Source organism: Acidaminobacter sp. (assembly GCF_030247605.1).
GTDB lineage: Bacteria > Bacillota > Clostridia > Peptostreptococcales > Acidaminobacteraceae > Acidaminobacter.
In genome coordinates, this window is sequence record NZ_JAOTSB010000021.1 from 1 (window position 1) to 47,398 (window position 47,398).

The following is a 47,398-nucleotide window of genomic DNA, read 5'->3' on the forward strand; positions in this document are numbered from 1 at the left end:
ACTGGATGCCTCGCGCTTGACATAGAACAAAGCTTCCTTCATTCTCCCACCACCTAATGATCTCTAGACCGACCCTCAGCTCATCTGTCTGGAGAGGCCTATTTCCTCCAGAAGACGCGGTATGACTTGCTTTTTTCGGGAAAGCAGTTCCGGAACAAACACACCCTGAACTTCATCCACCTCAAAACTCTTGGTGATAAGCCCTGAAATGTTGGATTTATAATACAGACACGACCCCTGGCTAAGGAGATCCGTCGCCATAAAGACGGTCGCATCAAAGCCCTGCTCCTTATGAGTTTTCTGAACCATTTCAAGAACAGCCTCTCTGCGGTCCTCAACTTCTTCCAGACCATAGGTGAAAATCTGCGAAACACCTACCGACGTGTCGGCATCTCTGAAAATTTTAAAATCCTTAAAGAAAATGCCTTCTATGGTTTGTCCTTCAAGAGAAGTCCCTGATTTCAACAGCGCTTTTGCATAGTCTTCCATATTAAAACCGCTTTCTATCAGCGAGGTCAGCCAAGCCGCCATAATGCGGTCTTCCTCTGTTGTTGTAGGCGATTGAAAGTTCAGTGTATCTGAAATGATGCCCGACAGAAGGATGCCGGCAATGTTTGAAGGCGGCGCGATCCCCTCTTCTCGAATCAAATCCCCCACGAGAGTACAAGTGCTTCCAACTGGTCTGCAGACGAACGTCAGCGGGCGGTTGGTGACGACATCACCGAGCTTGTGATGGTCGACAATGGCGAGAATTTCAGCTTCCTTCAGGCCGTCTACACTCTGGGCGTACTCGTTGTGGTCTACCAGAATGACGAGATGCTTGTTGGGCCTCAGCAAATGTCTTCGCGAAAGAAATCCCACATAGCGTCCGGAGGCGTCCGTTACAGGAAAGGTTGTGTGACGGCTGCCCGCCATGACTTCCCGGGCTTCCGAGACATCGTCATGCTCATAAAAACTCGTCAGATTTTCTCTGACCATGATCTCTGACACCGGCGCGCAAGACGCAATGAGACGGGCAGTCTTTAAAGTATCGTAAGGCGTTCTGATCATGCAGACATCCGATTCTCTGGCATGCCTTAGGATTTTCCCTGGGATGGTGAGTCCTCCGGTAACTATAATGAGGGCCGCCTTTTGTCGGACTGCATGTTCGAGCACATCATACCGGTCGCCAACGATCACAATGGTCGATTCATCAATGCTTGAGCGATCAATCAGCGTATCTTTATAGAATGCGGCGACCAGCACCCTGCCCTCAATGCTGGTGCAGGAAGCGTGGAGAATCTGAGCCTCCAGGCCATCCACCATATTGGCAAGCGTGGTTTTCAGCAGGTCGCCCTTCCAGTTGAAAAAACCCATGGCAATATCTTTCATGGTGACTATCCCAGACAGTTTTCCGTCCGGCTCAGTGACAGCCAAGGCCTTGGCAGAAGCATCCCCCAGGTTTCTATAGGCCGTCAGTATGGAATCTTGAGGCGACAAAGGCGCATGCCTGTCAAATTCCAAATGCCTGACATCCGGACGCACTTCTCTCAGCAGCGGCGGAAGCTCAATGCCAAATTGAGTCAAGGCAAAGCGCGATTCAGACGCCGCCTCCCCCAACCTGAACGCTATAGCTTCATGGCCCTGGGCACGTTTAAACCAGGCCATGGCAATGGCAGACGCTATAGAATCCGTATCCGGATTTTTATGTCCAAAAACATGGATCAAAATGACACCTCTTTTCATTTCATCTCAGTGTGTAGATCAGACTGATCTCGTCAATCACGCCGGCGCGCACTTCGAAAAATAACGCATATTCGCCCTGCGTCCCATGATCATAGATGTAATCCATATTCCCCGGATCGGTTTCTTCGTTTGGAACTGGCTCTGCTTCAGGATACTTCAGCATCAGAAGCGTAAGCGACTCCCCAACGTTAATTCCCCTGGAAGTACTGAAGCGCGGATCCTTGGAGATCACCGAAGAGAGCCAGAACTTTTCACCGCCTGAAGGCGCGAACAGACTGACTTGGGACTTATTGAAAGTAAAGGTCCGAATAGTCGACCCAATAAATGTGTCAGCGCCAATACCCAGGATAGACTCCTCAATTTTCTCGGGTTTACCAAAAATGCTGAGAAGTTCTTCATCTTCGAAAGCTGTCCTTAGCGGCAGCTTAACCGTACCGTAGTTCAACGTGAACTCCCTTTCGAGTATGAGGGATTTAGTGTGTTCATAAATTTCGACACCGCCTGAAGCCCCTGTATTCGTCACCACAATTGAAGGCGCCGGGACTGCACTGGCGAGTCCGTTGACAATGGTTTCCCACGTTAACGACTCATAGACAGGCGTCATAATCATTTTGATGTCCGGACTGATCAGGTTTGGACCGGCATAAAGCAGTTGTGATTCTTCCAGCCACAGCGACACATGAAGTTCCTCAAGAGATCCGTCCTGTCTGAAGCACAAGGGCTGCAGAAGCTTGTCAGCGAAATTCAGACCTTGCTCGTTAGGACGGAACACACTGACGTCTTTGAGTCCCTCATTCACACTGACTGCTTCGAGTACAAACACTTCAGCCCCTTCATTTTGATAAAATTGACAGACAGGCTGTCTCGACATGATCCTTCCTGTCCAGAGCACCTGGTTCACTTTGGCATTGAAATACTCCTCAATCAGCGCATTCAAGCGCTCTGCCTGATCCAAATTGTCAGGCGGGTCAATGACGCCAATACCGGATTCGCTCTCAACAAGCAATCCGTTTTTTGAGGCTTCCTTCCGGTAGGCTGTGTAGACCCAGATATCCTCCGTTTGTCTGCGAATGATCAGGTCGCCCTCCACATTGTTGATGACATCCAGAGAAGTCAGGTCAGGCTGCGGGGGCTCAGCAGACATACAGGCGCTCAGCAATAAAGTCAGGATTAGAACTGTGAGTAATCTTGATAAACGCGCCATTTGTCCACCTCGCTTCTTTTTAGCCAATCCTTGCGGCAAGCTGTTGATTTATTATACCATTTGAATGGGCATTGAACGATGCCATTTTCATTTGTGCTTATTTTTTAGAGAAAATTTAACAAAAGGGAAGTGACGCTGATGCGGCGAAGGTTTTAAACCGACCCATGCCGCACCAATCTCACTTCCCTTATCTATACAAAACTATCTTTCTCTTCTGTTTAGTTCCTGAAGCACCTCTTCAACTGCAACGCCTTTTTCCCTCATCAGCACAAGGCTGTGGAAAAGCAGATCTGTCAGTTCCCCTACCAACTCAGGCCTATTCTCGTTTTTTGAAGCAATGATGACCTCTGCCGCCTCTTCACCTACTTTTTTGAGAATTTTGTCGAGGCCTTTGTCAAAGAGATAAGTCGTATAAGACCCTTCAGGTCGTTCTTTATAACGCCCGTCAATGACCTTCACAAGCTTAGCTACGCCTGTTCCAATTTTGCTGATTTCCCCAAGGGTCTCAAAACAGCTCTCCGCACCGGTGTGGCATGTCGGCCCCGCCGGATTCGCCAGGACCAGCAGCGCGTCTGCATCACAGTCTTCAGATATGGAAACCACCTCAAGGACATTGCCGCTGCTTTCACCCTTCTTCCAGAGTCGGGAACGACTTCTGGAGTAGAACCAGACAACCCCTTCCTCCCGGGTTCTGCCTAACGCTTCTTCATTCATGTATCCGAGCATCAGCACCTTCCCGGTGGCTGCATTCTGTATAATTGCAGGGATCAACCCCTGTTCGTCAAATTTTAATGGCTTCATGGTCTAATTTCCTCCCTGTTCTGCAGCTCCTGCAGCTTCTGCAGCTCCTGCAGCTGCTCTGTCAAACCTATGGTCCAGTGGCCTGACCGCAACACCGTGACTCAGCAGATAACTTTTAAGATCCCCTATGGAAATGTCCCCATAGTGGAAAACCGATGCTGCCAGGATGCCATCAACATCCGCTACACGGGCGGCTTCCTCAAAATGTTCCAGGGCGCCTGCGCCGCCGGAGGCTATGACTGGGACATTAACCGCGGCAGTGACTTGCTTCAGGAACTCGACATCATAGCCTTTTCTGACGCCATCCTGGTCAATGGAGTTCACCACGACTTCTCCTGCCCCTAGCGCCACACCCTGCTTGATCCATTCCAAAGCAGACATGCCCGTGGTTTCCCGGCCGCCTTTGACGACGACTTCCCAACGGTCCGGACCCACTTTACTGACGTCCACCGAGAGCACCACGCACTGGGCACCAAATTTCAAAGCCGCTTCACGGATCAGCTCCGGCCGGCGAACAGCAGCGGTGTTGACCGACACTTTGTCCGCGCCTGCCATCAATACACGAGTGAAATCCTCAACCGTCGCAATGCCGCCCCCTACTGTCAAAGGGATATTGACCACTTTCGAAACCCTTCGAACCACCTCGTCAAAGATCCCACGGTCTTCAGCACTGGCAGTAATATCGTAAAAAACCAGTTCATCCGCGCCTTCCCTGCAATAACGGTCCGCGAGCACCACCGGATCCTCGACGTCTTCTATGGCCTGAAACCGCTTGCCTTTGACGACGCGGCCCTGACGGACGTCGAGGCATGGAATGATTCTCTTTGCCAGCATGCTTACACCTCCTCGCAGCGCCGTATTTCCAGCGCGCCTTCGTAAATGGCTTTTCCGACTATAGCGTCCTCAACGCCGACTGCTTTGAGCGCCTCCAGATCTTCCAGCTTGGAGATGCCGCCGGAGCCAATCAGAATGCCAAAGTAGACCTCCCGCATCTTTCTGTAAGCTTCCACATTGGGGCCCTGCATGGCGCCGTCACGGGCTATATCCGTGTGGACAACCGCTGCGACACCCAGCCGCTGTGCCTTTTCCGCCAGCTCAACCGCTGTGATCTTCTCTGTGTCCAGCCAGCCGCGGGTCGCCACATAACCGTCACGGGCATCGATCGACAACACTATCTTGTCGCCGTATCGCGCCAGCACCGCTTCGAGAAAAGGTGTATCCAAAGCTCCGGAAGTTCCCAAAATAGCCTTATCCGCCCCCGCCTCAAACACTGCCTCGAGGTCTTCCATGGTGCGAATGCCGCCGCCAAATTGCACCGGTACGCCAGACGCCGCCTTAATGCCGCGAATCAGGGCTTTCATGTCTTCGGTAATACAGCCTTCCACGCTGCCGTCGAGATTGACGACATGAAGGCGCTGTGCGCCCTTTTCCTTCAAATCCTTTGCGACAGCCACAGGGTCCGCATTGTAGACCGTCTTCTGGCCAAAATCACCTTGAAACAGCCGGACGCAGGCGCCGCCGCTGATATCTATTGCAGGATAAATTCTCATTGTGTACCTCCCATCAAGACCGCCAGGACCTGACGGATTAAAAATTCTCCAACAGCACCGCTCTTTTCAGGGTGGAACTGCATGCCGACAATGCTGCCTTTTCGAATGAGTCCAGGCACAGCGACGCCGTACGGACTGGAGAGAATGATGTCCCGGGCGTCGCCACCCGACAGGTAATACGAGTGCACATAATAGGCGTAGGCGTCTTCCGGGAGACCATCGGCCACCGGATCCTGGCGCTCTTTAACCAGCCTGTTCCAGCCCATGTGGGGCACTTTGAGGCCCATGTTCTCATCAAACTTCACAAAACGGCCCTTCAGGAGTCCAAGGCCCTCCCAGTCGCCGTCCTCCTCACTGGCTTCGAACATCAGCTGCATGCCCAGGCAGATGCCCAGAAGGGGCCGCCCTTCCCTGACGCGCTGCTGAATCACCTGGTCAATGCCGGTGTTCCTGAGCTTGTCAATGGCGTCCTTAAACGCCCCCACGCCGGGCAAAATGGAGAGCTCGGCATTTAGAATGACATCGTGATCCGCCGTGAGAACCGCCGGAATTTCCAGACGCTCAAAAGCGTTAATCAGATTTTGAATATTGCCCACGCCATAATCGATAATGGCGATTGGCTTTCGGGGTGTTGCTGCTTGATCATTCATGCTCCTGCCTCCAACTCTTTAATCTAACATACCCTTGGTGGACGGCACACTGGTGTCGCCTTCCTGAACCGCGGCCGCGTCTTTCAGCGCCAGGGCAAAGGCCTTGAACTGAGCCTCCACCATATGATGTGTGTTGCCCGGCGTCAATATCCTGAAGTGCAGGCACATACCGGCTTTGTCCGCAAGGCCCTTGAAAAATTCCCGGATGCTTTCCGTGGCGAGAGTCCCCAGCATTTGAGACGGATAGACCGCATCATAGCCTAAATAAGCGCGTCCGCTGAGATCAATGGCACACAGGGCAAGGACCTCGTCCATAGGCACTATGCGGTCTGCAAAACGCTGAATGCCCGCCTTGCTGCCAAGAGCCTCCTTCAGGGCCATGCCAAAGGCCATGCCCACGTCTTCAGCGGTATGGTGGCAGTCCACCTCCAGATCCCCCTTGACCTCGATCATCAGGTTCATCCGTCCGTGCTTGGCGATCTGGTAGAGCATATGGTCGAGAAATGGCAGCCCCGTGTCAATCTTCGAGGGCGCCTGTGAGTCCAGGGTCAGTTTCAATTGGATTTTCGTTTCAGATGTATCTCGCTTGACTTCGCCTACTCGCATGAAGCCATGACCTCCTTCAGGATGCTGAGGACAGCATCATTATTCTCTTTTTTGCCGATGGTAACTCGAAAGTACGCCCCAAGGCCGCTTTGCTCCCCGAAAAACCGGAGACTGAAGCCTCTTGACTCAAAAGCGCTTTGGATTCGGGATACCCATTCCGGCTTCGTTCGAATCAAGATAAAATTAGTTTCAGACGCCAGCGGCTCCATACCGCGGATCTGACGAAGCATGCTGAAGACTCTGTCGCGTTCTGCGCGAATCAGGGCAACCTGCGCCTCCATAACAGACGGATTTTTTAGTGCGAAAGCACCCAGCGCCTGAGACACCGCCGTCACGTTGTAGGGCATCCTTACCCGGTTGAGCGCAGCGGCGTTTGACTCTGATGTCATTGCATAGCCCACTCTCAGCGCTGCGAGACCAAAGGCTTTGGACAAAGTTCTGAGAAGGATCAGCTTGTCCTGATATTGGGGAAGCTTCTTAATGAAGGAAGCCAGCCCAAATTCGGTATAGGCTTCATCTAGGACGACCATGCCGGGCGACTTTTCAATTACCTTTTCAATGAAAGACGCCGTCAGTCTCTCTCCGGTAGGATTGTTGGGATTGCAGAGGAACACCAGGCTGGGCTGTTCTTTTTCCAGACGTGCCATAAATGCCGCCTGGTTCAGGTTCAGAGCTTCATCCGGCAAGGTTTCAATATAGACTGCTTTTCTGATCTCCGCCATCACGCGGTATTCAACAAAAGTCGGACCATGGGACAAAACTTTTTCTCCGGGTAGGACGAACGCCTCAACGCACATTTTGATGAGCTCATCTGATCCGTTGCCGCAGACAATACCCTCCAGGGGCCATCCGGTGTAAGCACTGACAGCCTGCCGGAGTTCAAGGGCTTCTTCATCCGGGTACTCATTGAGTCTGAGTCCGCCAATAGCAGCCGCAAGGTCATCGAGACGACGCTCGTAGGGGTTTTCATTGGCATGAAGGCGGATCATGGCTTCAGATTCTTTCTCTTCGTGACTGACGCCGCGTGTGCGTCCAGGCCTTCGAGCCGCGCGAAGTGCTCGACATCTGAAGCTTCCTTCATAAAGGCCTCTTGGGTGTATTCGAGATACGAGAACCGGGTCATAAAGTCATAGACGCCCAGGGGTGATGAAAATCTCGCCGTACCATTGGTCGGCAGTGTGTGGTTCGTGCCTGCGTAATAGTCGCCCAGCGCTTCCGGCGTGTAGCTGCCCAGGAAGACAGACCCCGCGTAGTTCACTTTATCGAGCAGCGCGCGAGGATTTTCCACCATCAGCTCAAGGTGTTCAGGGGCTATGACATCAGAGACACGGCAAGCATCTTCAAGATCATCGCAAAGCACCACCAACAGATTGGCCGCTGAAACTGAAGCAATGTCTCGTTTAGGCAGGGTCTCAAGCTGCCTGTCGAGAGCTGCTTTCAACCTCTCCGGCAAACTCTCGTCCGTGGTCAGAACCACGAGGCCGGCACGCTCGTCGTGCTCTGCCTGCGCCAGAAGATCCGCCGCCACCAGTTCAGGGTCCGCGGTCTGATCTGCAATGATCAGGACCTCACTTGGTCCGGCAATCATATCTATGGCAATCTGACCGCTGACCTGACGCTTGGCTTCTGCCACATACTGGTTGCCTGGCCCTGCGATTTTATCACAAGGCGCTATGGTTTCTGTCCCGTTGGCGCAGGCCGCGACAGCTTGAGCGCCACCAACAGCGTAAATTTCTTTGATGCCCAGAATCCCGGCCGCCGCGAGCACGTAAGGATTCACAGAACCATCTTTGGACGGCGGTGTGAAAATGGCAATCTCAGGGACACCCGCCACTTGGGCAGGAATTGCGTTCATCAGCACGGTGGAAGGATAGGCAGCCTTGCCGCCCGGAATATAGAGCCCCACGCGTCTGAGCGGCACAATGCGCTGCCCCAGGGAGACGCCTGGTCTTGGCTGGATCTCATAGCCCTTTTCGAGCTGTTTTTCGTGATAGGTCCTGAGGTGCTCCACAGCTGTCCTGAGAACCCTGAGATCCTCCTGGGTGACTTGATCCCGCATAGCGGCTTTCATGGTCTCGTCTGAAATGCGGAGGCTTTGGAGCTTGACGCCGTCGAGTTTCTCGGTCCACGCCATCAAGGCCGCATCTCCGCGTGCTTTGACATCCGCAATGATCTTGCTGACGGAATCCCTGACCTCTTCTGAGGTTTCTGTCGTTCTGCGTACAATCGCCGCGATGGATGCGGTTGAAGTCGCTTTATCGTATTTTATGCTGTTCATTTGCTAGTTCCCCTTTTCTCCGCGGCCTCGAGATCGTTTAAGAGATCCATCATTCGTTCGTTCATCAGCTTGAAGGAGACCCGGTTGGCAATCAATACAGAGGAGATCTGTCCAACGGTCTCAAGGACAACCAGATCGTTTTCTTCCAGTGTTTTTCCGGTCTCGACAATGTCGAGGATACAATCGGCCAAATTCACTATGGGTGCCAGCTCTACCGAGCCGGACAGGAACAGGATCTCACCCTTGATGCCCTTCTCTTCGAGCACATCCCTCGCCCGTTTAGGGTATTTTGTGGCCACGCGCACAAAACTGCGGTCCGACAGTTTGAACCCCCTGAAGCCGGCTATACACATACGGCATCTGCCTATTGGGAGATACCTGAGCTCATAGCCGTCAAAGCTCCGTTCGTACAAAATATCATTCCCGAGTACACCCAGATCAGCGGCAGCTCTTTCCACATAAGTCGTGACATCATCTGCTTTGACTGAAATCAGGCTGATCCTTCCCGAGGTATCCACGTGCTCGAGCTTGCGGTTGTTAAGATCTGCGAACTCATAACCCGCTTCTTTGAGGAGCGCGATCAGCTGCTCTTTGACCCGCCCTTTTGAGACGGCAATTTTAAGTGGTTTCATGGATTTGACTCCTCCTTTTCCCGTTGATTTCGAGCTGGTTCAGCAGCTTCTGAACGTTGCTTCTGCGGCTTTCATTCATGCGCTGATCGAAAACCACAGCGTCTTCACCTTCAACGGACAACACAAATTTTGCAGATTTGCACTCCGGCTGTTCAAAAGTGTCACTGATGCTGGTTCTGAGTTTAACCAGCACGACACTGTAATCCCTGTCTCTCAGGGCGGCTGCGATCTGCAGGGCATCGCCCGGATCATCTGTATCACAGAGGACTGCGTAGTCGAACTGCGCAGGGACGTTGAGCGGTGTGTGCATAGTTTTCATCCACTCCACCACATTGGCTGTGTTGAAGGAGATGCCGCAAGCCACTTCGACGCCATTCATGCCGTCATATCGTCCCCCGGTGACGAGGGCTTTGCCTGTGCGCTGGCTGAAAATCCTGTAGATGTTCCCGGAATAATATCTGAATTCGTTGCCGCCCTGACTCAGATCCAACTGAATTTTTGTCAGACCGAGATTTTCCAGGAGCTTGTACAAGGATTTCAGAGCGCTCAGCTCTGCCTGGCAGGCATCGCCGAAACGAGTCGAGGATGCTTTAGTAAAGACTGCTTTAAAATCGCCGAACAGTCCCGGAAGCTGGCTCAGGAAGAGACTTTCGTCTTCAGGGAGCTCAGAGCCCTCCAGAAAAGCGCTAAGCGCAGTCAGTCTCTTTTCTTCAATCAGGTTCATCATGGTCTCTACCGCTTCCGGAGACAATTCCACCATTTCTGAAATCGCTCTGAAGAAGCTGGAGTTTCCAATTTCAAAGCGCAGGTCAGAAATTGGGATCCCCACCGTTTCGAGGACGTCCAGCGCCAGTCGGATGACCTCAACATCTCCTGCCGGGCCCAGGTCGGCATAATTTTCGCAGCCGAGCTGAAGGATCTCGTCAATGCCGCCGCCCTGACTATACCGAAAGACCTTTGAATTATAGGAAATTCGTCTGAGGGGCGTCCCTTCCGGAAGCTTCAGGGTCATGGAGGCACAGCTCATGGTGTTGTCAATTTTCAGGCATCCTATGGCACCGGAAGGCTCAATCAGCTTCACCAGCCTTTTCGTCAAGGCAGGGGGAAGATCCTGGTAGCGCGACCAGTCCTCAATGGCCGGCGGATCAATCTCATCATAGCCATAAAGTCTTGACCACTTTCTGAAGCTGGCGGTCAAAGTTCTCAAATATGCGTAGTCTTCATACAGATAGTGCATAAATCTCATAGTTACGCCTCCTCGCGAAAATAAAAAAGCCACCCGGAAACCGGGTGGCAGTTTGTTGATTCAATCTCACCACCGCGGACGCTCAATCGTATTAAACGACGAATAGAGCTTGCAACGCGCGGTGTCTTAAACCTGCATACAAACTCTAGAACGTATGATGATGATGGATGCTGTTGTATGGGTTTAAAACCTGGGGTGTCATAATAATCTCTCCTGAATCTCAATTTGAATCCGGCTTAAACGTATTACTGGCGGAAAGAATAGATTACCTACCCCTCGCCTGAAGCCGGAATTTATGAATTGAATAGACTTTAACACACAATAATTATTCAGTCAACAGGCTTTTTATAATATTCTTACGATTTTGAAACAAATTCTATTCACCTAAATAGGCCTTAAGAACAACATCATTTTGCCTCAAACTTTCCGCAGTCCCTTCAACCATGATTTGACCTGTCTCAATCAGGTAACCTCGGTCTGCAATTTTCAGGACCTTGTTCGCGTTCTGCTCCACGACCAGAACCGTGATCCCTTGCTGATTCAGTTCTTTGATCAGAGAAAAACAGTAATTGACCATAATTGGCATCAAGCCCATGGATACTTCATCGATAAGCAGCAGTCTTGGCTCCAGAATCAAAGCCCGGCTGATTGCGAGGATCTGCTGTTCCCCGCCGCTCATGGTTCTTGCCAGTTGGTTCCGCCTCTCTGAAAGCTTTGGAAACATGTCATAAGCCTTCTCAAGATTTCTCTTAATTTGGGCCTTATCTTTGATTTTGTAGGCACCCATTTTTAAGTTCTCTTCAACGGACAAATCACCAAATATACGGCGACCTTCTGGAACGTATCCAATCCCCAGCTCCGCCCTCTTCCAGGCAGGATAATCTGTTATATCCTCACCTTCGTAGAACAGTTTGCCGTGTTTGATTTTGACCAGGCCCATCATGGCCTTGATCAATGTGGATTTGCCGGCGCCATTCGCACCTATGACACTCACCAATTCTCCCTGTTTAACCTCTAGGGATACTTTCTTGATAACTTCCATCTGACCATAAAAGATTTCCGCGTCCTGGAGCTTAAGCATCCTCATCATCCTCCCCTAAATAGGCTTCAATGACTTGAGGATTCTCCTGAATTTCTTTAGGCAATCCTTCCGCAATTTTTTTGCCAAAATTGAGGACCACCAGCCGGTCACTCACCTTCATTGAAATTGGCAGATTGTGCTCAATCAGCATGATCGTTGTCCCTTGCTCTTTCAAATAGAAGACCAGATCAATGACCTCGCCTATAGCGTAATTGCTGAGCCCTGCGCAAGGCTCGTCCAGCATCAGAAGCTTAGGATTGATCGCCAGCGCCCTGGCAATTTCAAGTCTTCTCAAATAACCCAGGCTGACCTCAGACGCCTTTTTATCCTTAACATCGAGGAGCTGCACGCGCTCTAAAATTTCCAGCGCCTGGTCCACCACCACGGGAGAATGACTTTTCGCGAACAGGTGTTTAAAACCTTTATTGTACTCTATGCCCAAAGCTGCGACGACATTATCCAGCAAAGAAATGTCCCTGAGGGGTTTGGAAATCTGGAACGTACGGGCGACACCCATCCTCGCTATTTCAAATGGTTTCTTCCCCTGGATCTCTTGTCCGTTTAAGAGAATTTTTCCCTCGGTAGGCTCGTAAACGCCACAAATGCAGTTAAACATTGTCGTTTTCCCAGCGCCATTCGGACCAATGACTCCTAAAGTTTCTTTCTCCTTAAGGTTAAGATCAATGCCATCTATGGCTTTCAGCCCGCCAAAATACATTTTTAAACCTTTAACGGTCAGCATGTCCCCCATATCAGCTCACCACACTTTTCTTGCGCCCTTTGCCAAACAGCGCTTCGAATTTATTGACCAGAAAACTGCCGTTCCCAACGATGCCCTGGGGTTGAAACAGCATCATCAAAACCAGGAGTCCTCCATAGACAATCATACGGTAATCCGAAATGAATCGAAACAGTTCCGGTGCTATCCCCAAAATGATTGCGCCTACAATCGGTCCGCGAATGGTCCCAATTCCGCCTATGACCACCATGGATAAAATCGAGATCGATACGAGAAACGCAAAATCGCTGGAGTAGATAAAGGTCATGTAATGGGCGTAAACGCCGCCAGCCAAGCCGGCTACCGCTGTTCCAACCGCAAAGGCGAGCACTTTGAATTTTACAATATTGACGCCGAGAGAGGAGGCTGCCGCCTCATCATTTCTTATACTTGCCAGCGCCAAGCCAAACCATGACTTTTCGATGATTCTCATGAATATGACCATGGCGGCAATCAGTGCGCCTACAAGGATCAAAAACATCAGATTATCCATTTTGACACCAAACAGACTCGGCTTGGAGACAGACATTCCGAGTGAAGCGCCAAAGATTGGCGCATACTGGAAAATGGCAACAACAACAAAGTTTATGCCTATAGTCGTAATCGCCAAAAAATCCTCCTTGACACGCATGCTGGCAAGCCCGAGCAACGCGCCGATCAACCCTGTCACAACGAACGCTATGGGAAGACTCAGCCAGAAATTCACTCCAAGAGTACTGGTCAGCACTGCCGAGGTATAAGCACCAATCCCGAAAAATGCCGCGTGCCCAATAGATGACTGTCCGGCATAACCCGCTATAATGTTTAGGCTGAGTGCCAGGAGCACAAAGATCCCAATATTTGTAGCCACCACTATTGCATACATACAGTCACCCCCTAAATTGAATTTTTTCTGCTGATCAGACCTGTTGGTTTTACAAGCAAGATTGTGATTAAGACAAGGAAGGCTATCGCGTCTCTAGGTATGACAGATCCGACGTAAGCAGAGATTAAAGTTTCTGAAAGTCCAATAACAAGTCCGGCGGCAATGGTGCCAATTGGATTTCCAAGTCCGCCTAAAACGATAATGGCAAGCATTTTATACGACGGAATGTCTCCCATGGTTGGATAGATAGAGCTATAGAGTACACCTATCATCATCCCCGCTGCGGATGCAAAACCATACCCCATAATATAACTCAATGCCATGACCTTCTGGATGTTGACTCCCATGGTTTCGGCGATTTCCGAATCCCCTGCCGTGGCGCGCCATGCAAGTCCAAGCTTGGTTTTATTTAAAACGAACCAAAGCAGCGAGAGTAAAATCGCCGTCATGATAATGATCAAAATCCATTCAGGATTAATGACAATTCTTCCGAGTTTAATGACCGAAAATGGCAGAATTACACCAAAATCCTTAATTTCCGGACCGACCAGCAGTCTTATAAAGTCCCCGGTAAAAATGAAAATCCCTACACTGGTAATCAACGGAACTATAGGAATGATATTAGGCTTGTTGAGTATGGGCGTATAAATGAACTTTTGAATGAGAACACCAATTGCGCCTGTGAGGGCCATTGACAGAAAAAAGGCGACGGCCAGATTGCCGGTAGTTGCGTAAATTACCCAGCCGAGGTACGCACCGACCACATACGCCGCAGCATTCGCAATATCCAGAATGCGTAAAATCCCGTAGATTAATGTCCCGCCCATTGCAGTCAAGGCATAGACACAACCAATCATGAAACCGTTTATGATTTGTTGAAGCAGCAAGGATATCACATCCTTTCGAAAAATGTGGTCTGTTTGCTGAAGGCCCGCCAAGGGCGCGCCTTCAGTCACCTATCGATCATATTGTCCAGTTGTGGTGTTTCCTCGCCACTAGTCTCTGATAATTGCGTCATCCGTAATTTCGTTGTAGTAGTGGAATTCGCCGTCCTTGACAATCTGAATCTGTACCGGCTTGACCGCAACCCTGGATGGTGCATATTCAATCAATCTGCCTGTGACTGTTTCAAAGTCTTTCAAGCCTTTGATGGCATCTCTCATAGCGACGGGATCAGTGCCAACTTCAGCGATAACCTTAAATAAAGTTTCAAAGGCGTCATAAGTAGAAGCGCCGACCATGTCTGGCTGCATATTGTACGCCGCTTTATAGCCTGCAATGTAATTCTTGACTGCATCACTTTCGCTGTCTCTGTTCATGTTAGTTGTAATGATGACACCTTCAGCGTCTTCCTTCGCAACTTCCAGGAACTGATATGAGTCAATGCCCTCTGTTCCAAGAATTTGAACATCCAGACCGAGGCGCTTGGATTGTCTCGCAATCTCAGTTCCGTGAGAAGGATAGCATGCAATGTAAAGCAGGTCCGGTTTTACGGTTTCCTTAATTTTTGTCAGCACCGGAGAAAACTCTGTTTCAGGCATTCCAAAAGTATCCATTGACACTATTTCTGCGCCGTTTGCTTCGGCATAAGCAGTGAAAGCCTCAGATAAGGTTTTTCCAAAGTCAATGTCTACAGCCAGAATAGAAATCCTCTTAGCACCCAGCATATCCACAGCTACAACGCCGCCAGCGCGACCTTGTACGGATCCTGAAAAGGACTGCGAGAAGACGAAGTCACCTGAACCGGTGACATCCGGGTGAATCGCGTAGGCAGACAGCATAGGCATACCGGCTTCTTGGAAAATAGGTGCTGCAACACGAGTCGGTCCGCTGTAGCTGCCGCTGACTACAGCGACGACGTTGTCTTTGGTTGTAAGTTTTTGCGCGATGTTGACTGCTTGCTTAGTGTCCAAGCCATCATCATACTTGACGAGTTCGACAGGTCTTCCATTGATTCCGCCGCCGTCATTAATAAGCTTGACGGCAAGTTCTGCTGACTGTGTCGCACTTTTGCCATCCGACGCTGCAGCACCAGTTACCGGCGCAAAAAAGCCAATTCTGATTGGTTCCGAGCTTTCAGCAGGTGCTGCAGGCTCACTGCTCGGTTCTTCTGCTGCCGGTGTTTCCGCGGGCTGAGAGCATCCAAACATCGAGATCCCAAGTATGATGACCAGCGAGACCAAGAGCCAAACTTTTAATCCTTTTTTCATAATCGTTCCTCCCCAATCCTAATTGAATAGTTGCATATAGTTCTAATGCAATTTATATGCCATGTTGTTTCTATTTCCAAACAAGTGCAACAATCGGGGAAAATGAGAAGGTGAGGTAACTTTCGCAAAAAACAGAAAGCATCGCATAACGTATATTTTTTATACGCTACAGCGATGCAAAGGGTAATCTCAACAATAAAATTTATACGCTCCGCGTACAATTTTTATACGATAATGGTCCAGTCTTCTACGGCCGTTCTATGCCAAGACGTTTCATTCTGTAAATCAGACTTTGCCGGATGATCCCCAGATCCTTCGAGGCGGCTGTTAGATTCCCGTTTCGTCGCCTCAATGCCATTTGGATGATAGAGCGCTCAAGATTGCCGAGTGCCTCATTCAAGTCCGGGGATGCTTCAATATATGGTTCTGTCACCATCTCTGAAAATCTGTGTCTCAGATGATCAGGCAAGTGACCAACCTCAAGAATTGTATCTGATTCCTCGGCCCGCACCATTAAATTTTCGACTACATGCTCCAGTTCCCTTATATTCCCCGGCCATGAATAGGATTGAAACGCTGCGCTCAGTTCCTCCGACACATTACTGATTGTTCTTCCGACTGCGCTGTTGTATTTCTTGATGTAATGGTGTATCAGGCTCTTTAATTCATCCTTCTTTTCTCTCAATGGAAGCAAGTAAAGACTTAAGCCTGCCACCCGAAAATATAAATCCTGGCGAAGGTTTCCGTCTCTTATTGATATTTCGGGATCCACATTCATGGCGCAGATCACACGACATTTAAGCGTGATCAGATTCGTTCCGCCAACTCGGTTAAATTTCCGTTCTTGCAGCACCCTGAGCAGTTTTGTCTGCATACTGATGGGCATAGAATTAAGCTCGTCCAAAAATACTGTCCCGCTTCCTGTTTCTTCAAATAAACCGGATTTATCAAGAGCGCCTGTAAAAGCGCCTTTCGTTGTGCCAAACAGAATACCTTCCAGCAGCGTTTCGGGAATGGCGGCACAGTTGATCCCAATAAATGGCTTCGTCCCTCTGCTGCTGTAGTTATGGATGCTTTGCGCATAGAGCTCCTTGCCGGTGCCGGTCTCCCCAATTATGAGTATGTTGGACTCCAGAACCGCCATTGCCTTGGCTTCATTCACCGTTTTTCTGGTCGTATTTCCTTCCCCAATAATATCGCTGAAAGTATAATGTGTGCCATTATTAAGCGGCGTTCGCAGAGAAGTGAAATCATGCGGCTTTGACGGAAGCATACCGGCGGCATCCTCAGCCTCTCGGGCAGCAAAAAAGCGTTTTTTCAATTCAATGGTTTCATCCAATAGCTCCCTGAGCTTAGTGTCATTTCTGCAAATTGAGAAGACACCTAATCGCTCGCCATCTTTCACAAGAGGAAAAGTACTGTAGGATGTAAAGAGCGGCCTGCCATTTTTATAGACATGAGCGCTAAAACGATCCAGCAGCGGCGCAGCACTATTGAATACCTGACGATGCTCCGACTGGGCCGGATCCTTATATCCATATGCATCCCATATGAATTTCCCAACCATTTCACTGCGGTTGCGTTCTTCAAGCTGCTCCATTGCGCGATTGTAGAGTACGATTTTTCCCTCAAAATCAGAAATAACCACACCATCATTGATTTGATCCAGCGCTGTCTCAAGACAATAACTCTTTGTGGCAGAATAATTAAAATCACTGGGCCTCTGAAGGCTGATGACCGTATGACACGGATTAGCGTCAATTATTTTTGTCACGCTAATCAGGTACTGATGCCCCTCCGGATCATGCAATGTCACCACCTGATCAACGATCAGGTCAATCTCGTATGGAAAAAATTCCTTAAACGTTCTCCCGGTCGTGTCAAAAAACGTTTTAACGGCTTGGTTCATCCATAATAGACGCTGCTTATCGTCCAGTACAATAATACCGGCTCCAAATGGCGTAAGCAATTTTCCTAATGTCTCTGCCCGCATGGCCATCCCCACTTTTTAACTCTCCAGTTTGTCATTATAAAAAACGGCGCACCATCCCAAACTCCTCCGGTGCGCCATTTTCACAGCCCTCTTCAGATCACAGTTATTTCTTTTTAGTCGGTGAAATATGAATCGCAGAGTCCGTGACATTGAGTACGGCTTCATGAAGCGCTTCCGCCAGAGTTGGATGGGCGTGAATGGATTGTCCGATCGCATGGACATCCATATGCTGATCGATTGCCAGCGAAGCCTCGTGAATCAAATCCGAAGCGTGAGGTCCCATGATGTGCACGCCAAGAATTTTCAGTGTGGACGCATCCGCGATCACTTTGACAAAGCCGTCCGTTTCACCCATGGACAATGCTTTTCCGTTTGCGACGAAATTAAATTTTCCGGTTTTAATCTCGCAGCCTTTAGCCACTGCCTGCTCTTCCGTAAGACCTGCGTAGGCAATCTGAGGGTCAATAAAGATACAGTCCGGAACTGTGGATCCGTGCTTAGGCGCTTCACCCGTTACAATGGCTTCAACACAGGCAATGCCGTGATGGGACGCCACGTGAGCCAGCATGACGCCGCCCAGTACATCTCCAATAGCATAGATGTTTGGTACATTCGTCTGAAACTTGTTGTCTACCGGGATTCCGGTGCCGTCAAAAATGACGCCGGCAGCTTCGAGGTTGAGACCATCCACAAACGCTCTTCTGCCAACTGCCATCAAAATAACGTCTGCTTCAACCTCAATGGTCTCACCTTTTTTGTTAGTGGCAATCATTAAAAGCCCGGTCTCTGTCTTTTTAATCTCTTTGGCGCGCGCGCCGTCATGCAGCTTAAGTCCGCGCTTCTTCAGAATTGGCGGAAGTCGCTTGACAATATCCTTGTCAATGCGCTTCAGTAGGGTCGATGAAATGACCGTGACTTCAGAGCCAAAAGAATTGTAGATAGAAGCGAATTCCATGCCTATAACGCCGCTGCCCGCAACAACCATGCGCTTTGGAAGCTCTCTGAGCTCAAGCAATTGATCGCTGTCTATGACCCCAGGCAAGTCATTGCCCGGAACCGGCGGTGATGAAGGCACTGAGCCTGTGGCAATAATGATATGTTTGGCCTTGACCAGTTCTGTCGTACCGTCATGCAGTTTTACCTCAACGGCCTCGGCGCTCTTAAAGGCAGCGAAGCCTCTCATGATCAGTACGCCGTTGTCTTCCACGACTTTGTCCGTTCCTTTTACCAGCTGGTCAACAACACTGGCTTTACGGTCCATGACACGACCCATATCCATTTTGTAACCATCCACGGTAATGCCAAAGCTTTCTGCGTGGGCAAACTTATCCATGAGCTGAGCGTTGGCATAAAGGGCTTTGGTCGGAATACAGCCGCGGTTCAGACACGTGCCGCCAAGCCGGTCCGCTTCGACAAGCGCGACATCCATACCGAGTTGAGCCGCACGAATTGCAGCAACGTAGCCACCTGGGCCGCCGCCTATGATCAACAAATCTTTTTCCATGAGGTGCCTCCTTAATATTTCATTTGATTAAATACCATATGCTATAATAATATCAGAAAATTTTAATATTGCGAGCTGTCTGTACTTATGGATTATATACAAAGATAAAAAACTACCGCCAGAAAGGGGATGCATCATGAAAGAATTCGTTCCTGAAATACAGGGAAATTTGAGAAAGCATATAATAAAAGTCCCGGAAGCCATATACAAAGTCAGCGGGATCAAAATCTTTGGGAAACGCATTAAATCGCTTGTTTTCTCAACAGATGTGGCTATCATCAAAAATTGTAATGCGGATGCCGTGATCGCCGTCTATCCCTTCACACCTCAGCCCGTCATTACTCACGCCATCATTACGGCGTCAGATGTGCCTGTCTTCAGCGGTGTCGGCGGCGGTACAACAACGGGGAAGCGCGTCATAAATCTCGCCATGGATGCTGAATTTCAAGGGGCCATGGGCGTCGTCGTCAACGCACCAACCACAAATGAGATCATTAGAGCACTTCGAGATCGAATAGACATTCCCGTTGTCGTCACGGTAGTCTCCGAAAAAACAGACATTGAAGCCAGAATTAACGCCGGTGCCACCATCCTGAATGTGTCCGGCGCGTCGAAGACCGCTGAGATCGTCCGAATGATCCGTCAAAAGTATCCTGAGATGCCAATAATCGCAACAGGCGGACCGACTGAGGAAGATATTTTGAGAACCATCGAAGCCGGTGCGAACGCCATAACCTTTACACCGCCCAGCAACGGCGAAATTTTCAAAGAAATCATGATTAAATACAGAAATCAGGATGACATCTTTTAATGTCGCTGATACATAACATTGATTTCATTTCCCGCACAAACCAATAAAATACCACCCACTTAAAAAGGCACACCTCGCGGCGTGCCTTTTTCATGTGACATTGAGATTGTCCAGCCTGACCCCGCTCACCACGGGCATCTGGCGCCTCACTCTCTATGCGGCTTTTGCCTCATCAACGTCCGGCACTCTCATGAGTAATATGCCCCCAATGATAAACAGCAAAATGATGCTGAAAACGCCGTTGTTGGTACGCCCGGTCATTTGAGTCACAAAGCCGACGAGAAATGGTCCCATGATCGCGGCAAACTTACCAAAGATATTGTAGAAGCCAAAAAATTCATTGGCCTGTTCCTTTGGTACCAGCTTTCCAAAATAGGAACGGCTGAGTGCTTGAATCCCGCCCTGAGACGTTCCCACCATCATGGCCAGAATCCAGAAATCCAGGACTGAATCCAGGAAGTAGGCGTAAATACAAATCACAGTATATGTAATTATGCCAACAAACAGCATTCTTTTACAGCCGAACCGTTCTGCCAGCTTGCCATAGAGCAGCGCGAAGGGGAACGCCACAAATTGCGTCGCGAGTAGGATGACCAGCAGGTTCATGGCGTCTATACCCAGGTCCGAGCCGTAGGAGGTCGCCATTTTAATAATGGTATCCACGCCATCTATGTAGAAGAAGTAGGCAATCAGGAAGGTAAACAAGTTTTTGTGCGCTTTGATGTTGGAAAAGGTCTTCGCAATCCGCTTGAAGCTTCTCGAGACGGGTTTTGACTCAATGGGTATACCGTGGACCTGGCGGACATTTTTGATGAGCGGTATGGTAAACACGCCCCACCAAATCGCAGTGATGATGAAGGAAATTCTAAACGCTGCCCCAATGGACAATGGCAGCCAGCCCATCTGGGAACCTACAACTACCGCCATGCACAGGATGAAAGGGATCGTGCTTCCTATATAGCCCATTGCGAACCCCGTTGTTGAGACGCGGTCCATGCGTTCAGCCGGCGTGATATCCACCAAAAAGGCATCATAGAATACATTCGCCCCGGAGAAACCAATCGCCGTCAATATGTAGACCACCAACAGCCCCCACCAATAGGACTCGGGAATGAGCGACAAAAATGCCGTCGCTGCGATTCCAATCAGTACGAAAGTCACAAAAAATCGCTTTTTAAGCCCCATATAATCTGCAATTGTACCCAGCACCGGCGCCAGCATCGCCAAAAACAGCGTCGCAATTGAATTGGCGTAGCCCCAGTAAGCGGTTGACGTCGTCGCCGACCCCACATCTTCAAACACCATTTTGAAATAGAGCGGCATGATGGTGGATGTAATGGTCATACTATAGGCGCTGTTGGCCCAGTCATAAAGCGCCCAGCTTTTTTCTATCTTTGTCAGCTTCATCATAGGCGATCCCCTCTCTCTCAATTCCTTTCAACTCCAAATGACAGAATCAGCGGCGCACGGCAAATTTCTTATGTACTTGAGAATTCCAACAACTTACTCTGATTCAAGACACGAGAGCGGGCCTCTGACAGCACCTTCCAGTTCAACCCCAAGCCAGCCGGCAAATGTCGGCGCTTCATCCAACAGTGACATAGGCGTAGTAATTTCTCCCGCCTTTATTCCGTCTCCAGCCATGATCCAAACTGTGTTGTATTTTGGCTTCAGCGGTGAGAAGCCATGGGTATTCCAGTGATAGAAAGGCTCTCCCCTCACCGTCAGGTCAGTAATTTCCTCAACCGGATCTGCGGCTTCCAAGCGATCATTGAAATAATATCCTTTTGAAGCTTCCAGCATAAGATACGCGCCTGGATCTGCGCCAAACGCCATAATTTCTCTGTGGTGATAAATCGCCTCAATGGCCTCCTCTTCCCGGGCAAAATCTTCGACGATCTTTCTCACATGGGCTTTGACGTGCTCCAGCTCAGGACCTTTGACATAGAGATACGCTGAGCCATCCGCAGATTTCATCAGCGCCCTGTAATCCTTGAGGCGCCCTTTATGGTCCAGCTGAATCAATCCTCTTTCAATAAAAAGGGGATTCAGATTAACGACGCGCTCCACATCCAGGCTGCTGTGGTCCCCCAGTACGCAGATGCCATAGACTTCGGAATCCGGCTGGTTCTCAATCCAATCCAAAATATCTCCCAGCCTGCGGTCATGACGTTTCAATGCTTCAGCGGCCATTTTGGAATTGAATCCATAATCGTGACGCTGGGAGTCAAGATCCGTGTAGTGGACCAGAATCAGGTCAGGTCGTTTCTCTTCCAAAGTCGCCATGAGCGACTGATGGGTGAAATGGTCCAGCGCCGGCTGATCTGTGCCATGTCTGAGTTTCCCGAACCTTCGATTCATCTCGAACTGGTAACCGGGAGATCCGGACCTAAGAGAAACCAGAATCTGATTTTCCCAGGGACGGTTGGCCAGGACTTCAGGCATGTTGTAGTGAATTCCGGCTCCGGCTGTCACCGGCCAAAGCAAAGCCGCTGTCCTCATCCCCGCCCTGGCCGCCGCGTCGTAAATTGTATCTCCCATTAGGTAACGACGACTCCAAAACCAGTCCGGCGACGGTCTCCCCGGTTGAAAAAGCGTATTGTTCACAATGCCGTGATCTTTGGGCAGCCGCCCTGTCACAATTGTGGCGTGAGCGGGATAAGTCAGCGAAGGATAAATGCTTTCAACACTTTTATGCCATGCCGCTCTGTTAATCAGCCTGCCAAAGGCAGGCATAGCCGAAACAGTCTCAAAATCCTGATCAGCAAGCCCATCAAAAGATATCACAATCAAACGACGTCTATTCCACATTTCCGCACCTCCAGTCAACAGCCTTGGTTTCCCCTTGCATTGCAACAATTTTCTGCAATGTGATATAATTTTGATGCTTGAACTTTTAAAAGATTTTTTTTAGCCGATGGAAGGGGTGCCCACAATGGACAAAATTCAATACGAACGCGAGCTTTACGAACCCCTGCGTCAGCATCTCGACGACCTTGGCTTCGACGTCCGCTCCGAGGTCAGATCCTGCGATCTCGTCGCGAAAAAGAATGACTTAATCTACATAATTGAGATGAAGCGGCACCTTTCCTTTGATCTTCTCGCCCAGGCGGTGGAGCGCCAAAGTTATGCTGACGCTGTCTATGTGAGCATACCCAAGCCGAATAATTTCAAACAGGATAAAATATGGAAGTCTAAAATCAATGTCCTTAAGCAGCTTAACCTTGGACTTATTCTGGTCAGCAAAACAGGCAGCACTTACATGGTGGAAGAAGCACTGATCCCCGAATCCATCAAACCCAAACGTCAGTCCTCCAGGAAGAGAACCGCCCTGGAGAAGGAGTTCTCAAGCCGAAGCCTGGATCTCAACATTGCCGGGAGTACCGGTGTACCTCTGGTAACAGCCTATCGGGAAGCAGCTCTTTTTATAGCCTATTTGATCAGAAAAAATGGTCCTCAGTCTACCGCATCCCTTAAAACAAACGGGGCACACCCCAAAAAAACAACCAGCATTCTGAACTCAAATTACTACGGCTGGTTCTCCAAATCCAAAGACCGTATCTACGCTTTGACAGCTGAAGGAGAACATGCATTGAAATTGTACAAACCGCTGGCGGATGCCTTCGAAGCCTTAGAGGCTGCTTACATAGAGGATTCAACAGTTTAGAGACGCCCTGACTCACTTGACCTGCACGCGAAAAGACTGTCTGCAAAAATGGTATCAACTCATTTTTGCAGACAGCCTTTTAATTATCTTATGACCAATTTTGTTGACCGTCAGGGCCGAAATTCTTAGGCGGATAAAGTGTCCTGTACAACCTTGGCAAGGTTGGCAGAAAGATCTGAGACGCGCTCGAGATTGCTGACGATATCCAGGAAGATAATGCCGGATTCAGGATTACAATCGTTGTTGTTAAGACGATCAATGTGTCCTCTGCGGCAAATTTTCTCCAGCTTGTCGACCTCATTTTCAATGTCAAAAACCTGCTGAATGGTTTCACGGTTGCCAGTTACAATGGATTCCATAGCCTTTGAAAATGCCAAAGCCGATTTATCGTAAAGATCCTGAAGTTCCTTGCGGGAGTCATCAGAGAATGGCAATCCTTTTTCAAGGGCATCCACCACTAACTCAGCTATGTTGTCCGCATGGTCGCCAATACGTTCAATATCATTGATATTGTTGAACAATCCGTCGACTACCTTCCGGTCATAGTCGGACAGTTTTCTGTTGGATAGTTTCACAAGATACTCAGTAATTGCTTTTTCAAGCTTATTGATTTCCTTTTCTGTCACAAAGGTCTGTTTGACTTTGGCCAGATCGCGTTCAAAGAATCCGTCCATAGAAGAACTCAGAGCGCTGTATGACACGTTTGCCATGTGGAGCTGCTCACGAATTGTATTTCTAAGCGCGATAGAAGGCGTTTCCAAAATACGCTCATCCAGGTATTTGGTCACAGTTTCACGCTCTGCGGCACCGGTATCCGGAATGATTTTCATAGCGATTTTGATCAGGAACATAGCGAACGGAAATTGTACGATGACGTTGATCACGTTGAACATGGTATGCGCATTCGCAATTTGGCGTCCTACATCATCCGGATTAAGTTGAATGACGAAGTAGGCTATAGGTTTTGTCAGAACTAAGACAAAAATCAGCGTTCCTATGATGTTGAAAACCAGATGTATGATCGCAGCGCGTTTTGCGTTGCGGCTAGCTCCGACTGAAGAAATCAGCGCAGTGGTACATGTGCCTATGTTTTCACCATAAAGAATTGGCATTGCTGAAGCCAGCGGGATCAGCCCCTGTGACGCCAATGCGATCAGGATACCCATAGACGCTGATGAGCTTTGAACCATCAGTGTCAGCAGAAAACCTGCCAATACGCCAAGTGCGGGAACGGATCCAAAACTGACCATCATGTCAGCGAAAGCCTGAATTTCCCGCAGTGGCTTCAGCGCATCCTTGAGGGCTTCCATGCCTAAAAAGAGCAAACCGAATCCAATAAATATTTCAGCGATATTCTTCTTTTTGTCATCTTTTGCGAGAAACCAGACAAAGACCCCAATGCCGATTGCAAGCGGTGCCCAGTGTTCCAGATTAAGCGATACGAGCTGACCGGTAATCGTTGTGCCTATGTTGGCTCCCATTATGATGCCGACCGCCTGGGTCAGCTTCATGATCCCGGCATTGACAAAACCAACGACCATAACCGTAGTAAGACTTGAACTTTGAATGATTGCTGTAACAAACATGCCCACCATGACAGCTATGAATCTGTTTCTGGTCAAGAGCTCAATAATTTTTTCCATTTTCTTTCCGGCAACTTTTTGAAGCGCACTTCCCATCATACTCATGCCAAACAGGAATAGTCCAAGCCCTCCTAAAACGCCAACACCGATTGTAAATGCCATACTTCGCCTCCTGATTCAACTAATTGACACTGCTCCGTCTAAATTAATCTGAATAATCACTTGTTTATTAAGACACCGTGAAATTCTACCAGAAATGAAGTGCTTTAGTGTAAAATCTATGTTAAATTTTACTGGCAATTTGATCATACATAACACCAAATAGCAATTCAACACTAATTCGTTTGTAAAGTTACAAAAACTTCATTTAATGACGTCCTTGGACGTTTCATCTACCAATCTGTTGGGTATTTCTACAACAATATCATGATCATAATTATTTCAATTTGAAGGGGTGTTTTTATCAGGAAAAAGGCTAAATTTCCAAGCAATTCATCAACTTTTACTCAACATTGACATCTTTCAAGGTGAAGATCGGGTATAAGTGATGATTTTTTATTATGAAGGAGGGGCGATTCTATTGAAAATGCAGAAGAAAGAAATCGTCGCCATGATCCTGGCAGGCGGCCAGGGCTCTAGGCTAAGAGAAATTACAGACAAAATTGCCAAGCCGGCAGTACCTTTTGGCGGCAAATTTAGAATCATTGATTTTACGCTAAGTAACTGCTCCAATTCCGAAATTGATACCGTCGGTATTCTGACACAGTATCAGCCCCTTGAATTGAACTCGCATATAGGCATTGGGAGCTCATGGGACCTGGATCGGAATTTTGGCGGTGTCAAAATTCTACCGCCTTATTTCGACAAAGAAGGCGGCCGTTTTTACATGGGCACTGCAAATGCGATCTTTGAAAACATGAATTTTATTGACGCTTATAATCCTAATTATGTCCTGATTCTTTCAGGAGACCATATCTACAAGATGGATTATCAAAAAATGCTTGATACTCACAAGGAAAAGAATGCGGATTTAACTATTTCCGTTATCGAAGTGCCATGGGATGAGGCTTCACGATTTGGCCTGTTAAGCGCAGATGAAACCGACATGATCTATGAATTTCAGGAAAAGCCGGACGAGCCTAAATCCAATCTCGCTTCTATGGGAATTTACATCTTCAGCTGGCCGGTTCTCAGAGCTTGTCTGATTGAAGACCATTATTCAGAAGACAGCTCCTCCGACTTTGGTAAAGATATCATACCAAAAATGGTCGAGGGGCATCATAAGGTTTACGCCTATCGTTTCAGCGGCTACTGGAGGGACGTCGGTACCGTCGAGAGCCTGTGGGAATCCAACATGGATTTGTTGGGACTTGACAACGAACTTAACCTGCATGATAAGTCCTGGAGAAACTACTCCGTCAACCCGATCAGTCCACCTCAGTACATAAGCCCATTCGGCAGAGTTGAAGGCTCCATAGTGAATGAAGGCTGCGTCATTGAAGGACATGTCATCAAAAGCGTCATTTCCACAGACGTTCATGTCGGTCGGAATTCGGTTGTTCAAAATACTATCGTCATGCCTAATACAAATATCGAAGATGATGTTCAGATTGATTATGCCATCATACTCAGCGACATCACAGTGAAGAGCGGCACGGTTGTCAAGGGAACCAGAGACCATATCGCCGTCTATCCATCGGAAGGAGGCGAAAACCATGAATGATGTTATGGGCATCATCAACTTAAGCGAATCCGAGGAACAAATAAAAGACCTGACTTTGGGCCGATCACTCGGAGCGCTGCACATTTTTGGCCGCTATAGAATTATCGATTTCCAGCTCTCAAATATGGTGAACAGCGGATTGTCAAACGTGGCCATATTCACCTACGGCAAGTCTCATTCCATCATGCTTCATGTCGGCAGCGGCAAGCATTGGGGACTGGACCGCAAGCGGGACGGGCTTTACATTTTCTATCCGGAGGTCAATTCTGAGGATAACATCAGACGGCTTGGGGACCTTGAAAACTATAGAAACCATCTTGATTATCTTCAAAACTCAACCCAAAAGTACGTCCTTCTTTCCAGAAGTTATATGCTGTGCAACATCGATTATAAAGATGTGGTTCAACATCACAGAAATTCAGGATCTGATGTGACTATAGTCTACAAGACAATCGAAAAATCCTATGACCGCTTTCCGAACTGCGACACGCTGTCATTGGATGATCAGAACCGCGTCATAGGCATAGGAAAAAACCTCGGTAAGGAAGAACGTTATAACGTTTCTATGGAAATGTATGTCATGAAACGCGAACGTTTGATTAAGATTATCGAATCCGCTATTCAAAGAGGCGACGCTCGTTTTCTGAAGGAGGCAATCTTTCAGCGTCTGCCTGAGTTGAAAGTCAGCGCTTATCGTTTCAACGGCTATCTAAGCTGTATTCAGACTATCAACAACTACTTTGAGACCAACATGGAGCTCCTCAATACTCAGCTCTGCGAGGAACTTTTCAACAAGCATGGCCCAATTTACACCAAAGTCATGGACGCGCCTTCAACCTACTATTCTGAAGACAGCTACGTCTCCAACTCCCTGGTAGCGAATGGCTGTATCATAGAAGGAAAAGTAGAGAATTCAATCATCCACAGGGATGTGCGGATAAAAAAAGGTGCCGTCGTCCGCAACTCAATATTATTGCCATATGTCACCGTGAGCGAAGCCACTAATCTTAACTATGTCATCCTTGATAAACACGCCACGATTACGCCGCGAAAAATGCTCTTCGGCGATCAAAGCAATCCTTTCGTCATCAAGAAGAACATGGTCCTGTGATCCGGCATAAAGGAGGCTTATCCACTTGAAAATACTTTTTGTTAGCTCTGAAGCACTTCCGCTCAGCAAAACCGGAGGACTGGCAGATGTCGCGTTTTCCCTGCCAAAAGCTCTTGCAGAAGAGGATGTCGATATCAGAGTGATTACGCCTTACTACAGTACAATAGCCGCTGCGTTGGCAGAGCACGCTGATTTTCTGGGTTCCAAAACCATTCATATGAATTGGCGGAATCAATATATGGGCGTCCATGAAATCCACTTTGGCAAAGTCGTTTACTATCTGATAGACAATGAATATTATTTTAAGCGCGATCAGCTCTACGGCTATTTTGATGACGGCGAACGCTTTTCCTTTTTCTCAAAAGCGGTACTTGAAGCTATTGATATGACTCATTTCGAGCCGGATGTCATCCATTTGAATGACTGGCATACCGCAATAGTGCCCTATCTGCTCAAAACCCAATATGCCAAAGATCCCCGCTATGCACAAACAAAATCAGTTTTCACCATACACAATCTCAAATACCAGGGGGTTTTCGAACGCGGTTTCCTTGAAGATATGTTTGGGCCGGAGAGTGCTTTTCATGGAGATGGCCGCCTGGTTTTCGGCAGCGGCATCAACTACATGAAAGCCGGAATTCGCTTTGCGGATAAGATAACGACGGTCAGCGAAACCTATGCAGAAGAAATTCTGACACCTTATTTTGGCGAAAAACTGGAATGGGACCTCAACTACCGCCGTCATGATTTGGTTGGACTTACCAACGGCATCGATTATGACGATTACAATCCAAAAACGGATGCGAGACTATTTTTCAATTATGACCAAACCTCCCCTGAAGGCAAGCGCGCGAACAAGGCTAAGCTTCAATCCCTTTCAGGACTGACCGTAGATGAAAATGCACCGCTCATTGCCATAGTGTCCCGCCTTGTAGACTCAAAAGGCTTTGACCTGATAGAACGCGTCATGCCAGAGATGTTCGATCTCGGGGTTCAATTGATCGTCCTTGGTACAGGGGATTATCATTACGAAAATCTCTTTAAATACTATTCTCAGAGATTTCCTAATCGACTTAAAGTATATGTGGAATTCAACGCTACTTTGGCACAAAGAATCTATGCCGGCTCGGACCTCTTCCTTATGCCGTCAAGGTTTGAACCATGCGGCCTTGGACAACTGATTGCGCTGCGGTATGGCTCCATCCCAATTGTAAGGGAAACCGGCGGCCTCAAAGATACCGTCGTGCCTTATAACCGCTTTACCGGTGAAGGCACCGGTTTTACGTTCACAAATTACAACGCACACGAAATGTTGGATCAGATCCGAGATGCGGTTGAACTTTTCCAAACCAATCAGGAAAACTGGAATGCGCTTGTTCGTCAAGCCATGTCTGCTGATCACAGTTGGAAGCGTTCGGCACATCACTACTTGGAGATCTATCGCAACTTAGGAAAGTAAGGTGACTCTATGGAACTGAATGTCAACCAGTTTAAAAAAGACTATTTGCGCAGGCTGAAAGCAAAAAGCGGCCGACCCCTTGAAGAGAGCACTGTCTGGGATCAGTATCACGCACTTGGAAGTCTGATCAAAGAATATATGACAGATGACTGGGTTGGCACTTCCATTGCCTACAACAAATTGGACGCACGTCAGGTCTTCTATTTCTCCATGGAATTTTTGACAGGGAAACTGCTGTCAGACTATATGCATGCCATGGGTGTCTATGAAGTCGTTGAGGTGGGCTTGTCAGACCTGGGCCTTTCACTCAAGGAAATCAGCGAAGCAGAAAAAGATCAAGGCCTTGGAAACGGCGGCCTAGGAAGGCTTGCAGCATGCTTTATGGATTCCATGGCTTCAGTGGGGATCCCAGGTCATGGGATTGGCATACGTTTCAATTTTGGACTTTTCGAGCAAAAAATCATCAATGGCTATCAGGTGGAATTTCCTGACCGGTGGCTTGAAAATCGCAACGTATGGGAAGTGAAGATGCCTGACAAGGCAGTGGAAGTCCATTTTGGAGGTAAAGTCCGCCAGGATTATATCAACGGCCGCAACGTTTTCTTCCTTGAAAATACCGAAGTGGTTATGGCCGTCCCCTACGACACGCCAATACCGGGGTACCAAAACGGCATTGTCAATACGCTCAGACTCTACAGCGCTGAAGCAAAAACCCCTGACTTTGACCTGGCAGGATTCAGCCGCGGGGAATATAACCGTGTATTTTCTGAAAAATACGCCGTTGAAGCAATCTCGCAAGTCCTCTACCCTGATGATGCTTATGAAAACGGCCGGCTGCTGCGCTTAAAGCAAGAGTACTTCTTTGTCTCTGCAGGTCTTCAAGGCATAATGCGGTCTTACAAGCGAAGCGGTCTCCCTATCCGCGATTTTCATAAGTACAATGCCATCCACATCAATGATACGCACCCGGCTCTCGCCATTCCGGAACTTATGAGATTATTGATGGACATTGAAGAGCTCCAGTGGGATGAAGCCTGGAAGATCACAACACAAACCATAAGCTATACCAATCACACTTTGCTTCACGAAGCCATGGAAAAATGGTCAATAGATGTCGTGCGCACTTTATTGCCGAGAATCCTGATGATCATTGAGGAAATCGACCGGCGCTTCAGACTTGAAACAGAGCGTCTGTACAGTCAGGTCGATCCCCAGCGATCCTCACAAATGGCTATCATAGGTAATGGACAAGTCAGGATGGCCCATCTCTGCATTGTCGGAAGCCATAGCGTCAACGGTGTCGCCAAACTGCACTCAGAGCTGCTGGCAAATAGAGAATTAAAGCCTTTTAATGAGTTTTTCACCGGAAAATTCAACAACAAGACTAATGGAATCACACATAGACGCTGGCTGCTGCACGCCAATCCGCGACTATCGGCACACATCACTGATGCTATAGGTGACGAATGGATCAAAGAGCCCGAGTCCCTGGGGCGTCTGATGAAGTACCAATCTGATCCAGTTTTTTTGGAAAAACTCATGAAGATTAAGCGAGCCAACAAGGTCGATTTTTCGAATTATCTGCATAAATCAAGCGGCGTCACTATTGACCCTGACAGTATTTTTGATATACAGATCAAGAGACTTCACGAGTACAAGCGGCAGACGCTCAACATTCTGCATGTCATGAGTCTTTACCTCAGATTAAAAGAGGATCCTGATCTGGATCTGATTCCAAGGACCTTTTTGTTCGGAGCAAAAGCCGCACCGGGCTATCAGACAGCCAAACAAACTATCAAACTGATTAATGCCGTAGGCGACCTGGTGAACTCTGATAAGGATGTCAACGAAAAACTGAAAGTCGTTTTTGTTGAAAACTATGGCGTCACTGTTGCTGAAAACATCATTCCAAGCGCGGATATCAGCGAACAAATCTCCACTGCCAGCAAAGAAGCCTCAGGTACCGGCAACATGAAGCTGATGATGAATGGTGCTGTAACTGTCGCGACCCTTGATGGCGCGAATGTTGAGATTCTAGAAGCTGTCGGAAAGGACAATATTTTTCTGTTTGGTTTAACGGCAGAAGAAGTCTACCGCTATTATGAGGATCAATCCTACAACGCCTATGAAATTTATCAAAGCAATCCGCTCCTCAAGAGATCTGTCGATATGATGACAGACGGGACTTTAAACGTTTCACCTGAGGAATTCTATTTGATACGCTCCGCACTCCTGGATCACAACGATGCGTTTTTTGTGCTCAAGGACTTCGAAAGTTACGCCAACATTCAAAAGAAAGCGTGTGAAGCCTATCGCGATGCCAAGAGGTGGTCCGCCATGTCGTTGGTAAACATCGCGAAATCAGGAGTTTTTTCCAGCGACCGCACGATCAGAGATTATAATCGCGAGATCTGGAAAGCACAAGTTTTCGAAACTTTGAAGGGGTCGCAATGAACTCGGTATTCAATCCTGAATTTGAAGCGCTTGCGGAGCGCGCTGCCAAACGAAATAATTTTGGCGCTGTCGTAAATGATGGTAATTCGGCCACTTCTTTTGTACTCTGGGCGCCCGCTGCGGCAAAAGTTGAGCTTGCCCTATATGAGACCAGCAGCACACTCCATCGGGAAACTCATGTGATGCAGCGTGAAAGTGATGGCAGTTACGTCCTGGAAGTCAAAAAAAATCTAACCGGTTTCTATTATACCTATCTCCTCCAGTACGCGAATGATGATAGGCGGTACGAAATCATCGATCCTTGGGCGAAAGCCTCAGGACCCAACTCTAAACGCGGATTGATTCTGGAACCTGGACGCTTCGATCCTCCAGGCTTCCGGACAGCCCCATTGCTCCCACCAGTGGATTATGGCAGAACTGTCATATATGAACTCAGCATCAGGGACTTTACCTCCCATCCGACCTCAGGGGCCACTCACCCTGGCTTGTATTTGGGATTGACAGAATCCGGAACTTCCTGCGACGGTTTGTCCACCGGCATCGATCATCTGTCAGAGATGGGTGTGACACACGTCCAGCTAATGCCGGTCCAAGATTTTATCACCACAAATGAGCTCACTCGCGATCCTTACAATTGGGGTTACGATACCGTGCTGTTTGATGTACCGGAGGGCTCCTACTCCGGTTATCCTCAAAACGGAAAACGCATTTTGGAACTCAAATCCGCTATCCATGCCCTGCATCAAAAGGGCATGCGCGTTGTCCTGGACGTGGTCTACAATCATACCTATGAATTTAGGTTCTCGTCCTATCAACGCATGGCACCAAATTACTTTTACAGAGTATCTGATCATGGCTTTTCCAATGGATCAGGATGCGGAAATGAAATGGCTACAGAACGGGTCATGGTGAGAAAACGCATCATGGACTCACTTCACTATTGGCTGGAAGAGTATCGCATTGATGGCTTTCGATTTGACCTCATGGGACTTTTTGATAACACCATGGTTCAAAGCATCTCAAAGGAGCTTTTGAGCAAACGGCCCGATCTGCTTGTTTATGGCGAACCCTGGACTGCTGCAGGCACCATATTACCTGATGACCAGAGGTTTGGCAAGGGACGTCAGCGGGGACTTGGTATTGCAATATTTGAGGATGACTTTAAAAATCGCCTTCTCGGATCACCAAATGGCGATTCGAAAGGCTACATCCAGAATCAAACGGCAAATCCAGGTCCGTCCCTGATGCACGACCTTTTATCAGGCATCTGTGCCAGCGTGGCATGCGCGCATCATCCCGGCAAGTTGGCAGACTCGCCATCGGAAATCATTCACTACCTGGTGACCCATGATAATTTAATTTTGCGCGACAAGCTTGAATACTCTCTGCCAGATTCTGATGAAGCGGAGCGCCTGAATTTGACCTGTCTTGCCTTTAATATCCTGATGTCTTCTTTTGGCATTCCCTTGATTCATAGCGGCACTGAGTTCAACAGAACAAAATTCAGAAATGACAACAGCTATAATGCAGGCGACGCTGTCAATTCTGTTTGTTGGACAAACAAATCCCAGTATCGGCTTCTGAATGAACATGTTAAAAGTCTGATTACATTCCGGCTTGAGTCCGGATTGTTTTCAATGAAGCCTGACGAGATCCGGAGAAACATGGAACCCATTGATGCCGGCTGTCTAGCCTATAGGATCAAACGCGGCAAGGAGCACTACGACTTCTATCACAATCCCGGGGATGTCCACTTGGTTTTACAAAATTTGAATCGAAAATCATTCACAATTATTCTCGACGGATTGAAATGGTATCCTGATGCAGAGCTGCCCATCAAGGTCCCTGCAAAAGGCACACTGATCTTAAAATATAATAATATTTAATTTGGTAACAATCGGTACTGTTATTTTGAAGTGTCCTGGGTTATAATTCAATTACAAACCCAACCAATACACTCGGATTTAAACCCGATCATTATTAAAGGAGGCACTTCAAAATGGAAATTACAAAAGATATGACGATTGGTGATGTTGTTAAGAAATACCCTGCGACGGTCAGCGCTTTAATGAGTTACGGCATGGGCTGCATTGGCTGTCCTTCTGCTCAGGCTGAATCCCTCGAAGACGCTGCCCGAGTTCATGGCATTGAAGTTTCTAAACTCGTCGACTCCCTCAACAGCAGCATCAAGTAGTCTAACTATCGATTAATTTTCTTACAGAAGGAAGAACGTCCGGCAGGCAAAAGTCGCTGGTGCGTTCTTCCCTTTTTTTATGTCGATTTGCAGCTGCCAACCTGTTTTATCACGTGGTACACAGATGATCGAAAGCATGATAAAATGAAGTGATCTGACATTTCAGGAGGTGCCCATGAAATCTTCAAAACACCTTCACATTATGATTGCTGTTATTACCGTACTATTTGGAGAAATCTACCTGCGGCCTTTTTATACAGATTTTCGCTTTTCTCTCGGCGTTTGCGCCTATGGCATCTTGCTGCTTCTTTATGACAGCAGCTTAAAAACCGTTGCCGTTACAGGTCTCTCCATTCTTATATTCAGAATATGGCTGGCACTGAATTTATCACTGCCCTTTGACCTTGCACTCTTCACACACTTGCCAGGGGCATTTTACTATGTCTGCTATGGTTCCATCCTCTTGTTCTCGAAAGTCAGATATCGATTAAACCACCCTTTGCTGGCGCTCATGGTGCTCTTGTCTACTGATGTGCTGAGCAATATACTTGAACTTTTGATCAGAGGCCAGTTTCACGATTTGTTCTCTTCGTTCAAATTACAAGCCCTTTTGTTAACAGCCATCATCAGAAGCATTTTAATTCTCGCTGTCTACCTGCTTGCAAGGTTTTATCCCACCATGTTTCAAAAGGAAGAAGAAAAGAAAAAGATCTCCAGCTGGATTCTTTCTCAATCAAAACTTTACGCTGAAATCATGTTCCTGAAAAAGTCTGAAGGCGACGTTGAGAAAGCCATGACTAAAGCGCACGGTTTATATACCTACATACAAAAGAACAAAGCCGCACTCCCTGCTGAATGGGATATGCCTCGAAAAGTGCTGTCCATAACACGGGATATTCACGAAATTAAAAAAGACTTCAGAAGGATCAATGAAGCCCTGAGGGACCTTATTCCGGATAGTCTGCCCGAATCGGTTCCCACACCCATTGAGCTTACTCATTTTCTGTGTGATGATATCGAAGTCTGGGCACAATCAAACGGTAAACACATCAAAATAGACCGTAAACTAAGTCCAACAATTCCGGACCGTCATTTATATGATTATTTAAGTTTATTGAATAATCTTTTGACTAACGCGGTTGACGCCATTGACCAAGCAGGTGAAATTATTCTTGAGGTCTTAGTCGCAACCGGACACTGTCAAATTTCTGTAAAAGATACCGGCTGCGGCATACCGGAAGAAGATTTGAAATTGATTTTCGAACCAGGCTATTCTACACATTATGATCCTGGCACCGGCCAGATGTCGACAGGCATTGGACTCGCACAAGTCCAGTATTTGGTGAAACATGTCCTCAAGGGGCATATCAAAATTGAATCCAAAGTCGGCAGCGGCACATTGATTCAAATAGCTTATCCAATTCCTTTACATGATCAATAAGGTACGCTTTGACAGGGGGAATCGAATTAATGGCTTGCAGTTTCTACATTGTGGATGATGATCGTTCGGTAAGAAAAATTTTATCTCAAATAATCAGTACGCATTTCAATGATTCTGAAATTTTCCAAAGTGACGATCCCTGGTTTGCTGTCCAGGATATTTTAAGGCACAATCCGGAAATTGTCGTTCTCGACCTTTTGATGGAGGGTATGGACGGCATTGAAGTCTCAGAGGCGCTGATAAAAAATAACTTTCAGGGGCAAATCGTCATGCTGTCCGAGGTTGGCGCCAAAGAAATCATCGCTCAAGCCTACAAATCAGGCGTTGACCATTATATCAACAAGCCTATTAACGTCACTGAAGTTGTCACCGTCCTGTCAAGAACTCTAGAAATGCACCAGCTTAAGCACTACGTAAGGCTTGTCGGCACACCGGCCACCTCAAAAAATGTAACTGCTGCGGAAAACGGAACCTGCCAAAAGCGCTCAAAACTTCAGAATATCTTAAAAGAGGTTGGCATTTTGGGAGAGTCAGGCTGCGACGAACTGCTCTTTGCTTTGCCGCAAATAAGAAGCGATCTTCCATTAGGTCAATTTTACCAATGGCTCAAAGACCACTACCCGTCCTACGCAGAGGACACAATAAGCCTGAAAGGGATCGAACAGAGACTAAGACGTTTGGTACAGCTTGCCATGGAAAACATAGCCAATATAGGTGTGGAAGACTTCTCAAACTATAAATTTGAAAGATATTCCACAACCCTTTTCAGCTTTAAGGCTATTCGCCAAGAAATGGAATACGCCAGAGGCAATAGTCCATCCAGGGGAAAAGTTGATGTTAAGCGATTTGTAGAAGGCATTTCAGCTTTAATAGAATAATCAGAACTTTTATTTAATTGAATATTTTTTTGTATGATCCTGTAGGATTCTGTAGGCCTCCCTTTATAATTGAACTATCTTCAAGGAAGGTTTTACCACTGGATTTAGTACGCGAAAGTGAATTGGCTGATCTGACGAAAGTTTGAATGCTGTCCAAAATGCGCTTTCGCGTTTATTTTTGTAAGATGTTCTCATTTTTTTGGTATAATATCCTTATAGATAGAATATTCAAACATTAAGGAGGGGGATTTGAAAAGAAAGAGAAAGTTTGCTGAACTTCAGTCAACTATTTTAGGAGGGATTGTATTGTCAAAAAAAATGTGGTCTGTATTACTCGTCGTCGTTATGATTCTCTCACTTGGTCTCACTGCCTGCGCACCTAAAGCAGAGGAGCCTGCAGCAGGCGGCGAAACGCCAGCCGCTGAAACACCAGCTGAAAAAGTCTACATTTCAATTGCAACCGGCGGTACCGCAGGTACATACTATCCTCTTGGCGGCGCTATTGCAAAAATCTTCAATGAAAACGTCCCTGGCGTAACCGCTAACGCTCAAGCTACAGGCGCATCTGTTGAAAACGTAGGTCTCGTATCAAAGGGTGAAGCTGAAATCGCCTTCGTCCAAAACGACGTCACTTTCTATGCTTACAACGGAACTGAGATTTTTGCAGACAAAGAAAAAATCACCAACATCCGCGGAATGGCAATGCTTTATCCTGAAGTTGTACAAATTATCGCAACCAAAGACAGCGGTATTGCTTCAGTGGATGACCTCAAGGGTAAGAAAGTTGCAGTCGGCGCTCCAGGTTCCGGCGCAGAAGCGAATGCGCGTCAGATTCTCGAAGCTCACGGCATTAAGTATGAAGATCTTGCCAAAGCTGACTTCCTGTCCTTCAACGAAGCGGCTGACCAGATTAAGAACAAACAAATCGACGCAGCCTTCATCACTGCAGGCCTTCCAACTTCTGCAATCAGCGAAGTTGCACAAACAGCTGATATCGTCATAGTTCCTATTGACTCAGCAAAAATTACTGAAATGATCGCAGCTTATCCTTTCTATACAGAAGTTGTCGTTCCAGGCGGCACTTACAAAGGTAGTGATGCGGATGTTACGACTGCCGCTGTTATGGCAATGTTAATCGTCAGCGAAGATATGGATGAGACGCTCGCATACAACCTTACCAAATCAATGTTTGAACAACGCCAAGTGATCATCGACACTCACCAGAGAGGCAACGACATCAAGCTAGAAACTGCTCTCGCCGGTATGCCTATCGATCTTCACCCAGGTGCTCAGAAGTACTATGACGAAATGGGTATTAAATAAAAGTGTTTGATCAAACGAGGTATTGGGTGCAAAGATTCCCAATACCTCGCTCTTTAAACCAAAACGGCTTTATAAATCGAGTCTTTCTCATCCGTTCTGCTTTTTTTTTAATTTTACTGCTTTTATTATTGTCGCTTTGGCCACAACTTTGGCTATTGGCAAGAGACGACCGCTCAGGCACCCAACTGGGAATGTGGCGTCTTAAACCGAATGAAACTTTCGATATTATCTATACACATTCAGTTCAACTATCACCAGTGACAGAGCGTTACCATATTGACAAGGCTGGAGATGTGATTCTGGACGAAACTCTGTTTTCAACTTACGGTGCCGGCCTTCCCGCAACGACACCCTATGACTTTGAAATAACAGAGGACAGTTTCAGGATTTTTAATATCCAGTTGAAAATGGATCATCTTGTTTACAGAACAGGCGCAGTTAGGGCTAATCACAGGCTATTGATCAGAGATCAGGATATCCCTTTTGTCACGTTTTCAAGTCCCGGTCAAGCGGTTGAGTTTATTTCCATACGCGCGCCTCTGCTTTACTATGTCATCAAGGAGGTTATAAAATGACAGACGACAAGCAGTTACATCCAGATCAGGATCCACAATCACCCCAAACACCAACCCCTGAATTTAACCCCGACCACGAACCTTTGGATGCTGAGGTCCTTCTTGATAAATTTGACAAGGATACGAGTAAACTCAGGAAGCTGACCGGAATAGTATCAAAATTGGTCACTATAATTGCCATAGGCATGTCACTTTTCCATCTTTATACCGCAGGATTTGGCACGCTGTTATCCGTCCGTCAGCGCTCCCTGCACTTAATTCTCGCCTTTACACTTGGATTCCTTTTATATCCTGCAGGTAAAAAAAGCAGCAAAACCAAGGCCTCTATTCTCGATTTCGGCTTCGCTGCCATAGCCATTGTCGTCTTTGGTTACTTGTTTGTCTTTGTCGATCAAATAGCGCGCAAAGGCGGCGACATATCTCAGGTCGATATTGTATTGGGTGCCCTGGCGATTCTGCTGACCCTTGAAGTTACCAGACGTGTTGTAGGTCCGGAACTGCCAATCGTCGCAATCCTCTTTCTCTCTTATGCAAAATTCGGTCCTTATCTGCCCGGCGTACTCGCTCACCGGGGTTTTAGTTTTGAACGGATCATCAGCCACATGTATTTGACTACCGAAGGTCTGCTGGGTATACCTACAGGCGTTTCAGCGACTTTTGTCTTTATGTTTATCTTGTTTGGCGCCTTTCTCGATAAGACCGGCGTTGGCAAATTCTTCATCGATTTGGCTTACGGATTGACAGGCCATTTAAAAAGCGGTCCTGCAATGACTGCTGTAGTTGCCAGCGGTTTTATGGGATCCATTTCCGGCAGTTCTGTTGCCAATACAGTTACAACAGGCGCATTTACCATTCCACTTATGAAGCGCGTTGGTTACAAACCTTACTTTGCCGGCGCTGTTGAAGCCGCGGCTTCAACGGGCGGTCAGATTATGCCGCCGGTTATGGGCGCAGCAGCCTTCATCATGGCTGAGTTTACCGGAATTCCATACATAAAAATTATCGCAGCTGCTGCCATTCCCGCAGTCCTTTATTACTTCGCTGTAGGGACCATGGTTCACCTTGAAGCAAGCAAACTCGGTCTCAAAGGACTTCCTAAGAGCCAGCTTCCTAGCGTCAAGAAGATCATGCTGAGCCAGGGTTATTTGCTCGTGCCGCTCTTTGTTATCATAGCTTTTCTGATTATGGGCTTCACGCCTTTGATTTCAGCATTCTATGCCATCGGCATCAGTGTCTTAATGGCAGTCGCAGTCACATTGATCAAGAGGGATCAATCGTTTACCGTTAAGTTGTTTTTCTCCGCGCTGGAAAGCGGCGCCAAAGGCGCCTTGGGCGTTGCCTGCGCCTGCGCCTGCGCTGGTATGATTGTAGGTGTGGTTACCCTGACCGGTCTTGGACTACGCATCGCAGAGCTCATTGTAACACTTGCTCAAGGCATGCTTCTGCCAACGCTGTTCTTTACCATGATCGCTTCTATCATCCTTGGCATGGGCCTTCCTACAACTGCCAAATACATTGTCCTCGCAACCATGGCTGTACCTGCGCTCATTAAGCTGGAAGTCAATTTGATGGCTGCGCATCTCTTTATCCTTTACTTTGGCGTCGTCGCAGACATCACACCTCCGGTCGCTCTGGCCGCTTACGCAGGCGCAGGAATAGCTGGCGCCAATTCCATGAAAACCGGATTCCAGGCCGTCAAATTAGCCTCCGCGGCCTTCATTGTCCCTTATATTTTTGCCATTGATTCAAGACTGATTCTCGTCAAAGAGGTCATAGGGGACCAAGTCGTATTTTTACCATTCTATACGGCCATTCCTGTTATTCTCACAGCCATGCTGGGCATAGTATGTCTTGGTGGCGCAGTTGAAAACTTCTTAATTGTTAAATGTAAAATTTACGAGCGGATCATGTTGCTCGCAGGCGCACTTGGTCTCCTGGTTCCAGGTCTGACTTCAGATGCCTTTGGTCTTGCAGTCCTCGTTGTCGTTGTCATATTACAGCGTGCGAGAGCGAAAAAAGAGAAAGTCGCAACTGCTTAAGTTCTGCCAGACTGACATTATGGTTGTATGCGCGGGATCAACCCGCGGCCAGCCATGAAATTTAGTTGTAAAGCTTCTTCTAAAAAAGGACAGAGCCATTTTTGATGGCTCTGTCCTTTTTGATTAGCAGTCTATACCTTCTCGCGAAAGCACACCTTGTCTGTAGTAATGTTTAACCTCTTGAATTTCACTGACCAGGTCAGCTGCATCAATTAATAATTCCGAAGCGTAACGGCCTGTCAGGACAACCTCGACGTGCTCAGCTTTCACTTTCAGTGCACCCAACACTTCATCATCTGTCAGAAGTTTAAAGTAAACCGCTATCGTAATTTCATCCAAAATCACGACATCAATATCCCCGCTCTTCATCATAGCTTTGCATTTTTCAAGTCCGTTCTTTGCCCGCTGAACATCTTCTTCATCCGGATTTCGATCTATATAGCAAGTTGTCCCGAACTGCTCGATTTCAATCCCGGGAATATATGCTGAGCATTTTGTTTCACTGTAGGCCATACCTTTGACGAATTGCCCAATGTAGACTTTCTTTCCAGACATAGCCGCACGGACAGCAAGTCCAAAAGCAGCCGTTGTTTTACCTTTGCCATTGCCTGTGTAAATGTGAATATAACCCTTTCCAGTCTCCAATATGCTCATCCCTTCCGGATTCAGATTATAAAGTTGTTGAATTTCTCGCGTTTGAACGGTTCAAAAGAAACAATATGATACAAATCAAGTGATCCCATCATTGAATTGGGTATTATTCCATCAGTTGAATCCACCACAAGGAGAATGCTTATGTGTATTGCCTGGATTGCTTATCACTTTCACCCTGAATACCCCGTCGTTATAGCAGCAAACCGCGATGAGTTTTTTTTACGACCTACTGCAGCTGCCGCTTTTTGGCCAGATCAGCCAGGCATAGCCGGCGGCAGAGATCTTAAAGACCAAGGCACATGGTTTGCTTCTGATCAATACGGACGTTTCGGGCTTTTAACCAACCACAGGGACTTTTCTCTTCATAAAGATGCCGCGCAGTCCAGAGGCGTTCTGATCCCCCGCTTCCTCAACCGGTCGGATACCGCGCCAATCTATCTTAACAAAGTTCTGAAGGAGGCATCGGATTTCAATCCGTTTAACCTCATCCTTCAAGACGGACATGGACTTTATCACTTTGACAATGTCCGCAAACAAATAACCGAGCTTTCACCTGGCCTGTATGGATTGTCCAACGCATTCCTGGACACGCCTTGGCCAAAACTGCTCCGTGGCAAAGCCATATTTGAAGAATTGCTCTCAAAGACCCCGGCTCAACTTGATCCAGAGGTGTTTTTGCCACTTCTTAAGGACAGTCAGATGGCAACAGATCAAGACTTACCCTCGACAGGCCTCGACCTGGATCTGGAACGAAAGCTGTCATCAATATTTATCGATGCCGGCACTTATGGCACACGCGCCCATACGATCTTCATGATCGACCGAAAAGGCTTCGTTACACTCTTTGAGCAAAGCTTGCTGCACGATGCTGCCGGCAATACCAACTGGCGTTCAACCACGCTCAAATATAAGCTAATTGCTTCAGAATGAAGATCATCACAAACATGGTCAGAACCGAAAAGGCTGAACCAAAGACAATTAATTGGGCAGCCAATTCTCCGTCTGCCTCCATTTGCTGTGCCATGGTGAAGGATGCGACAGCGGCCGGAGCACCGTAAAGCACCATCAGGGTGATTAGTTCAATACCACGGTAGCCTGCGGCTATGGAGATGGGAATAAAGACCATCGGCAAAACAATCAGTTTTCCTATTGTACCAATCAGCAGAGGACGAAGAGCACCTTTGACGGATCGAAAGGACATGGTTCCTCCAAGGAGGAACAGCGCAAGAGGTGTCGCCACGCGGGAAAAATCAAGGGCGGTTTTTTCCAGGGGATAGGGAAGGCGCAGACCCAAGACGAGGAGAAGAAGACCAAAGGCTGATCCAATAATATTAGGGTTCGTGATCACGCCTCGCGCAATTCGAGGCGCATCAACACGTCCACCTCTAAAAATTTCCAGAATGACAACGGAAATGGCATTATTAAGCGGGACTGTGATAGCAATAATCAACGCAGCGACACCGACCTGATTGGGCGGCGCCAAAGCCTGTGCCACAGGAATGCCAAACAGTACAAAGTTGCCGCGAAAAATGCCTTGTATGAGAACACCACGTCTGCGATTGTCCTTTTCCAGGATGGGGATCAGGATAAACAGCACGCCCAGAGCGGCTGCCAAGGTCCCTAGGGCATAGACCATCAACGGAATGTTGAGCACTGCTTTGAGGTCTGTACTATAAATATTGTAAAATAGCAGGGTAGGCAAAAACAATCTGAAACAGACGCCATTCATGACCGCCAAAGTACGGTCGTCTACAACTTTTAGCTGTTTCATGAGATAACCGGTGGCCATTGCCAGGAATAGGGGCATGACGACGTTTAATGACAAGATCAGGTTTTCCAAGTTGAAGCCCCTCCTTTTCAGTCATAACTTGATTGAAGATTCTGAAGCTAAAAAATCGAATCACCCACGACTGAAGTCACAGATGAGCGTGTTTATTTATTCAACAGAGCATCAGCCTTTTCCTTACCATTTTACCAGACCTTTGACATTATTCAATTCTTTCCATTTTATTAGTGATTTGTTTTCAACGCTTCAAATCACGCATAGAACAAGAGGAAAGCTTAACCCTGGTTAAAAAACCGTATGAGACTTTGCGCATACGGTTTTTTTATGTCTATTTCGTGTCTCTATTTTACGAGGGTCACTGTCCCCTCACGTCTTGGTGCGGCTTTTTTCTCAGGACCGCCATTATATCCAAGTGCCGCAGAGCCATAGCAGCGCTCATTCTCCGAAATCCCCCATTTTGTAAACAGGTTTCTGATTTCAGGAAAATCACTCATCCTCGTCAGCAGGTTGATCCAGCAAGAGGATACACCCAGGGAATGCGCCGCTACGAATATGTTTTCAAGCGCTGCAGCACAATCTGCCGCCGGAGAGGATATCGCCGGGTCTTTGGAACTTGTCACTATCACAAGTGTTGGCGCGTTATAGAAAAAATTGAAGTCAGGTATATCCTTATAATGCTTTGCTTGATTTTTTAACGGTTTCGGCACAGAATCATCCTCGGGCAGATTCAACAAGACCTGCTTTGCCGCTTCGTTTAGAGCTCTCAGTGCGTCTTTATTCTGAACCGCAGTGAAGCGCCACTCCTGAAGCCCCATCCCGTTAGGCGCGAATTTGGCGGCTTCCAGGATGGTCAGGAGTTCTTCTTCCGGAACCTGATCCTCTTTATAGATCTTAATGCTCCTACGGGTCAGAATGGATTGGATGGTTTCATTGGTCAGCACAAGATTTTCCCCTTTCGAATTGCATTTCAAATTGTCTTGACTCTATTATAACTTCTTAGAATGTCACATGACAATGTCGTCATTAAAATTGAGGAAGAAACCTTGATTGAAAATAAAAAAATGCTGGACTCTCACTTAAGAGAATCCAGCATTTTCAATGCTTTCGTGGTGCGCCCGGAGGGACTCGAACCCCCGACCAACTGGTTCGAAGCCAGCGACTCTATCCGACTGAGCTACGGACGCATGGAGGTTAATTTGTTATTTGTTGCTTGAGCCGATATAAAGAATGGTGACCCATCCGCGGCTCGAACGCGGGACACCTTGATTAAAAGTCAAGTGCTCTACCGACTGAGCTAATGGGTCACATTGGCTGGGGATGCAGGACTCGAACCTGCGAATGACGGAGTCAAAGTCCGTTGCCTTACCGACTTGGCGAATCCCCAAAGTTTAAATGGGGCGGCTGATGGGAGTCGAACCCACGTATACAGGAGCCACAATCCTGTGTCTTAACCACTTGACGACAGCCGCCATGAAGGATGTAAATAGTGGAGCGGGTGAAGGGTATCGAACCCTCGCAACCGGCTTGGAAGGCCGGGGCTCTACCACTGAGCTACACCCGCGTTATAAATGGTCGGGGCGGCAGGATTTGAACCCGCGACCCTCTGATCCCAAATCAGATGCGCTACCAAGCTGCGCTACACCCCGAACTGACAAATACGATTATACCTCAAAGATTCGGGGGGCGTCAACCTTTTTTCTGGTTTTTTTATCGAACTTCTTTTACCAGTCACAAAATCGCCACAAAAGCCCCTAAACATCACATTCTCAATGTCATTCCACCATGCTGACGGGCAGCTTCCAACTTAAAAATATACAAGCCGGCACGTAAAATTACCCTTCTCAACATCAATTATACCATAGCCCGGCTTACCACCACGGGGTCTGGCAGGGCTGCCCGGATTCAAAAAAGTGATGCCGTCATGGCTCAGATTTAATGCAGTATGGGTGTGACCAAACAGAACCAGTTCCGCCTGAGCTTCCTGCGCACGGTAAAAGAGCTTATTCAGGGTATATTTCACGTCATAGCGGTGTCCATGAGTCAGAAGAATTCTGACGCCCTCATAAATAAGAATTCGCTCTTCCATCCGGTCGTCCGACATCAAACGGGCCTGATGTAAGTCCGGCACATTGCCAGTAACTGCAACAGCTTCGATAGGCATTGATTTCACAATTTCAAGATCAGAGGCAAAGTCTCCGCAATGAATGATAATTGACGCATCCCGGTTGGCTTCTACAGCCTTTTGGATCCAGCTTTTCTCACCGTGGGTGTCGCTGATCACTATCAGTTTCAAAGCACAATCACCCTTTCCTCAGTCTTCATGCTTTACCGCAAAATCCTGATCTTCTGCCAAAAGGCTTCTGAGCTTTAATATTGCTCTGCCTCTGTGGCTGATGGCATTTTTCTCATCACCGCTGAGTTCCGCAAAAGTCTTATCCAGGGACTCTACATAAAACAGCGGATCGTAGCCAAAACCGCCGCTGCCGCGTTCCTCAGAAAGGATCTGCCCCTCGACTTCCCCACGTGCAGTCAAAATTTGATCTTCTTTGACAAACAAGGTAATAACCGTCACAAACTTTGCTGTTCTGCCGCTCTCAGGGACGCCTCTAAGCGATTCAATCAATTTGGCGTTGTTGGCCTTGTCGCTTTTGGGTTCTCCCGCATAACGGGCAGAATAGACGCCAGGCGCACCATTCAAATGATCCACCATTAGTCCGGAGTCATCCGCAATGGCCGGATAGCCGGTCAAACCAGCCACCACTTTCGCTTTTTGAAGCGAATTGGCCTCAAAGGTATCCCCATCTTCCGGAATATCCAGTCCTGCCAGACCCACATCACTGAGAGAAAGCAATTCGAAATCAAATTCAGAGAGCATAGCCTGCAGCTCTTTAAGCTTATGGCTGTTGGAAGACGCCAAAACCACCTTATTCATGGGCCGTCCGCCTTCCCAGCTCATCTGTCAACGCCTTCTGCTGCGCCTCGATCATACTTCTGATTCCTTTTTCAGCGAGCTGCAGGAGTCCATCCAGCTCCGCTCTGGAAAACGGCCTGGCTTCACCCGTCCCCTGAAGCTCAATAAATTCTCCCTTACCGTTCATGATCACATTCATATCCACATCCGCGGAGGAATCTTCAACATAACAGAGATCCAGCAACTGCGTGCTGCCGCAGACACCCACACTGATCGCCGCCACCCAGTCTGTCGTTGGCAGCTGAGACAGCAGACCTTTATCCATCAATTTCTCCATAGCCAGCACCATAGCCACATAAGCGCCAGTGATGGAGGCCGTTCTGGTGCCGCCATCCGCGGAAATGACGTCGCAGTCAATCCAGATGGTTCTCTCACCTAAAGCTTTTAAATCCACAACAGACCGTAAGCTTCGACCAATAAGCCTCTGAATTTCAGAGGATCTGCCATCGAGTCTGCCCTTTGTGATATCCCTTTGCTTCCTCTGTTGTGTCGATCCCGGCAGCATAGCGTATTCCGCCGTGACCCAGCCGCTGCCGGTGCCTTTCAGAAACGGTGGTACCTTCTCCTCCACCATAGCCGTACAAATGACCTTGGTCGCGCCCAGCTCAATCAGCACTGCGCCGTCCGGGTGCTGCAGAAAATGTGTTGTCAGCCTGACCGGCCTTGCCATATCGTGTGTTCTTCCATCCTGTCGGATCATAAAGTGCCTCCTGTATGATTCATTTCTTCTTCTCAATTTTAACACAAATCGCCGTCTGCGACCTATCGAGCTTCCCCTAGAAGCCCAACACCCTGTAAAGGGGATCCACGTCCGGTTTGCCGATGGTCACTATCTCCACATCCTCACCAATCATTCGACGCTGGGCAGGATCCGGCTCTATGACGCCAATGCGGCGCAGTGCAACACCTTGGCGAATTGCTTCAGCCTCGAGGATCTGAGCTTTATCCGGGGAGATCGTCATCAGCATACTGCCGCTGCCAATCATATTCAGAGGATTAAACCCAAAAAACTTCGCAAGCTTTTGAGTGATCCCCGCAACGACAATTTCCGAGCCCCATATGGTACAACCGGTTCCGGAGGCTTCACACACCTCCCAGATCGCGCCTAAAGTTCCGCCCTCTGTGACGTCATGCATGGCACTGACGCCTGCCATTCTGCCCATTCGACCTTCCTTCAGAACAGAGAGGGATTGCTGAAGCAACTCCAGTTCGTCTTGATCCTCTTGGCTCAGCAGCGCCTCAAGTTGATCCGCCTTTTCAGCCGCAATGATCACAGTGCCTTCCAGGGCTGCCGACTTGGACATGTAAATCCAGTCACCCGGCTTTGCCCCAGCCGTGGAGATCAATTCTTCGACCGGAACTCTTCCAAGCGCAGTCACCGAAAGCACCATGCGGGTGACGGCACTCGTCACCTCTGTGTGGCCGCCTATCACCGAAACCCCAATGTCTGCTGCGGCTTCCGCAATTTCCTCCATCATGGCTTCAATCTCTTCCAATGCAGCGTGGATTGGTGCCAGGACTGTTACTGTTAAGGCTACAGGTTCAGCACCACTTGACGCCAGATCATTGCAGGACACATGGACCGACAGTTTGCCAGAGCCTTTCG

At 47.9% G+C, this 47,398-nt stretch carries 42 protein-coding genes and 6 tRNA genes; 14 read left to right on the top strand and 34 right to left on the bottom strand.

Translation table 11 applies throughout. The annotated features are described in order from the left end of the window. Positions 1–75: 75 nt before the first annotated feature. From OEL90_RS10350 to lpdA, 18 genes are all read right to left on the bottom strand, one after another. Complete coding sequence (locus OEL90_RS10350; RefSeq protein ID WP_300688395.1) at positions 76–1,707, bottom strand: putative manganese-dependent inorganic diphosphatase; 1,632 nt, start codon at positions 1,705–1,707, stop codon at positions 76–78. Positions 1,708–1,726: 19 nt separating this feature from the next. Beyond that, a complete protein-coding gene (locus OEL90_RS10355; protein ID WP_291401810.1) occupies positions 1,727–2,929 on the bottom strand; it encodes a hypothetical protein in 1,203 nt (400 codons plus the stop codon). A gap of 201 nt (positions 2,930–3,130) precedes the next feature. After that, a complete protein-coding gene (gene hisIE / locus OEL90_RS10360) occupies positions 3,131–3,730 on the bottom strand; it encodes a bifunctional phosphoribosyl-AMP cyclohydrolase/phosphoribosyl-ATP diphosphatase HisIE (protein ID WP_291401807.1) in 600 nt (199 codons plus the stop codon). A 3-nt stretch (positions 3,731–3,733) separates the two neighbouring features. After that, positions 3,734–4,564, bottom strand: coding sequence for an imidazole glycerol phosphate synthase subunit HisF (gene hisF / locus OEL90_RS10365; protein ID WP_291401805.1), 831 nt, complete (start codon positions 4,562–4,564; stop codon positions 3,734–3,736). Positions 4,565–4,566: 2 nt separating this feature from the next. Continuing rightward, positions 4,567–5,280 (bottom strand): 1-(5-phosphoribosyl)-5-[(5-phosphoribosylamino)methylideneamino]imidazole-4-carboxamide isomerase, encoded by a 714-nt coding sequence (hisA, locus tag OEL90_RS10370; RefSeq protein WP_291401803.1) that lies wholly within the window; start codon positions 5,278–5,280, stop codon positions 4,567–4,569. Then, entirely contained in the window at positions 5,277–5,930 is a 654-nt protein-coding gene (gene hisH, locus OEL90_RS10375; protein ID WP_291401802.1) for an imidazole glycerol phosphate synthase subunit HisH, read from the bottom strand. The genes hisA and hisH overlap by 4 nt, the downstream gene beginning before the upstream one ends. An 18-nt stretch (positions 5,931–5,948) precedes the next feature. Then, a complete protein-coding gene (hisB, locus tag OEL90_RS10380; RefSeq protein ID WP_291401800.1) occupies positions 5,949–6,536 on the bottom strand; it encodes an imidazoleglycerol-phosphate dehydratase HisB in 588 nt (195 codons plus the stop codon). Continuing rightward, complete coding sequence (hisC, locus tag OEL90_RS10385) at positions 6,527–7,525, bottom strand: histidinol-phosphate transaminase (protein ID WP_291401798.1); 999 nt, start codon at positions 7,523–7,525, stop codon at positions 6,527–6,529. Before hisC ends, hisB begins: the two co-directional genes overlap by 10 nt. Continuing rightward, the gene (gene hisD, locus OEL90_RS10390; protein ID WP_300688402.1) at positions 7,522–8,814 is read right to left on the bottom strand and encodes a histidinol dehydrogenase; all 1,293 of its coding nucleotides are present in this window, start codon (positions 8,812–8,814) and stop codon (positions 7,522–7,524) included. Before hisD ends, hisC begins: the two co-directional genes overlap by 4 nt. Beyond that, positions 8,811–9,446 (bottom strand): ATP phosphoribosyltransferase, encoded by a 636-nt coding sequence (gene hisG, locus OEL90_RS10395; protein WP_300688405.1) that lies wholly within the window; start codon positions 9,444–9,446, stop codon positions 8,811–8,813. The genes hisD and hisG overlap by 4 nt, the downstream gene beginning before the upstream one ends. Continuing rightward, positions 9,433–10,692: an ATP phosphoribosyltransferase regulatory subunit gene (locus OEL90_RS10400; RefSeq protein WP_291401793.1), complete on the bottom strand. Its 1,260-nt coding sequence runs from the start codon at positions 10,690–10,692 to the stop codon at positions 9,433–9,435. Before OEL90_RS10400 ends, hisG begins: the two co-directional genes overlap by 14 nt. Before the next feature lie 376 nt (positions 10,693–11,068). After that, complete coding sequence (locus OEL90_RS10405; protein ID WP_330583728.1) at positions 11,069–11,773, bottom strand: ABC transporter ATP-binding protein; 705 nt, start codon at positions 11,771–11,773, stop codon at positions 11,069–11,071. Continuing rightward, positions 11,766–12,515: an ABC transporter ATP-binding protein gene (locus tag OEL90_RS10410; protein WP_291401791.1), complete on the bottom strand. Its 750-nt coding sequence runs from the start codon at positions 12,513–12,515 to the stop codon at positions 11,766–11,768. The genes OEL90_RS10405 and OEL90_RS10410 overlap by 8 nt, the downstream gene beginning before the upstream one ends. 10 nt (positions 12,516–12,525) lie before the next feature. Beyond that, a complete protein-coding gene (locus OEL90_RS10415) occupies positions 12,526–13,416 on the bottom strand; it encodes a branched-chain amino acid ABC transporter permease (protein ID WP_291401789.1) in 891 nt (296 codons plus the stop codon). An 11-nt stretch (positions 13,417–13,427) separates the two neighbouring features. Continuing rightward, the gene (locus OEL90_RS10420) at positions 13,428–14,303 is read right to left on the bottom strand and encodes a branched-chain amino acid ABC transporter permease (RefSeq protein ID WP_291401788.1); all 876 of its coding nucleotides are present in this window, start codon (positions 14,301–14,303) and stop codon (positions 13,428–13,430) included. Positions 14,304–14,411: 108 nt separating this feature from the next. After that, positions 14,412–15,626 carry an ABC transporter substrate-binding protein gene (locus tag OEL90_RS10425; protein WP_291401786.1) on the bottom strand — a complete coding sequence of 405 codons (1,215 nt, stop codon included), beginning with the start codon at positions 15,624–15,626 and terminating at the stop codon, positions 14,412–14,414. Between the two features lie 247 nt (positions 15,627–15,873). After that, the gene (locus tag OEL90_RS10430; RefSeq protein ID WP_300688437.1) at positions 15,874–17,625 is read right to left on the bottom strand and encodes a sigma-54 interaction domain-containing protein; all 1,752 of its coding nucleotides are present in this window, start codon (positions 17,623–17,625) and stop codon (positions 15,874–15,876) included. Positions 17,626–17,722: 97 nt separating this feature from the next. Further along, positions 17,723–19,123: a dihydrolipoyl dehydrogenase gene (gene lpdA / locus OEL90_RS10435; protein WP_291401785.1), complete on the bottom strand. Its 1,401-nt coding sequence runs from the start codon at positions 19,121–19,123 to the stop codon at positions 17,723–17,725. Positions 19,124–19,259: 136 nt separating this feature from the next. Between lpdA and OEL90_RS10440 the strand changes: the two genes are divergently transcribed. Next, a complete protein-coding gene (locus OEL90_RS10440) occupies positions 19,260–19,934 on the top strand; it encodes a hydrolase (protein WP_291401783.1) in 675 nt (224 codons plus the stop codon). 153 nt (positions 19,935–20,087) lie between these two features. On the opposite strand, the gene OEL90_RS10445 is transcribed toward OEL90_RS10440, so the two are convergent. Both OEL90_RS10445 and OEL90_RS10450 read right to left on the bottom strand, forming a co-directional pair. Beyond that, the gene (locus OEL90_RS10445) at positions 20,088–21,344 is read right to left on the bottom strand and encodes an MFS transporter (RefSeq protein ID WP_291401781.1); all 1,257 of its coding nucleotides are present in this window, start codon (positions 21,342–21,344) and stop codon (positions 20,088–20,090) included. A gap of 93 nt (positions 21,345–21,437) precedes the next feature. Then, complete coding sequence (locus OEL90_RS10450; RefSeq protein WP_291401779.1) at positions 21,438–22,745, bottom strand: ectonucleotide pyrophosphatase/phosphodiesterase; 1,308 nt, start codon at positions 22,743–22,745, stop codon at positions 21,438–21,440. Positions 22,746–22,869: 124 nt separating this feature from the next. Between OEL90_RS10450 and OEL90_RS10455 the strand changes: the two genes are divergently transcribed. Next, entirely contained in the window at positions 22,870–23,601 is a 732-nt protein-coding gene (locus tag OEL90_RS10455) for a DUF2161 family putative PD-(D/E)XK-type phosphodiesterase (RefSeq protein WP_291401777.1), read from the top strand. A gap of 125 nt (positions 23,602–23,726) precedes the next feature. Here the strand turns inward: OEL90_RS10455 and OEL90_RS10460 are convergent, their stop codons facing one another. Continuing rightward, entirely contained in the window at positions 23,727–25,346 is a 1,620-nt protein-coding gene (locus OEL90_RS10460) for a Na/Pi cotransporter family protein (RefSeq protein ID WP_291401775.1), read from the bottom strand. A 424-nt stretch (positions 25,347–25,770) separates the two neighbouring features. Between OEL90_RS10460 and OEL90_RS10465 the strand changes: the two genes are divergently transcribed. From OEL90_RS10465 to OEL90_RS10515, 11 genes are all read left to right on the top strand, one after another. Continuing rightward, positions 25,771–26,907: a glucose-1-phosphate adenylyltransferase gene (locus tag OEL90_RS10465; protein WP_291401900.1), complete on the top strand. Its 1,137-nt coding sequence runs from the start codon at positions 25,771–25,773 to the stop codon at positions 26,905–26,907. Further along, positions 26,900–28,018, top strand: coding sequence for a glucose-1-phosphate adenylyltransferase subunit GlgD (glgD, locus tag OEL90_RS10470; RefSeq protein ID WP_291401773.1), 1,119 nt, complete (start codon positions 26,900–26,902; stop codon positions 28,016–28,018). Before OEL90_RS10465 ends, glgD begins: the two co-directional genes overlap by 8 nt. A 25-nt stretch (positions 28,019–28,043) precedes the next feature. Continuing rightward, on the top strand, positions 28,044–29,477 hold the full coding sequence (glgA, locus tag OEL90_RS10475; protein ID WP_300688414.1) for a glycogen synthase GlgA: 1,434 nt from the start codon (positions 28,044–28,046) through the stop codon (positions 29,475–29,477). A gap of 9 nt (positions 29,478–29,486) precedes the next feature. Continuing rightward, positions 29,487–31,931, top strand: a complete 2,445-nt coding sequence (locus OEL90_RS10480; protein WP_291401769.1) for a glycogen/starch/alpha-glucan phosphorylase — start codon at positions 29,487–29,489, stop codon at positions 31,929–31,931. Further along, entirely contained in the window at positions 31,928–33,817 is a 1,890-nt protein-coding gene (gene pulA, locus OEL90_RS10485) for a type I pullulanase (RefSeq protein ID WP_291401767.1), read from the top strand. Before OEL90_RS10480 ends, pulA begins: the two co-directional genes overlap by 4 nt. Positions 33,818–33,930: 113 nt before the next feature. Next, entirely contained in the window at positions 33,931–34,125 is a 195-nt protein-coding gene (locus tag OEL90_RS10490; protein ID WP_291401764.1) for a DUF1858 domain-containing protein, read from the top strand. Positions 34,126–34,300: 175 nt separating this feature from the next. Then, positions 34,301–35,566 (top strand): ATP-binding protein, encoded by a 1,266-nt coding sequence (locus OEL90_RS10495; protein ID WP_300688417.1) that lies wholly within the window; start codon positions 34,301–34,303, stop codon positions 35,564–35,566. 29 nt (positions 35,567–35,595) lie between these two features. Then, positions 35,596–36,444, top strand: coding sequence for a DNA-binding domain-containing protein (locus tag OEL90_RS10500; protein WP_291401760.1), 849 nt, complete (start codon positions 35,596–35,598; stop codon positions 36,442–36,444). A 306-nt stretch (positions 36,445–36,750) separates the two neighbouring features. Further along, positions 36,751–37,767: a TAXI family TRAP transporter solute-binding subunit gene (locus OEL90_RS10505; RefSeq protein ID WP_291401758.1), complete on the top strand. Its 1,017-nt coding sequence runs from the start codon at positions 36,751–36,753 to the stop codon at positions 37,765–37,767. A 2-nt stretch (positions 37,768–37,769) separates the two neighbouring features. Continuing rightward, positions 37,770–38,342 (top strand): DUF1850 domain-containing protein, encoded by a 573-nt coding sequence (locus OEL90_RS10510; RefSeq protein ID WP_300688419.1) that lies wholly within the window; start codon positions 37,770–37,772, stop codon positions 38,340–38,342. Continuing rightward, positions 38,339–40,381: a TRAP transporter permease gene (locus OEL90_RS10515; RefSeq protein ID WP_291401754.1), complete on the top strand. Its 2,043-nt coding sequence runs from the start codon at positions 38,339–38,341 to the stop codon at positions 40,379–40,381. The genes OEL90_RS10510 and OEL90_RS10515 overlap by 4 nt, the downstream gene beginning before the upstream one ends. A 123-nt stretch (positions 40,382–40,504) precedes the next feature. On the opposite strand, the gene OEL90_RS10520 is transcribed toward OEL90_RS10515, so the two are convergent. Continuing rightward, positions 40,505–41,026, bottom strand: a complete 522-nt coding sequence (locus OEL90_RS10520) for a cob(I)yrinic acid a,c-diamide adenosyltransferase (RefSeq protein ID WP_291401752.1) — start codon at positions 41,024–41,026, stop codon at positions 40,505–40,507. A gap of 150 nt (positions 41,027–41,176) precedes the next feature. Between OEL90_RS10520 and OEL90_RS10525 the strand changes: the two genes are divergently transcribed. Continuing rightward, a complete protein-coding gene (locus OEL90_RS10525; RefSeq protein ID WP_300688422.1) occupies positions 41,177–41,965 on the top strand; it encodes an NRDE family protein in 789 nt (262 codons plus the stop codon). On the opposite strand, the gene OEL90_RS10530 is transcribed toward OEL90_RS10525, so the two are convergent. The 12 genes from OEL90_RS10530 to OEL90_RS10585 form a co-directional block, all read right to left on the bottom strand. After that, on the bottom strand, positions 41,937–42,875 hold the full coding sequence (locus tag OEL90_RS10530; RefSeq protein WP_291401748.1) for an AEC family transporter: 939 nt from the start codon (positions 42,873–42,875) through the stop codon (positions 41,937–41,939). The two genes, OEL90_RS10525 and OEL90_RS10530, sit on opposite strands and share 29 nt — an antisense overlap. Positions 42,876–43,162: 287 nt before the next feature. After that, on the bottom strand, positions 43,163–43,762 hold the full coding sequence (locus tag OEL90_RS10535; protein ID WP_300688425.1) for a nitroreductase family protein: 600 nt from the start codon (positions 43,760–43,762) through the stop codon (positions 43,163–43,165). 166 nt (positions 43,763–43,928) lie between these two features. Further along, positions 43,929–44,005 (bottom strand) — tRNA-Arg (locus OEL90_RS10540). A gap of 44 nt (positions 44,006–44,049) precedes the next feature. Then, a tRNA-Lys gene (locus tag OEL90_RS10545) sits at positions 44,050–44,125 on the bottom strand. Positions 44,126–44,129: 4 nt separating this feature from the next. Continuing rightward, a tRNA-Gln gene (locus tag OEL90_RS10550) sits at positions 44,130–44,205 on the bottom strand. Positions 44,206–44,214: 9 nt separating this feature from the next. Beyond that, positions 44,215–44,290 (bottom strand) — tRNA-His (locus OEL90_RS10555). Positions 44,291–44,308: 18 nt separating this feature from the next. Beyond that, positions 44,309–44,382, bottom strand: a tRNA-Gly gene (locus OEL90_RS10560). Positions 44,383–44,390: 8 nt separating this feature from the next. After that, positions 44,391–44,467 (bottom strand) — tRNA-Pro (locus OEL90_RS10565). A 158-nt stretch (positions 44,468–44,625) separates the two neighbouring features. After that, positions 44,626–45,114, bottom strand: a complete 489-nt coding sequence (locus OEL90_RS10570) for a metallophosphoesterase (RefSeq protein WP_300688428.1) — start codon at positions 45,112–45,114, stop codon at positions 44,626–44,628. An 18-nt stretch (positions 45,115–45,132) separates the two neighbouring features. After that, positions 45,133–45,753 carry an XTP/dITP diphosphatase gene (locus OEL90_RS10575; protein WP_300688430.1) on the bottom strand — a complete coding sequence of 207 codons (621 nt, stop codon included), beginning with the start codon at positions 45,751–45,753 and terminating at the stop codon, positions 45,133–45,135. Continuing rightward, the gene (gene rph / locus OEL90_RS10580) at positions 45,746–46,492 is read right to left on the bottom strand and encodes a ribonuclease PH (RefSeq protein ID WP_291401639.1); all 747 of its coding nucleotides are present in this window, start codon (positions 46,490–46,492) and stop codon (positions 45,746–45,748) included. The genes OEL90_RS10575 and rph overlap by 8 nt, the downstream gene beginning before the upstream one ends. A 76-nt stretch (positions 46,493–46,568) precedes the next feature. Beyond that, on the bottom strand, positions 46,569–47,398 hold an 830-nt coding region (locus OEL90_RS10585), incomplete at its 5' end, for an AIR synthase-related protein (protein ID WP_300688434.1).

Excerpts from the sequence above, each read along its gene's own strand:
- OEL90_RS10355 (WP_291401810.1), bottom strand. The coding sequence starts at position 2,929 with ATGGCGCGTTTATCAAGATTACTCACAGTTCTAATCCTGACTTTATTG.
- hisIE (WP_291401807.1), bottom strand. The coding sequence starts at position 3,730 with ATGAAGCCATTAAAATTTGACGAACAGGGGTTGATCCCTGCAATTATA.
- hisF (WP_291401805.1), bottom strand. The coding sequence starts at position 4,564 with ATGCTGGCAAAGAGAATCATTCCATGCCTCGACGTCCGTCAGGGCCGC.
- hisA (WP_291401803.1), bottom strand. The coding sequence starts at position 5,280 with ATGAGAATTTATCCTGCAATAGATATCAGCGGCGGCGCCTGCGTCCGG.
- hisH (WP_291401802.1), bottom strand. The coding sequence starts at position 5,930 with ATGAATGATCAAGCAGCAACACCCCGAAAGCCAATCGCCATTATCGAT.
- hisB (WP_291401800.1), bottom strand. The coding sequence starts at position 6,536 with ATGCGAGTAGGCGAAGTCAAGCGAGATACATCTGAAACGAAAATCCAA.
- hisC (WP_291401798.1), bottom strand. The coding sequence starts at position 7,525 with ATGATCCGCCTTCATGCCAATGAAAACCCCTACGAGCGTCGTCTCGAT.
- hisD (WP_300688402.1), bottom strand. The coding sequence starts at position 8,814 with ATGAACAGCATAAAATACGATAAAGCGACTTCAACCGCATCCATCGCG.
- hisG (WP_300688405.1), bottom strand. The coding sequence starts at position 9,446 with ATGAAACCACTTAAAATTGCCGTCTCAAAAGGGCGGGTCAAAGAGCAG.
- OEL90_RS10400 (WP_291401793.1), bottom strand. The coding sequence starts at position 10,692 with ATGAGATTTATGCACTATCTGTATGAAGACTACGCATATTTGAGAACT.
- OEL90_RS10405 (WP_330583728.1), bottom strand. The coding sequence starts at position 11,773 with ATGCTTAAGCTCCAGGACGCGGAAATCTTTTATGGTCAGATGGAAGTT.
- OEL90_RS10410 (WP_291401791.1), bottom strand. The coding sequence starts at position 12,515 with ATGCTGACCGTTAAAGGTTTAAAAATGTATTTTGGCGGGCTGAAAGCC.
- OEL90_RS10415 (WP_291401789.1), bottom strand. The coding sequence starts at position 13,416 with ATGTATGCAATAGTGGTGGCTACAAATATTGGGATCTTTGTGCTCCTG.
- OEL90_RS10425 (WP_291401786.1), bottom strand. The coding sequence starts at position 15,626 with ATGAAAAAAGGATTAAAAGTTTGGCTCTTGGTCTCGCTGGTCATCATA.
- OEL90_RS10430 (WP_300688437.1), bottom strand. The coding sequence starts at position 17,625 with ATGGCCATGCGGGCAGAGACATTAGGAAAATTGCTTACGCCATTTGGA.
- lpdA (WP_291401785.1), bottom strand. The coding sequence starts at position 19,123 with ATGGAAAAAGATTTGTTGATCATAGGCGGCGGCCCAGGTGGCTACGTT.
- OEL90_RS10440 (WP_291401783.1), top strand. The coding sequence starts at position 19,260 with ATGAAAGAATTCGTTCCTGAAATACAGGGAAATTTGAGAAAGCATATA.
- OEL90_RS10445 (WP_291401781.1), bottom strand. The coding sequence starts at position 21,344 with ATGATGAAGCTGACAAAGATAGAAAAAAGCTGGGCGCTTTATGACTGG.
- OEL90_RS10450 (WP_291401779.1), bottom strand. The coding sequence starts at position 22,745 with ATGTGGAATAGACGTCGTTTGATTGTGATATCTTTTGATGGGCTTGCT.
- OEL90_RS10455 (WP_291401777.1), top strand. The coding sequence starts at position 22,870 with ATGGACAAAATTCAATACGAACGCGAGCTTTACGAACCCCTGCGTCAG.
- OEL90_RS10460 (WP_291401775.1), bottom strand. The coding sequence starts at position 25,346 with ATGGCATTTACAATCGGTGTTGGCGTTTTAGGAGGGCTTGGACTATTC.
- OEL90_RS10465 (WP_291401900.1), top strand. The coding sequence starts at position 25,771 with ATGCAGAAGAAAGAAATCGTCGCCATGATCCTGGCAGGCGGCCAGGGC.
- glgD (WP_291401773.1), top strand. The coding sequence starts at position 26,900 with ATGAATGATGTTATGGGCATCATCAACTTAAGCGAATCCGAGGAACAA.
- OEL90_RS10480 (WP_291401769.1), top strand. The coding sequence starts at position 29,487 with ATGGAACTGAATGTCAACCAGTTTAAAAAAGACTATTTGCGCAGGCTG.
- pulA (WP_291401767.1), top strand. The coding sequence starts at position 31,928 with ATGAACTCGGTATTCAATCCTGAATTTGAAGCGCTTGCGGAGCGCGCT.
- OEL90_RS10490 (WP_291401764.1), top strand. The coding sequence starts at position 33,931 with ATGGAAATTACAAAAGATATGACGATTGGTGATGTTGTTAAGAAATAC.
- OEL90_RS10495 (WP_300688417.1), top strand. The coding sequence starts at position 34,301 with ATGAAATCTTCAAAACACCTTCACATTATGATTGCTGTTATTACCGTA.
- OEL90_RS10500 (WP_291401760.1), top strand. The coding sequence starts at position 35,596 with ATGGCTTGCAGTTTCTACATTGTGGATGATGATCGTTCGGTAAGAAAA.
- OEL90_RS10515 (WP_291401754.1), top strand. The coding sequence starts at position 38,339 with ATGACAGACGACAAGCAGTTACATCCAGATCAGGATCCACAATCACCC.
- OEL90_RS10525 (WP_300688422.1), top strand. The coding sequence starts at position 41,177 with ATGTGTATTGCCTGGATTGCTTATCACTTTCACCCTGAATACCCCGTC.
- OEL90_RS10575 (WP_300688430.1), bottom strand. The coding sequence starts at position 45,753 with ATGAATAAGGTGGTTTTGGCGTCTTCCAACAGCCATAAGCTTAAAGAG.
- rph (WP_291401639.1), bottom strand. The coding sequence starts at position 46,492 with ATGATCCGACAGGATGGAAGAACACACGATATGGCAAGGCCGGTCAGG.